Source organism: Nocardioides mangrovicus, assembly GCF_003674065.1.
GTDB lineage: Bacteria > Actinomycetota > Actinomycetes > Propionibacteriales > Nocardioidaceae > Marmoricola > Marmoricola mangrovicus.
On record NZ_RDBE01000008.1, the window covers coordinates 112,879 to 169,910 of the forward strand.

The 57,032-nt window shown below is 72.1% G+C and carries 52 protein-coding genes and 1 tRNA gene (2 of these 53 only partly in view); 24 read left to right on the top strand and 29 right to left on the bottom strand.

From position 1 onward, the window contains the following. The 4 genes in view from prcA to dop are tightly spaced (at most 30 nt apart) and all read right to left on the bottom strand, a layout consistent with a single transcriptional unit that may run on beyond the window. Window positions 1–523, bottom strand: partial view of a proteasome subunit alpha gene (prcA, locus tag D9V37_RS13320; RefSeq protein WP_121806664.1) — the 5' portion only. Its footprint begins 407 nt before the window's first position; only the first 523 of its 930 coding nucleotides appear in the window; the start codon lies at window positions 521–523; its stop codon lies beyond the left edge, outside the window. After that, complete coding sequence (gene prcB / locus D9V37_RS13325) at window positions 520–1,395, bottom strand: proteasome subunit beta (RefSeq protein WP_121806665.1); 876 nt, start codon at window positions 1,393–1,395, stop codon at window positions 520–522. The genes prcA and prcB overlap by 4 nt, the downstream gene beginning before the upstream one ends. 5 nt (window positions 1,396–1,400) lie before the next feature. Next, window positions 1,401–1,604: a ubiquitin-like protein Pup gene (locus D9V37_RS13330; RefSeq protein WP_121806666.1), complete on the bottom strand. Its 204-nt coding sequence runs from the start codon at window positions 1,602–1,604 to the stop codon at window positions 1,401–1,403. Window positions 1,605–1,634: 30 nt separating this feature from the next. Further along, entirely contained in the window at window positions 1,635–3,161 is a 1,527-nt protein-coding gene (gene dop, locus D9V37_RS13335; RefSeq protein WP_121806667.1) for a depupylase/deamidase Dop, read from the bottom strand. 105 nt (window positions 3,162–3,266) lie between these two features. Between dop and D9V37_RS13340 the strand changes: the two genes are divergently transcribed. Both D9V37_RS13340 and D9V37_RS13345 read left to right on the top strand, forming a co-directional pair. Continuing rightward, complete coding sequence (locus D9V37_RS13340; protein ID WP_121806668.1) at window positions 3,267–4,613, top strand: phospholipase D-like domain-containing protein; 1,347 nt, start codon at window positions 3,267–3,269, stop codon at window positions 4,611–4,613. 149 nt (window positions 4,614–4,762) lie between these two features. Next, window positions 4,763–6,160 carry a phospholipase D-like domain-containing protein gene (locus D9V37_RS13345; protein WP_121806669.1) on the top strand — a complete coding sequence of 466 codons (1,398 nt, stop codon included), beginning with the start codon at window positions 4,763–4,765 and terminating at the stop codon, window positions 6,158–6,160. A gap of 115 nt (window positions 6,161–6,275) precedes the next feature. Here the strand turns inward: D9V37_RS13345 and arc are convergent, their stop codons facing one another. The 3 genes from arc to D9V37_RS13360 are packed head-to-tail and all read right to left on the bottom strand — an operon-like array spanning window position 6,276 to window position 10,180. Continuing rightward, on the bottom strand, window positions 6,276–8,018 hold the full coding sequence (gene arc / locus D9V37_RS13350) for a proteasome ATPase (RefSeq protein ID WP_121806670.1): 1,743 nt from the start codon (window positions 8,016–8,018) through the stop codon (window positions 6,276–6,278). Then, entirely contained in the window at window positions 8,015–8,977 is a 963-nt protein-coding gene (locus D9V37_RS13355) for a tRNA (adenine-N1)-methyltransferase (RefSeq protein WP_232524913.1), read from the bottom strand. Before D9V37_RS13355 ends, arc begins: the two co-directional genes overlap by 4 nt. Window positions 8,978–9,004: 27 nt before the next feature. Next, the gene (locus D9V37_RS13360) at window positions 9,005–10,180 is read right to left on the bottom strand and encodes a site-2 protease family protein (protein ID WP_121806672.1); all 1,176 of its coding nucleotides are present in this window, start codon (window positions 10,178–10,180) and stop codon (window positions 9,005–9,007) included. Between the two features lie 23 nt (window positions 10,181–10,203). Between D9V37_RS13360 and D9V37_RS13365 the strand changes: the two genes are divergently transcribed. Beyond that, window positions 10,204–11,082, top strand: coding sequence for a RecB family exonuclease (locus D9V37_RS13365; RefSeq protein ID WP_232524914.1), 879 nt, complete (start codon window positions 10,204–10,206; stop codon window positions 11,080–11,082). Here D9V37_RS13365 and D9V37_RS13370 read toward each other — a convergent pair. Then, a complete protein-coding gene (locus D9V37_RS13370; protein WP_232524915.1) occupies window positions 11,005–11,652 on the bottom strand; it encodes an HAD family hydrolase in 648 nt (215 codons plus the stop codon). The genes D9V37_RS13365 and D9V37_RS13370 overlap by 78 nt on opposite strands. Before the next feature lie 177 nt (window positions 11,653–11,829). Here D9V37_RS13370 and D9V37_RS13375 point away from each other — a divergent pair, with 177 nt between their 5' ends. After that, window positions 11,830–13,413, top strand: coding sequence for a GGDEF domain-containing protein (locus D9V37_RS13375; RefSeq protein ID WP_121806675.1), 1,584 nt, complete (start codon window positions 11,830–11,832; stop codon window positions 13,411–13,413). Between the two features lie 43 nt (window positions 13,414–13,456). On the opposite strand, the gene metH is transcribed toward D9V37_RS13375, so the two are convergent. Continuing rightward, window positions 13,457–17,191 carry a methionine synthase gene (gene metH, locus D9V37_RS13380; RefSeq protein WP_121806676.1) on the bottom strand — a complete coding sequence of 1,245 codons (3,735 nt, stop codon included), beginning with the start codon at window positions 17,189–17,191 and terminating at the stop codon, window positions 13,457–13,459. Window positions 17,192–17,317: 126 nt separating this feature from the next. Between metH and D9V37_RS13385 the strand changes: the two genes are divergently transcribed. Beyond that, a complete protein-coding gene (locus tag D9V37_RS13385) occupies window positions 17,318–18,166 on the top strand; it encodes a PAC2 family protein (RefSeq protein WP_121806677.1) in 849 nt (282 codons plus the stop codon). 25 nt (window positions 18,167–18,191) lie between these two features. Here the strand turns inward: D9V37_RS13385 and mshC are convergent, their stop codons facing one another. Genes mshC through D9V37_RS13405 form a run of 4 tightly spaced genes read right to left on the bottom strand, consistent with a single transcriptional unit; the run spans window position 18,192 to window position 21,500 of the window. Then, window positions 18,192–19,403: a cysteine--1-D-myo-inosityl 2-amino-2-deoxy-alpha-D-glucopyranoside ligase gene (gene mshC, locus D9V37_RS13390; RefSeq protein ID WP_121806678.1), complete on the bottom strand. Its 1,212-nt coding sequence runs from the start codon at window positions 19,401–19,403 to the stop codon at window positions 18,192–18,194. A 13-nt stretch (window positions 19,404–19,416) separates the two neighbouring features. Further along, a complete protein-coding gene (locus D9V37_RS13395; RefSeq protein WP_121806679.1) occupies window positions 19,417–20,208 on the bottom strand; it encodes an SCO1664 family protein in 792 nt (263 codons plus the stop codon). Then, window positions 20,205–20,777 carry a DUF3090 family protein gene (locus D9V37_RS13400; RefSeq protein ID WP_121806680.1) on the bottom strand — a complete coding sequence of 191 codons (573 nt, stop codon included), beginning with the start codon at window positions 20,775–20,777 and terminating at the stop codon, window positions 20,205–20,207. The genes D9V37_RS13395 and D9V37_RS13400 overlap by 4 nt, the downstream gene beginning before the upstream one ends. 9 nt (window positions 20,778–20,786) lie before the next feature. After that, a complete protein-coding gene (locus D9V37_RS13405; RefSeq protein ID WP_121806681.1) occupies window positions 20,787–21,500 on the bottom strand; it encodes a histidine phosphatase family protein in 714 nt (237 codons plus the stop codon). 18 nt (window positions 21,501–21,518) lie between these two features. Here D9V37_RS13405 and corA point away from each other — a divergent pair, with 18 nt between their 5' ends. Then, a complete protein-coding gene (corA, locus tag D9V37_RS13410) occupies window positions 21,519–22,499 on the top strand; it encodes a magnesium/cobalt transporter CorA (protein WP_121806682.1) in 981 nt (326 codons plus the stop codon). A gap of 182 nt (window positions 22,500–22,681) precedes the next feature. Here corA and D9V37_RS13415 read toward each other — a convergent pair whose 3' ends face one another. Further along, window positions 22,682–23,509, bottom strand: a complete 828-nt coding sequence (locus D9V37_RS13415; RefSeq protein ID WP_121806683.1) for an undecaprenyl-diphosphate phosphatase — start codon at window positions 23,507–23,509, stop codon at window positions 22,682–22,684. Between the two features lie 64 nt (window positions 23,510–23,573). On the opposite strand from D9V37_RS13415, the gene D9V37_RS13420 reads away from it, so the two are divergent. Beyond that, on the top strand, window positions 23,574–24,533 hold the full coding sequence (locus tag D9V37_RS13420) for an aldo/keto reductase (protein WP_121806684.1): 960 nt from the start codon (window positions 23,574–23,576) through the stop codon (window positions 24,531–24,533). Between the two features lie 18 nt (window positions 24,534–24,551). After that, complete coding sequence (locus D9V37_RS13425) at window positions 24,552–24,773, top strand: DUF5703 family protein (RefSeq protein ID WP_121806685.1); 222 nt, start codon at window positions 24,552–24,554, stop codon at window positions 24,771–24,773. Between the two features lie 25 nt (window positions 24,774–24,798). Here the strand turns inward: D9V37_RS13425 and D9V37_RS13430 are convergent, their stop codons facing one another. Beyond that, window positions 24,799–26,130, bottom strand: a complete 1,332-nt coding sequence (locus D9V37_RS13430) for a M20/M25/M40 family metallo-hydrolase (RefSeq protein WP_121806686.1) — start codon at window positions 26,128–26,130, stop codon at window positions 24,799–24,801. 65 nt (window positions 26,131–26,195) lie between these two features. Here D9V37_RS13430 and D9V37_RS13435 point away from each other — a divergent pair, with 65 nt between their 5' ends. The 3 genes from D9V37_RS13435 (at window position 26,196) to D9V37_RS13445 (ending at window position 31,211) form a co-directional block, all read left to right on the top strand. Further along, on the top strand, window positions 26,196–27,338 hold the full coding sequence (locus D9V37_RS13435) for a glycerophosphodiester phosphodiesterase (RefSeq protein WP_158604471.1): 1,143 nt from the start codon (window positions 26,196–26,198) through the stop codon (window positions 27,336–27,338). 161 nt (window positions 27,339–27,499) lie between these two features. Then, on the top strand, window positions 27,500–28,642 hold the full coding sequence (locus D9V37_RS13440; RefSeq protein WP_147455944.1) for a glycerophosphodiester phosphodiesterase: 1,143 nt from the start codon (window positions 27,500–27,502) through the stop codon (window positions 28,640–28,642). A gap of 145 nt (window positions 28,643–28,787) precedes the next feature. Beyond that, the gene (locus tag D9V37_RS13445; protein ID WP_147455945.1) at window positions 28,788–31,211 is read left to right on the top strand and encodes a bifunctional diguanylate cyclase/phosphodiesterase; all 2,424 of its coding nucleotides are present in this window, start codon (window positions 28,788–28,790) and stop codon (window positions 31,209–31,211) included. A gap of 16 nt (window positions 31,212–31,227) precedes the next feature. Here the strand turns inward: D9V37_RS13445 and D9V37_RS13450 are convergent, their stop codons facing one another. The 4 genes from D9V37_RS13450 to D9V37_RS13465 all read right to left on the bottom strand — a co-directional run bounded on the left by D9V37_RS13450 (window position 31,228) and on the right by D9V37_RS13465 (window position 34,431). Next, window positions 31,228–31,983, bottom strand: a complete 756-nt coding sequence (locus tag D9V37_RS13450; protein WP_121806690.1) for a hypothetical protein — start codon at window positions 31,981–31,983, stop codon at window positions 31,228–31,230. 17 nt (window positions 31,984–32,000) lie between these two features. Continuing rightward, the gene (locus D9V37_RS13455) at window positions 32,001–32,675 is read right to left on the bottom strand and encodes a type IV toxin-antitoxin system AbiEi family antitoxin domain-containing protein (RefSeq protein ID WP_121806691.1); all 675 of its coding nucleotides are present in this window, start codon (window positions 32,673–32,675) and stop codon (window positions 32,001–32,003) included. 79 nt (window positions 32,676–32,754) lie between these two features. Beyond that, window positions 32,755–32,842: transfer RNA gene (locus D9V37_RS13460), tRNA-Leu, on the bottom strand. Window positions 32,843–32,994: 152 nt separating this feature from the next. After that, window positions 32,995–34,431, bottom strand: coding sequence for a GuaB1 family IMP dehydrogenase-related protein (locus tag D9V37_RS13465; RefSeq protein WP_121806692.1), 1,437 nt, complete (start codon window positions 34,429–34,431; stop codon window positions 32,995–32,997). A 24-nt stretch (window positions 34,432–34,455) separates the two neighbouring features. On the opposite strand from D9V37_RS13465, the gene galK reads away from it, so the two are divergent. Together galK and D9V37_RS13475 are read left to right on the top strand one after the other, a co-directional pair. After that, window positions 34,456–35,631 (top strand): galactokinase, encoded by a 1,176-nt coding sequence (gene galK, locus D9V37_RS13470; protein WP_121806693.1) that lies wholly within the window; start codon window positions 34,456–34,458, stop codon window positions 35,629–35,631. Window positions 35,632–35,809: 178 nt separating this feature from the next. Continuing rightward, a complete protein-coding gene (locus D9V37_RS13475; protein ID WP_121806694.1) occupies window positions 35,810–37,216 on the top strand; it encodes a DEAD/DEAH box helicase in 1,407 nt (468 codons plus the stop codon). Here D9V37_RS13475 and D9V37_RS13480 read toward each other — a convergent pair. The 3 genes from D9V37_RS13480 to D9V37_RS13490 form a co-directional block, all read right to left on the bottom strand. Continuing rightward, window positions 37,213–37,854 (bottom strand): hypothetical protein, encoded by a 642-nt coding sequence (locus tag D9V37_RS13480; protein WP_121806695.1) that lies wholly within the window; start codon window positions 37,852–37,854, stop codon window positions 37,213–37,215. The two genes, D9V37_RS13475 and D9V37_RS13480, sit on opposite strands and share 4 nt — an antisense overlap. 195 nt (window positions 37,855–38,049) lie before the next feature. Then, the gene (locus D9V37_RS13485) at window positions 38,050–39,267 is read right to left on the bottom strand and encodes an acyl-CoA dehydrogenase family protein (RefSeq protein WP_121806696.1); all 1,218 of its coding nucleotides are present in this window, start codon (window positions 39,265–39,267) and stop codon (window positions 38,050–38,052) included. After that, window positions 39,267–40,655, bottom strand: a complete 1,389-nt coding sequence (locus D9V37_RS13490) for an acyl-CoA dehydrogenase family protein (protein WP_121806780.1) — start codon at window positions 40,653–40,655, stop codon at window positions 39,267–39,269. The genes D9V37_RS13485 and D9V37_RS13490 overlap by 1 nt, the downstream gene beginning before the upstream one ends. Before the next feature lie 77 nt (window positions 40,656–40,732). On the opposite strand from D9V37_RS13490, the gene def reads away from it, so the two are divergent. Continuing rightward, window positions 40,733–41,323 (top strand): peptide deformylase, encoded by a 591-nt coding sequence (gene def, locus D9V37_RS13495; RefSeq protein WP_121806697.1) that lies wholly within the window; start codon window positions 40,733–40,735, stop codon window positions 41,321–41,323. 208 nt (window positions 41,324–41,531) lie between these two features. Here def and D9V37_RS13500 read toward each other — a convergent pair whose 3' ends face one another. Genes D9V37_RS13500 through cobA form a run of 3 tightly spaced genes read right to left on the bottom strand, consistent with a single transcriptional unit; the run spans window position 41,532 to window position 44,462 of the window. Continuing rightward, complete coding sequence (locus D9V37_RS13500; protein WP_121806698.1) at window positions 41,532–42,359, bottom strand: TrmH family RNA methyltransferase; 828 nt, start codon at window positions 42,357–42,359, stop codon at window positions 41,532–41,534. Window positions 42,360–42,369: 10 nt separating this feature from the next. Then, a complete protein-coding gene (locus D9V37_RS13505) occupies window positions 42,370–43,212 on the bottom strand; it encodes an NAD(P)-dependent oxidoreductase (protein ID WP_121806699.1) in 843 nt (280 codons plus the stop codon). 26 nt (window positions 43,213–43,238) lie between these two features. Then, complete coding sequence (gene cobA, locus D9V37_RS13510) at window positions 43,239–44,462, bottom strand: uroporphyrinogen-III C-methyltransferase (RefSeq protein WP_121806700.1); 1,224 nt, start codon at window positions 44,460–44,462, stop codon at window positions 43,239–43,241. Window positions 44,463–44,480: 18 nt separating this feature from the next. Between cobA and D9V37_RS13515 the strand changes: the two genes are divergently transcribed. The 8 genes from D9V37_RS13515 to D9V37_RS13550 all read left to right on the top strand — a co-directional run bounded on the left by D9V37_RS13515 (window position 44,481) and on the right by D9V37_RS13550 (window position 52,411). Next, window positions 44,481–45,008: a YbhB/YbcL family Raf kinase inhibitor-like protein gene (locus D9V37_RS13515; RefSeq protein WP_121806701.1), complete on the top strand. Its 528-nt coding sequence runs from the start codon at window positions 44,481–44,483 to the stop codon at window positions 45,006–45,008. A gap of 298 nt (window positions 45,009–45,306) precedes the next feature. Continuing rightward, window positions 45,307–46,884, top strand: coding sequence for a catalase (locus D9V37_RS13520; RefSeq protein ID WP_121806702.1), 1,578 nt, complete (start codon window positions 45,307–45,309; stop codon window positions 46,882–46,884). Between the two features lie 22 nt (window positions 46,885–46,906). Then, a complete protein-coding gene (locus D9V37_RS13525; protein ID WP_121806703.1) occupies window positions 46,907–48,157 on the top strand; it encodes an AAA family ATPase in 1,251 nt (416 codons plus the stop codon). Between the two features lie 10 nt (window positions 48,158–48,167). Further along, complete coding sequence (locus D9V37_RS13530) at window positions 48,168–49,181, top strand: tetratricopeptide repeat protein (protein WP_121806704.1); 1,014 nt, start codon at window positions 48,168–48,170, stop codon at window positions 49,179–49,181. Continuing rightward, window positions 49,171–50,196, top strand: coding sequence for a tetratricopeptide repeat protein (locus tag D9V37_RS13535; RefSeq protein WP_121806705.1), 1,026 nt, complete (start codon window positions 49,171–49,173; stop codon window positions 50,194–50,196). The genes D9V37_RS13530 and D9V37_RS13535 overlap by 11 nt, the downstream gene beginning before the upstream one ends. A gap of 24 nt (window positions 50,197–50,220) precedes the next feature. After that, window positions 50,221–51,162: an alpha/beta hydrolase gene (locus D9V37_RS13540; RefSeq protein ID WP_121806706.1), complete on the top strand. Its 942-nt coding sequence runs from the start codon at window positions 50,221–50,223 to the stop codon at window positions 51,160–51,162. A gap of 83 nt (window positions 51,163–51,245) precedes the next feature. Continuing rightward, window positions 51,246–51,656 carry a DUF4267 domain-containing protein gene (locus D9V37_RS13545; RefSeq protein ID WP_121806707.1) on the top strand — a complete coding sequence of 137 codons (411 nt, stop codon included), beginning with the start codon at window positions 51,246–51,248 and terminating at the stop codon, window positions 51,654–51,656. A gap of 11 nt (window positions 51,657–51,667) precedes the next feature. Beyond that, window positions 51,668–52,411, top strand: a complete 744-nt coding sequence (locus D9V37_RS13550) for a maleylpyruvate isomerase family mycothiol-dependent enzyme (protein WP_121806708.1) — start codon at window positions 51,668–51,670, stop codon at window positions 52,409–52,411. A 16-nt stretch (window positions 52,412–52,427) separates the two neighbouring features. On the opposite strand, the gene D9V37_RS13555 is transcribed toward D9V37_RS13550, so the two are convergent. The 4 genes from D9V37_RS13555 to D9V37_RS20710 are packed head-to-tail and all read right to left on the bottom strand — an operon-like array spanning window position 52,428 to window position 55,660. Further along, on the bottom strand, window positions 52,428–53,195 hold the full coding sequence (locus tag D9V37_RS13555) for a sulfite exporter TauE/SafE family protein (RefSeq protein ID WP_408636204.1): 768 nt from the start codon (window positions 53,193–53,195) through the stop codon (window positions 52,428–52,430). Beyond that, entirely contained in the window at window positions 53,192–54,388 is a 1,197-nt protein-coding gene (locus D9V37_RS13560; protein ID WP_121806709.1) for an SPFH domain-containing protein, read from the bottom strand. The genes D9V37_RS13555 and D9V37_RS13560 overlap by 4 nt, the downstream gene beginning before the upstream one ends. Window positions 54,389–54,406: 18 nt before the next feature. Next, window positions 54,407–54,853 carry an NfeD family protein gene (locus tag D9V37_RS13565; protein WP_121806710.1) on the bottom strand — a complete coding sequence of 149 codons (447 nt, stop codon included), beginning with the start codon at window positions 54,851–54,853 and terminating at the stop codon, window positions 54,407–54,409. Between the two features lie 9 nt (window positions 54,854–54,862). Continuing rightward, window positions 54,863–55,660: an ABC transporter ATP-binding protein gene (locus D9V37_RS20710; RefSeq protein ID WP_232524924.1), complete on the bottom strand. Its 798-nt coding sequence runs from the start codon at window positions 55,658–55,660 to the stop codon at window positions 54,863–54,865. A gap of 30 nt (window positions 55,661–55,690) precedes the next feature. On the opposite strand from D9V37_RS20710, the gene D9V37_RS20715 reads away from it, so the two are divergent. Then, complete coding sequence (locus tag D9V37_RS20715; protein WP_232524916.1) at window positions 55,691–56,398, top strand: hypothetical protein; 708 nt, start codon at window positions 55,691–55,693, stop codon at window positions 56,396–56,398. Window positions 56,399–56,477: 79 nt separating this feature from the next. Continuing rightward, window positions 56,478–57,032, top strand: partial view of a phosphoserine phosphatase SerB gene (gene serB, locus D9V37_RS13575; protein WP_198412540.1) — the start only. Its footprint extends 654 nt past the window's final position; the window shows 555 of its 1,209 coding nt (coding positions 1–555); the start codon lies at window positions 56,478–56,480; its stop codon lies beyond the right edge, outside the window.

A 57,032-nucleotide genomic window follows, 5' to 3' on the forward strand; every position in this document is an offset into this window, starting at 1 on the left:
ACAGCCCCTCGCTCCAGTGCTCGCGCAGGTACGTCGTCACCGGCTCGGTGGCGCCGCCCATCGCGGCGAAGCCGTGCTCGTCGGCCACCTGCCCGTCGTAGGTGAGCCGGAAGATCTGGTCGCCGGCCGAGGTGTCGCCGATCTCGGCGACGAAGATCTCCACCTCGTACGGCTTCTCGCCGCCGCTGGAGAAGATCGTGCCGAGGGTCTGGGCGTAGGCGTTGGCCAGCCCGCGCCCGGTGACGTCGCGACGGTCGTAAGCGTAGCCGCGCATGTCGGCCAGCCGGACGCCGGCGATGCGCAGGTTCTCGAACTCGTTGTAGCGGCCGACCGCGGCGAAGGCGATCCGGTCGTAGAGCTCGGAGATCTTGTGCAGCGCCTGCGAGGGGTTCTCCGAGACGAACAGCACGCCGTCGGCGTACTGCACGACCGCCAGGGCGCGACCGCGGCCGATGCCCTTGCGGGCGAAGTCGGCCCGGTCCTTCATCAGCTGCTCGGGCGAGACGTAGAAGGGCATGCTCATGCGTTCGGACCCCCCGTCTCGAGCGCGGCGGCCGGGCCGTCGGGGCGGATCATCCGGCCGGCGACGACGCGGTCGGCCACGGCGGCCACCTGGTCCTCGCTGAGCCGCTGCTGGCCCGCGGCGGTGATGACGTGGACGACCGGGAAGATGCGGCGCGTCAGGTCGGGTCCGCCGGTGGCCGAGTCGTCGTCGGCGGCGTCGTAGAGCGCCTGCACGATGGCCATGACGCACTCCTCGGCGCTGAGGTCCTCGCGGTACAGCTTCTTCAGCGAGCCGCGGGCGAACACCGAGCCGGAGCCGACCGAGTGGAACGCGCGCTCCTCGTAGCGGCCGCCGGTGGCGTCGTAGCTGAAGATGCGGCCCTGGCCGGCCAGCTCGTCGTAGCCGGCGAAGAGCGGGATGACGGCCAGGCCCTGCATGGCCAGGCCCAGGTTGCCGCGGATCAGCGCCGAGAGCCGGTTGGCCTTGCCGTCGACCGAGAGCGTGGTGCCCTCGATCTTCTCGTAGTGCTCGAGCTCGGTCTGGAACAGCCGGACCATCTCGATGGCGATGCCGGCCGTGCCCGCGATGCCGACGGCGGAGAGCTCGTCGGCGGGGAACACCTTCTCGATGTCGCGCTGGGCGATCACGTTGCCCGCCGTGGCCCGCCGGTCGCCGGCCATGACGACGCCGCCGGACCCGTTGGCGCCGAACGTGGCCGCCACGATCGTCGTCCCGTGCGGCGCCAGCTCGGCGGCACCGCCGGGGGGACCGGGCGGCAGCGCGCGGCGCGAGGGCAGCAGCTCGGGCGACTGCTCGGCGATGAACTCGGCGAAGGAGGACGTGCCGGGCCGCAGGAACGCCGGCCCCAGCCGGGGGTCGGAGGAGGTCACGAGGACTACTGGCCGCCCTTCTGGATGAACGACTTCACGAAGTCCTCGGCGTTGGTCTCGAGCACGTCGTCGATCTCGCCGAGGATGTCGTCGATGTCGTCGTCGAGCTTCTCCTTGCGCTCGCTCACCGACGCCTCGGGTGCGGGGGCGCCGTCGACCGGCTCCTCCTCCTCGGAGGACTTGCGCGGCTGCTTCTGCTCCTGGGCCATGCTCCGAGCCTAGCCGTCGGCCCGGACGGTTCAGGCAGTACTTCTGGTCAAGGCTGCGAACAGGCTCACCGCGTCGTCGCAGGAGTCGATGAGGGCGCCGACGTGGGCCCGGCTGCCCCGCAGCGGGTCGACCGTGGGCACCCGCTGCAACGACTCGTGCCCAGGCAGGTCGAAGATCACCGAGTCCCACGAGGCCGCGGCCACCGCGTCGGCGTACTTGTCCAGGCAGCGGCCGCGGAAGTAGGCGCGGGTGTCGCTCGGCGGCTCGTGCATGGCCTGCTCGACCTCGGCGTCCTCGAGCAGCCGCTTCATCCGGCCCAGCGCCACCAGCCGGTGGTAGAGCCCCTTCTGTGGACGCAGGTCGGAGTACTGCAGGTCGATCATCGCCAGCTTGGCGTCGTCCCACTCGAGGCCGTCGCGGTCGCGGTACTGCTCGAGCAGCCGCAGCTTGGCCACCCAGTCCAGCTCGTCGGCGCACTCCATCGGGTCGCGCTCGAGCCGGGTCAGCACCGACTCCCACCGTTCGAGCACGTCGCGCGTCTGCCGGTCGACGTCGCCGCCCAGCGTCTGGTCGACGTACGCCTGGGCGCGGTGCAGGTACTCCCACTGCAGCTGCACGGCGGTGAGCCGGCGACCGTCGTGGAGCTCGAGCAGGTGGCTCAGCCCGGGGTCGTGGGAGACCTCGTGCAGCGTCTGCACCGGACGCCGCACGGCCAGCTCGGCCTCGAGGAAGCGGTCCTCGATCATGGCCAGCACCAAGGAGGTGGTGCCGACCTTGAGGTAGGTCGAGGTCTCGGCCAGGTTGGCGTCGCCGATGATGACGTGCAGCCGGCGGTACTTGCCCGGGTCGGCGTGCGGCTCGTCGCGGGTGTTGATGATCGGCCGCTTCAGGGTCGTCTCCAGGCCGACCTCGACCTCGAAGAAGTCCGCGCGCTGGCTGATCTGGAACCCGACGCCGCGCCCGTCCTGCCCCAGGCCGACCCGGCCCGCCCCGCACACGACCTGGCGGCTGACGAAGAACGGGGTGAGGTTCTTGACGATGTCGGCGAACGGCGTCGCCCGGCGCATCAGGTAGTTCTCGTGGCTGCCGTAGGAGGCGCCCTTGTTGTCGGTGTTGTTCTTGTAGAGCACGATCTCGGGCTCGCCCGTGGCCTGGCCGTTGGCCGCGGCGAACCGGCAGGCGTCGAGTGCCACCTGCTCCCCCGCCTTGTCCCACAGCACGATGTCGCGCGGGGTGGTGCACTCCGGCGTGGAGTACTCCGGGTGCGCGTGGTCGACGTAGAGCCGCGCGCCGTTGGTGAGGATGACGTTGGCCAGACCCAGGTCCTCGTCGGTGAGCTGGCTGGCGTCGGCGACCTGGCGCGACATGTCGAAGCCGCGGGCGTCGCGCAGCGGCGACTCCTCCTCGAAGTCCCACCGCGCCCGCCGGGCGCGCACCGAGGAGCTGGCGTAGGCGTTGACGACGCGGGAGCTGGCCACCATCGGGTTCGCGAGCGGCTGGCCCTGGACCGAGATGCCGAACTCGGTCTCGGTTCCCATCACCCGTCGGACGCTCACCCGGCGAGCCTACGGGGAGCGGATTTACGAGACCCGAACAGGCCGATATGGGGTTACTCGGTTAGGTTGCTGCCGCCCACTTCTGACGGGGGAAGGTCTCCACACGTGCTTCACAAGAGCTGGTTCCTGCGCGCCCTGGCGCTCTGCCTGATGGCCGGCGGCCTCGTCGCCGCCGAAGGCTCGGCCGGGACGGCGGCGCCCACCGCGACCCGTGTGGTCCGGGGGTACTACACGCCGCCGGACGGGACCAAGTTCAACTACCCGTACTCGAGCTCGAAGCAGCGCAACAAGATCCGCAACCACGTGCTGCGCACCGTCAACGCGACCCCGACCGGCGGGTCCATCCACATCGCCGCCTTCTCGGTCAACGACCAGACCCTGGTCAACGCCTTGATCCGGGCCAAGCGACGCGGCGTCGCCGTCCAGGTGATCGCCAACAAGCACACCCTGACCGGCAACAAGAAGTTCGCGCCGTCGAAGTCCTTCCGCATGCTGCGCAAGAAGCTCGGCCACAACGTCCACCGCCGCGGCTGGAGCGACGAGCGCGTCAGCTTCGCGAAGGTGTGCGACAAGTCCTGCCGCGGCAAGGGCGGCAACGTGCACTACAAGATGTTCCTGTTCTCCAGCGCGGGCGGGCGCCACGGCACCAACAAGCAGTGGATCACGATGATGGGCTCGCCCAACCTCACCACCTTCGCCGCCCGGGGCCAGTGGAACCACCTCACCACCGCCAGCGGCGACCAGGCGCGCTACGACGCCTACCTCAACATGTTCGAGCAGATGAAGCTCGACCGCAGCCAGGGGTCGAACCAGTACCAGGACCTCACCTCGATCAACCCCGAGACCTGGTTCTTCCCCAAGCCCGGCACCACCGCCGCCACCGACCCGCTGGTGCGCGGCCTGGACCAGATCCGCTGCACCGGACTGACCCAGGGCTACGGCCGCAACGGGCGCACCTTCATCCGCATCGGGGCCTACACCTGGTACGACACGCGCGGCACCTGGCTGGCCAAGAAGGTCCGGTCGCTGTGGAACGCCGGCTGCGACATCGCCATCGAGTACTCGATCATGGGCAACAAGGCCAAGAAGATCCTGTACAGCCCGAGCGGACGGGGCCGGATCCCGATGCGCCAGGTGGGCACGTACGCCAAGGACGGCACGATCTTGACCTACGACCACGCCAAGTACGTGACCGTCAACGGTGCGGTGGGCGACAGCAACGGGGCGTCCATCACCTGGGCCGGCACGACCAACTTCTCCAACCTGGGGTTCTACTCCGACGACTTCACCCAGGTGTGGCGCAACTGGGCCACCTACCGGGCCTTCGCGAACGACTTCTACCGGGTCTGGCGCGGCCCGCACGCCCGGGTGCCCTCGCCCACCAGCCGCGTGCCGGCGAACATCGAGGGCCGGGTCGGCACCGGGCGCTACCAGAACCTGGAGGCGAGCTGATGGCCCGCGCCCCCCTCTCCGGGGTGTGTTTTGTAACGAGTCCGCGTTTCCTGACGCTTCTCAAGTGACCCGCCACTAACATGTAGCGGCGCCTGCCGGGGGATCCCCGTCCCGGGAAGGCGAGGTATTCCGGGGTCTGAACGGATCACATGACGAAGAACAAGCGTGGCCTCATCGGTACCGGGGGGCTCATCGCTCTCCTGCTCGTCGTGACCGGCCTGACCGGTGCCGGCGTGTCGTCGGCCCAGGCGGCCACCAGTGCCAAGCCGAAGCACAACAAGACCGGCCACTACTCGCCACCCAACGGCGCGATCTTCAACTACCCATTCTCGGGCAAGAAGAACCGCTACCGCATCCGCACCCACGTCCTGAAGACCATCAAGTCGGTGCCCCCGGGCGGCCAGATCCGCATCGCGGCCTACTCGGTCAACGACAACACCACCGTCGACGCCCTCATCGCCGCCAAGCGGCGCGGGGTGAGCGTCCAGGTCGTCGTGAACAGCCACAACGTGCACGGCACCGAGTACCACGGCTCATCGCCGTCGTTCATCCGGCTCATGCACACCCTCGGCCAGCGGATCCACCGCAAGGGCGTCGCCGACGACCGGGTCAGCTTCGCCAAGTACTGCCGCAAGTCCTGTCGCGGCAAGGGCGGCAACGTGCACTACAAGATGTTTTTGTTCTCCAGCGCGGGCAGCAAGAACCTGGTCACGATGGTCGGCTCGCCGAACCTGACGACCCTCGCCGCTCAGGGTCAGTGGAACCACCTGATCACCTACAGCGGCAACCCCACGACGTGGGCCTACTACAACACCATGTTCAACGAGATGAAGATCGACAAGCCGCAGCCGCACCCGTACCGGGTCTACGGCCCGACGCAGGGCGTCACCCCGGAGACCTGGTTCTTCCCCCGCCCCGGCACGCAGGCCGGCGACGACCCGCTGGCCGTGGCCATGAAGAAGATCCAGTGCACCGGTGTCTCGTCGCCCTACGGCTCGGGCGGCCGCACGGTCATCCGCATCGGCCAGTACGCCTGGTACGGGGCCCGCGGCAACTGGCTGGCCAAGGACGTCCGGGCGCTGTGGAACCAGGGCTGCAACATCAAGCTCGAGACCGCCGTCCTCGGCCCCACCGCGCGCGCCATCTTGCGCAACCACTCCGGCCGGGGCGCGATCCCGACGCGGGAGACCGGCAGCTGGAGCAAGACCACCGGCCGGCCGCTGACCTACAACCACTCCAAGTACATGACCGTCAGCGGCATCTACGACGGTCAGCCGCAGACCATCACCTGGGTGGGCACCACCAACTGGTCGACGCTCGGCTTCTACTCCGACGACATGACCCAGGTGTGGTCCTCGATCGACCCGATCGCGAACGACCCCTACCCCTACCCGGGCTCGATGTACGCCGACTTCGTGAAGAACTTCAACAAGATCTGGCGAGGTCCGCAGACGCACCTGCCGCAGTCGCACCACACGATCACCGTGACCGGCCGCGTCAGCGAGCTGTTCCACGGCGACGACGGGGTCCTGCTCGGCGAGGACTGAGCCGCCCGGCCCTTCAGACGACGATCCCCCAACCACCGCGTGGTGGTCGGGGGATCGTCGTCTCAGTCGGGCCCGCAGCCGACGCCGGCTCTCGGGTACCGGCTCGAAGTACCGGCTAGAGGTACTGGCCGGTGTTGCTCACGTTGTCGATCGAGCGGCCGGGCTCGGTGCCCTGCTTGCCGGTGATCAGCGTGCGGATGAACACGATCCGCTCGCCCTTCTTGCCCGAGATCCGCGCCCAGTCGTCGGGGTTGGTGGTGTTGGGCAGGTCCTCGTTCTCCTTGAACTCATCGACGCAGGCCTGCAGCAGGTGCTGCACCCGCAGGCCCTTCTGCGCGTCGTCGAGCTGGGCGTCGAGGTAATCCTTGATGGCCATCTTCTTGGCCCGGTCGACGATGTTCTGGATCATCGCCCCGGAGTTGAAGTCCTTGAAGTACAAGACCTCCTTGTCGCCGTTGGCGTAGGTGACCTCCAAGAACCGGTTCTCGTCGGACTCGGTGTACATCCGTTCGACGGTGGCCTGGATCATGCCGGCCACCGCGGAGCCCTTGTCGCCGCCGAACTCGGCGACGTCGTCGGTGTGCAGCGGCAGCGTGGGCGTGAGGTACTTGCTGAAGATGTCGCGCGCGGACTCCGCGTCGGGGCGCTCGATCTTGATCTTCACGTCGAGCCGGCCGGGGCGCAGGATCGCGGGGTCGATCATGTCCTCGCGATTCGAGGCGCCGATGACCAGCACGTTCTCCAGCAGCTCGACGCCGTCGATCTCGCTGAGCAGCTGCGGCACGATCGTGTTCTCCACATCGGAGGAGACCCCGGAGCCGCGGGTGCGGAACAGCGAGTCCATCTCGTCGAAGAACACGATGACCGGGGTGCCCTCGCTGGCCTTCTCCCGGGCCCGCTGGAAGACCAGCCGGATGTGCCGCTCGGTCTCGCCGACGTACTTGTTCAGCAGCTCCGGGCCCTTGATGTTGAGGAAGTAGGACTTCCCCTCCGAGCCGGTCTTGGCCGCGACCTTCTTGGCCAGGCTGTTGGCCACGGCCTTGGCGATGAGCGTCTTGCCGCAGCCGGGCGGGCCGTAGAGCAGCACGCCCTTGGGCGGCTTGAGCTCGTGCTCCTTGAACAGGTCGGGATAGAGGTAGGGAAGCTCCACGGCGTCGCGGATCTGCTCGATCTGGTTGAACAGGCCGCCGATGGAGTCGTAGGCGATGTCGGGGACCTCCTCGAGCACCAGCTCCTCGACCTCCGACTTCGGCACCCGCTCGTAGACGTACCCGGCGCGGGCGTCGAGCAGCAGCGAGTCGCCGGCGCGCAGCGCGATCTCGCGCAGCGGCTCGGCCAGGCGCACGACGCGCTCCTCGTCGGCGTTGGCGATGACCAGGGCGCGCTCGCCGTCGGCGAGCAGCTCCTTGAACATCACCACCTCGCCGACCTCCTCGAAGGCGCAGGCGGCGACCACGTTGAGGGCCTCGTTGAGCATGACCTCCTGACCCTTGGTCAAGGTGTCGAGGTCGACGCTGGGGCTGACGTTGACGCGCAGCTTGCGGCCGCCGGTGAACACGTCGACGGAGTCGTCGTCGTTGCGGGACAAGAAGGTGCCGAAGCCGGTGGGCGGCTGCGCCAGCCGGTCGACCTCCTCCTTCAGCGTCGTGATCTGGTCACGAGCCTCGCGCAGGGTCTGGGCCAGCCGCTCGTTCTGCGACGTCACGGCGGCCAGGGAGCGCTGGGTCTCCACCAGCCGCTGCTCGAGGCCGCGGTGCGAGCCGGGGGCGTCGACAAGGCGGCGCCGGAGGTCGCCCACCTCGGATTCCAGGTAGCGGACCTGCTCGCGCAGGTGTTCGGTCTCGGATGCCTCGCTCATGTCTGACCACTCCCGCCGCTGCGTGGGCTTGGGCGCGTGCCCGTGCCTGACGTTTCGAGCCTACCCGCCGCCGGCAGCGGACCGTCGTAGTCCTCGCCGTACGCGCCGGGGGCGGGGCGTCGCTTGCGCATCGGGGCCCGCTGGCCGGGCGCCATGCGCCGGGCGGTGACCAGGAAGCCGGTGTGTCCGTTCATCCGGTGGCTGGGCCGCACCGCGAGACCCTCGACGTGCCAGTCGCGCACCAGGGTCTCCCAGGGCTGCGGCTCGGTGAACTCGCCGTGGGCGCGCAGCGTCTCGACCACCCGGCCCAGCTGGGTGGTGGTGGCCACATAGGCGCAGACCAGGCCGCCGGCGCGCAGGGCGGAGGCAGCGACGTCGACGCACTCCCAAGGCGCCAGCATGTCGAGCACGATCCGGTCGACACTGTGGTCGCCGACGAGGCCGGGCATCGTCTCGGCGAGGTCGCCGACGTGCAGCTGCCACGCGGGATGCTCGCCGGAGAAGAACTGCTCGACGTTGCGGCGGGCGACCGCAGCGAACTCCTCGCGTCGCTCGAAGGAGATCACCCTGCCCTCCGCGCCGACCGCGCGCAGCAGCGAGCAGGTCAGCGCGCCGGAACCGACACCGGCCTCGACCACGACCGCCCCGGGGAAGACGTCGGCCATCGCGACGATCTGGGCGGCGTCCTTGGGGTAGACGACCGCGGCCCCGCGCGGCATCGAGACCACGAACTCGGCCAGCAGCGGCCGGAACACCAGGTACTCCGCGCCCCCGGTGGAGGTGACGGTGAAGCCCTCCTCGCGACCGATGAGGTCGTCGTGGGCGATGGCGCCCTTGTTGGTGAAGAACTGCTGCTCGGCGGCGAGCCGCAGGTTGTGCTTGCGGCCCTTGCTGTCGAGCAGCCGGACCCACTCCCCTTCGCTCAGCGGACCGCTGCGGACTCCGGAGAGGGATGGCACGGGCGAGGCTTCGGACACCCGGTGAGACTAACGACCCGTCTCCTCCTCGGGCGCCGGGCGGCCCTGTCGGACGGCGGCGAACGCCCGCTCCACGTCGGCGACCGAGAGCACCCCGAAGACCTCGCCGTCGGGGTCGAGCAGCAGGTACTCCGAGGCGGGGTGCTCGGTGATCGCGCGGATCAGGTCCTCCCCGACCAGGTCGGCGGAGATCCGCATGCCGGGTTCGACGGCGCGGGCCAGGCTCGAGGTCGGCACCCAGGGGCGCCGCTCCACGGGCATCGCCTGCAGCGCCCGCTCGTCGACCAGCCCCACCACGCCGCCGGTGGTGGCGATGGTGGCGATGCCGCCGGCGCGGGCGTCCTGCGCACGGCGCACGGCCTCGGAGACCGGCAGGTCCTCGGGCACCTCCAGCAGCCGGCGGGCCAGGGGCCGCGCCGCGAGGCCGGGCAGCCGGCGACGCATCCGGGCGTGGACGAGGGAGGCGGTGGCCCCGCCCCACAGGAACACGCCGATCATCACCGCGACGACCATGTCGACCACGTCGGGCGGACGCTGCAGCACGATGACCACGAAGACCGGCCACGCCACCACCAGCACCGCCGCCACGCGCCCGCCCCAGGCGGCCACGACGGTGGCGCGGTCGGGGCCGGTGCCCAGGCCCCACAGCACGGCGCGCAGCACGCGGCCGCCGTCGAGCGGCAGACCGGGGACCAGGTTCAGCACCCCGACGACCAGGTTGGTGGTGGCCAGCGCGTCGACGGCCAGGCCGACCAGCCCGTCCGGTGTCACGAAGGCCAGCCCCAGCGAGACGCCGCCGACGGCCAGCGACGTTAGCGGCCCGACGACGGCGATCACCAGCTCGGCGCGGGCCGACGGCGCCTCGGACTCCAGCTGGGTGGCGCCGCCGAGGAAGTGGATGCTGATCGAGCGCACAGTGAGCCCGTAGTGACGGGCCGCGATCGCGTGGGAGGCCTCGTGCAGCAGCACCGAGAGGTACAGCAGCACCGCGAAGGCCAGCCCGGCCACGTAGGTCAGCCAGCCCAGCCCCGGCGCGACGGAGGAGATCCGCGGCGCCATGCCGACGGCGATGAGGAGCGCGACCAGCAGCCACGAGGCCTGCACCACGACGTCGATGCCGGCGATCTGTCCCAGCCGGACGGTGCCCGCCGGAAGCGGGTCGCGCTGGTCGGCCGGCCCGGTCACCCCCTCACGCTAGCGTGAGGCAGGTGGAGGTCCGGGGCTCGCTGTCGCCGAGCCGCGCCGCCGACTTTCGCTCCTGCGCCCTCGCGTACCGGTTCCGCACCGTGGACCGGCTGCCCGAGACGCCCTCCGCGGCCGCTGCACGGGGCACCCTCGTCCACCGGGTGCTCGAGCGGCTCTTCGACCTCCCGGCCTCCGAGCGCACGCCTGCGGTCGCCGTGGCGATGCTGCCGGCGGCCTGGACGGAGATGGTCGAGGTCGAGCCGGTCGTGGCGACGCTCTTCGACGACGGCCGGCCCGACGCGCAGTGGCTGGCCTCCTGCGGGGAGGTGGTGCGCCGCTGGTTCACCCTGGAGGACCCACGCGGGTTCGAGCCCTTGATGCGCGAGGAGCTGGTGGAGGCCGTCCTGGACGACGGGCTGCTGCTGCGCGGCGTCGTCGACCGCATCGACGAGGCCGCCGACGGCACCGTCACGGTGGTCGACTACAAGACCGGCTCGGCTCCCCCGCCCGAGCGCGAGGGCGGTGCGATGTTCCAGCTGCGGTTCTACGCCCTGCTGCTCTGGCTCACCCGGGAGCAGGAGCCGGCGCGGCTGCGGCTGCTCTACCTCGGCAACGGGGAGGTGCTGGAGTACCGGCCCGACCGGAGCGAGCTGCAGGCGACCCGACGGCTGCTGATGCGCATCTGGGAGGCCATCGCGCTGGCCCGCGAGACCGGCGACTTCGAGCCGAACCCGGGACCGCTGTGCCGCTGGTGCGACTACCAGCCGCTGTGCCCGGCGTTCGGAGGCACCCCGCCGCCGTACCCCGGCCCGGGCACCGAGCAGTCAGGCCCGCAGTCCGGCCAGGTCGGCGACGTCGAGCCCGACCAGGCTGTCGCGGAAGATCCGCTGCGGCGCGGGTAGTACCGGCACGTGGTTGGGCACCACCAGCACGGTGCAGCCGGCCGCCTCGGCCGAGCGGGCGCCGGTGTTGGAGTCCTCGACGGCCAGGCACCGAGTCGGGTCGACGCGCAGCGCGCGGGCGGCGGCCAGGTAGGGCTCGGGGTGCGGCTTGCCCTGACTGACCGAGTCGCCGGTGACCACGGTGGCGAAGGTGTCCTGCGGGAGCTGGGCCAGCACCGGGCGCACGAACCGGGCGTAGGACATCGTCACCAGCGCGGTGGGGATGCCGGCCTGGCCCAGGGCGGCGAGGAGGTCGAGTGCACCGGGGCGCCACGGCACGTCGTCGGCCATCAGCACGCCGACGCGGTCGAGCAGCTCGGCGACGATCTCGCTGGGCTCGAGGTCCACCCCGGCGTGCTCACGGATGTAGCGACCGGAGTCGAGGAGGTTGTTGCCCACGAGGTTCAAGGCGTGCTCGGAGCTCCAGGTGCCGCCGTGCTCGGCGACCAGGGCCTCCTCGGCGGCCACCCAGTACGGCTCGGTCTCGACCAGGGTGCCGTCCATGTCCAGCAGGACGGCATCGGGCCACACGAGGATCACGCTAGCGAGGAGACGTGGCTCACTCGGGGTCGGGGTGTCGGCGGATCCGGCCCGGTGGACCAGACCAGCGCTGAGGAAACGAACATTCAGTGACATTTGTCGCAACTGCGCTCGTAATCTCGGTCCACTGGTCTGTCGGTTCGGCGGACCCCGGAAGGAGCAGGCGCGATGATGCCGGAAGGGGTGGTCACGCTTCCCGATCGTTCGATCGAGGAGCTGGAGGACCGCGGCCGTCATCACGTCGAGCGCACCCTCGAGGACTGCCACCGGCTGATCCCCCGCGCCGAGGCCGCCGGTGACATCGTCTTGCTGCAGCGGTTGCGGCTCGTGCTCGCCGACGCCACCACCCGACGCGGCCGGATCGAGGAGGCCGCCCAGCTGGTGCGCGAGGTGCAAGCCTGGGCCGAGGCCCGCCGCCACGACTACCTGATCGCCCGCAGCAACCGGCTGCTCTCCGCGGTCTTCGGCAAGCTCGGCGACACCGCGCTGTGCCTGGAGCACGCCGTCGCCGCCGTCCACGGGCTCAACCGCGACTGGCGGCCCAGCCTGCGCGCGGACCACCTGCGAGCGCTGGGGCAGGCGCTGTCGTTCCTCGGCTCCTTCGACGAGGCGCGGGCCCAGTTCGAGGACGCCTGCCGACTCACCGAGACCGCCGACGCCCGGATCGTGCGCCGTATGGCCCTCAACGACATCGCCTACTGCGAGGTGCTCGCCGAGCGTGGACCGCAGGCCGCAGCCGCCGCGGACCGCATGCTCGCCGTCATCGCCGCCCAGGGCGGACGCCCGGGCTATGAGGAGCTCGACACGGCCGCCGCGGCCTACGAGCTCGTGGGCCGGCTGGCCGAGGCCGAGCTGATGCTCGCCCCCGTCGTCGACGGCCTGGGTGCCGACACCTCCTTCTCCGACTACGACGGCCTGGTGGGCTGCCTGTGGCGCCTCGCGCGCGTCCAGCGGCTCCGCGGCCGCCTCGACGACGCCCGGGCCAGCCTGGACCTGTGCCGCACCCGCGCCCGCGAGCTGAACTCCGTGGTCGCCCTGGAGGCCGACTACGAGCACGTCGAGCTGCTCGCGGCCACCGGCGACTACGAGAACGCCTACCACTCGCTGCGCAGCTACCACGAGCGGCGCAAGGTGCTCGAGAACGAGCAGCGGGTCTCCCGGGCCGCCTCGCTGCGGGCGATCTTCGAGGCCGAGGAGGCCCGCCGTGACAGCCAGATGTTCCGCGAGATGGCCGAGCGCGACGCCCTCACCGGGCTGCACAACCGCCGCTTCGTCGACACCAACCTGCCGCGGCTGCTGCTGGAGGTGGCCGAGGGGGGCGCGACGCTCTCGATCGGGCTCTTGGACCTCGACCACTTCAAGCGCGTCAACGACACCTGCTCCCACGCCGTGGGCGACGAGGTGCTGCGCCGGATCGCGACGATGATCGAGGAGAGCAGCTCGTGCGTGCCCGGCGGCGTCGCCGCTCGGCTCGGCGGCGAGGAGTTCCTCGTGATCCTGCCCGGCATCGACCCCGGCGCGGCCACCGAGCACCTCGAGCAGCTGCGCCGCACCGTGGCCGACGCCGCCTGGCGCGACCTGACCGGGTCCGTCCCGGTCACCGTCAGCATCGGCTGCGCCTCGGCCCCCGACGACGAGCTCGACCCCTCCGCCCTGCTCCACCGCGCCGACCAGCGCCTCTACGACGCCAAGGACTCCGGGCGCAACCGTGTCGTCGGGCCGCACCCGGGGGCGGTCGAGGTCGCGGGCTGAGGCTGCCGGTGGGCGGGGAGACGATGCGGGCCGTTGGTCGGGCTTAGTCGTCGGGCTGGTAGCCCAGGTTGGCCGAGAGCCAGCGCTCGGCTGTCACGACGTCCCAGCCCTTGCGCCGGGCGTAGTCGGCCACCTGGTCGCGGCCGAGGCGGCCGACGACGAAGTACTGCGACTGCGGGTGGGAGAAGTACCAGCCGCTCACCGAGGCGCCGGGCCACATCGCCATCGACTCGGTCAGCGTGATGCCGGTGGTCTGCTCGACGTCGAGCAGCTCCCACAGCGTCTGCTTCTCGGTGTGCTCGGGGCAGGCCGGGTAGCCGGGCGCCGGGCGGATGCCGACGTAGCGCTCCTTGAGCAGACCCTCGTTGTCGAGGTCCTCAGCCGGCGCGTAACCCCACAGCTCGCGGCGCACGCGCTCGTGGAGCTGCTCGGCAAAGGCCTCGGCCAGCCGGTCGGCCAGCGACTCCAGCAAGATCGCGGAGTAGTCGTCGAGCTCCTCCTTGAAGGCCGCCGCGCGCTCGGAGCTGCCCAGCCCGGCGGTGACGGCGAACCCGCCAACGTGGTCGGCCAGCCCGCTCCCCCGCGGCGCCACGAAGTCGCTCAGCGCGCGGTGCGGCACCCCGTCACGATGCTCGCCCTGCTGACGCAGGTGGTGCAGGACGGTGCGCACCTGGGAGCGGGATTCGTCGGTGTAGAGCTCCACGTCGTCGCCGACGGCGTTGGCCGGGAAGAACCCCACCACCCCGCGCGCGGTGAGCCAGCGCTCGGCGACGATCCGGTCGAGCATCGCCTGGGCGTCGTCGTAGAGACGCTTGGCCGCCTCGCCGCTGGCCGGGTTGTGCAAGATGTCGGGGAAGCGGCCCTTCATCTCCCAGGCGTTGAAGAACGGCTGCCAGTCGATGTATTCGCGCAGCTCGGCCAGGTGCTGGTCCTCGATCACGGTGCTGCCCGGCACCGCCGGAGCGGGCGGGGTGTAGACGTCCCAGTCGAGCGGCGTCGCGTCGGCACGCGCCGTCTTCAGCGGCACCAGCTTGCGGTTGCCCTTCTGAGCGTGGCGCTCGCGCAGCGCCGTGTAGTCGGACTCGGTGTCGGCCAGGAGCTTCTCGCGTCGCGTGGGCGAGAGCAGCGACGCCGCCACCGGCACCGAGCGGGAGGCGTCCTTCACCCAGATCACCGGCTGCGTGTACGCCGGGCTCACCTTCACCGCGGTGTGCGCGCGGCTGGTGGTGGCGCCGCCGACCAGCAGCGGCACCTGGAAGCCCTGCCGCTCCATCTCCTTGGCGACGTTGACCATCTCGTCCAGCGACGGCGTGATGAGGCCGGACAGGCCGATGATGTCGGCGTCGACCTCCTTGGCCTTGTCGAGGATCTGCTGCGCGGGCACCATCACGCCGAGGTCGATGACGTCGAAGTTGTTGCACTGCAGCACCACGCCGACGATGTTCTTGCCGATGTCGTGCACGTCGCCCTTCACCGTGGCCATCACGATCGTGCCGTTGGAGCGGCGCTGCTCGCCGGGCTCCTGCTCGGCCTCGATGAACGGGATCAGGTAGGCGACCGCCTTCTTCATCACGCGCGCGGACTTCACCACCTGCGGCAGGAACATCTTGCCGGCGCCGAACAGGTCGCCGACGACGTTCATGCCGTCCATCAGCGGGCCCTCGATGACCTCCAGCGGCCGGCCGCCGGCGTCGGCCACCTCCTGCCGCATCTCCTCGGTGTCGGCCTCGATGTGGGCGTCGATGCCCTTCACCAGCGCGTGGCTGATCCGCTCGGCCGCGGGGAGGCTGCGCCACTCCTGCGCTTCGGCCTCGCTCTGCTCTCCGGTGCCGCGGTGGCGTTCGGCGATCTCGAGCAGCCGCTCGGTGGGGTCGCCACCGTCGGCGGGCACCCGGTTGAGCACGACGTCCTCGATCCGCTCACGCAGCTCGGGGTCGATCTGGTCGTACACCGCGAGTGCGCCGGCGTTGACGATGCCCATGTCCAGTCCCGCCTCGATGGCGTGGAACAAGAAGACGGCGTGGATGGCCTCGCGCACCGGGTTGTTGCCGCGGAAGGAGAACGAGACGTTGGAGATGCCGCCCGAGACGCGGGCGCCGGGCAGGTTCTGCTTGATCCAGCGGGTGGCCTCGATGAAGTCGACGCCATAGTTGGCGTGCTCCTCGATGCCCGTGGCGACCGCGAAGACGTTCGGGTCGAAGATGATGTCGTGGGGGTCGAAGCCGACCTCGTCGACGAGGATCCGGTAGGCGCGCTCGCAGATCTGCCGGCGTCGCTCGAGGTTGTCGGCCTGGCCGTCCTCGTCGAAGGCCATCACCACCGCGGCCGCGCCGTACTTGCGCACCAGCCGGGCGTGCTCCTTGAAGGGCTCCACGCCCTCTTTCATGGAGATCGAGTTGACGATCGCCTTGCCCTGCACGCACTTGAGCCCGGCCTCGATCACCTCCCACTTGGAGGAGTCGACCATCGTCGGCACCCGGCTGATGTCGGGCTCGGCCGCCACCAGCTTGAGGAACCGGTCCATGGCGGCGACGCCGTCGATCATCCCCTCGTCCATGTTGACGTCGATCACCTGCGCGCCGTTCTCGACCTGCTGGGCGGCCACCGAGAGCGCGGTGTCGTAGTCGCCGTCCTTGATCAGGTTGCGGAACTTGGCCGAGCCGGTGATGTTGGTGCGCTCGCCGACGTTGACGAACAGCGAGTCGGCGGTGATATTCAACGGCTCGAGCCCCGACAGGCGCATCGCCGGCTCCCGCTCGGGCGCGGTGCGCGGGGTCTGGCCGGCGACGGCGTCGGCGATCGCGGCGATGTGCTCGGGCGTGGTGCCGCAGCAGCCGCCGACGACGTTGACGAAGCCGGCGCCGGCGAACTCCGCGATGATCTCGGCGGTCTCGTGCGCGGCCTCGTCGTACTCCCCGAAGGCGTTGGGCAGGCCCGCGTTGGGGTAGCAGGACACGAACGTCTCGGCCACGCGGGAGAGCTCGGCCAGGAACGGCCGCATCTCCTTGGCGCCCAGGGCGCAGTTGAGGCCCACCAGCAACGGCCGGGCGTGGCGCACGGAGTTCCAGAAGGCCTCCGTGGTCTGGCCCGACAGGGTGCGACCCGAGGCGTCGGTGATGGTGCCGGAGACGATCAACGGCCAGCGGCGCCCGAGGTCCTCGAAGAGCGTCTCGACCGCGAAGATCGCGGCCTTGGCGTTGAGGGTGTCGAAGATCGTCTCGATGACCAGGAGGTCCGAGCCCCCGTCGAGCAGCCCCCGCGCCGCCGTCGTGTAGGCCTCGACCAGCTGGTCCCACACGATGTTGCGGGCGCCGGGGTCGTTGACGTCGGGTGAGATCGACGCCGTCCGGGTGGTGGGACCCAGCGCGCCGACCACGAAGCGGGGCCGGTCGGGCGTCTGCGAGGTCGCCTCGTCGCAGGCCTCGCGAGCCAGCCGGGCGGCCTCCAGGTTCAGCTCGTAGCTGAGGTCCTCCATGCCGTAGTCGGCCAGCGAGATGGCCGTGGCGTTGAAGGTGTTGGTCTCCAGCAGGTCGGCGCCGGCCTCGAGGTACTCGCGGTGTATCTCGCGGATGATGTCGGGCTGGGTCAGCGTCAGCAGGTCGTTGTTGCCCTGCAGGTCGCGGTGCCACTCGGCGAACCGCTCGCCGCGGTAGCCCGCCTCGTCGGGGCGATCGCGCTGGATCGCCGTGCCCATGGCGCCGTCGATGACCAGGATCCGCTCGCGCAGCAGCTGCGTGAGCTGCTCGGTGCAGTCGGGTCGGTGGTTCGTCTCAGACACCGGTCCAGGGTACGGAGCCCGGCGTGTGCCCACCGCCTAGGCTCATCTGGTGACCCCACGCCACGGCGTTCCTCTCGGCCGCTCCGTCTCCCCCGGCCTGACCACGGGGGCCCCTGAGGCCTCGGCATGATCGAGCTCGAGGGCGTCCCCCCGCTGCGCGACCCGGTGGTGATCGCGGCCTTCGAGGGCTGGAACGACGCCGCCGAGTCGGCCAGCGGCGTCATCGCCCACCTCACCGAGGCCTGGAACGCACGCGTGGTCGCGGCCGTCGACCCCGAGGACTTCTACGACTACCAGGTCAACCGGCCGCTCGTCGGCTCCGACGAGCAGGGCATGCGCACCCTGACCTGGCCGGGCACGCAGATCCTGGTCGCGCACCCTCCCAACGGCCACCGCGACGTCATCTTGGTCCGCGGCCTGGAGCCGAGCATGCGCTGGCGCCAGTTCACCGCCGAGGTGCTGGCGACCCTGGACGACCTCGGCGCGACGCTCGTCGTCACCCTGGGCGCGCTGCTGGCCGAGATGCCCCACACCCGCCCGATCCAGGTCAGCGGCACCGCCACCGAGGCCAACCTGGAGGACCGCCTCAAGCTGGAGCCGTCGACCTACGAGGGCCCCACCGGCATCGTCGGCGTGCTGCTCGACGCCTGCGGCCGCCTCGACATCCCCGCGGTCTCCTTCTGGGCCGCCGTGCCGCACTACCTGCCGCAGCCGCCCTGCCCCAAGGCGACGCTGGCGCTGCTGGAGCAGGTGGAGGACCTGCTGGACCTCAAGATCCCGTTCGGCGACCTGGCCGAGGACGCCCGCGCCTGGGAGCGCGGCGTCGCCGAGCTCGCCGAGGAGGACGAGGACGTGGCCGAGTACGTCCGGATGCTCGAGCAGAACCAGGACACCGCGGAGCTCCCGGAGGCCAGCGGGGAAGCCATCGCCCGGGAGTTCGAGCGGTACCTCAAGCGGCGGGACAAGGGCGAGTAGGCGCCACTCAGGCTCGCCCGACGAGCTACAGCGCCAGCCCCAGCGCGGCGTCGGCCAGGACACGCACGACGTCACCGGCACCGCGGTCGTCGCCGGGGGTGGCGGCCCAAGCCTCCAGCGCGCCCAGGGCCCGGGGGGCGTCGAGGTCGTCGGCGAGCGCGGCCAGCACCTCGGTGACCACCTGGTCCGCGGGGGCGGCCGGGCGGGCGACGGCGGCACGGAGGGTGGCGAGCGTGGTGGTGGCGTCGGCCAGCTGCTGCGGCGTCCACTCCCAGTCGCTGCGGTAGTGGTGGCGCATGAGGGCGAGGCGCACGGCCATCGGGTCCGCGCCCTGCTCGCGCAGCCGCGACACCAGCTCGAGGTTGCCCTTGGACTTCGACATCTTCTCGCCGTCGAGGGCCACCATGCCGCTGTGGACGTAGTGGTGGGCGAACGGCACCTGCGGCTGCGCCACCTGCGACTGCGAGGCGCTCATCTCGTGGTGGGGGAACACCAGGTCGCTGCCGCCGCCCTGGACGTCGAGCGGAGCCCCGAGGTGGTGGCGGGCGATGGCGCTGCACTCGACGTGCCAGCCGGGGCGGCCGCGCCCGAACGGCGACTCCCAGCCGGGCTCGCCGGGGCGCTGCAGCTGCCAGAGCAGGCAGTCCAGCGGGTCTTTCTTGCCCCGGCGGTCGGGGTCTCCCCCGCGTTCGGCGAAGACCGCCATCATCTGCTCGCGGGTCCAGCGCGACTCCGAGCCGAAGCGCGGGTCGGCGGAGACCGAGAAGTACAGGTCGCCCTCGACGTCGTAGACCGCGCCGGCGGCCTGCAGCTGCTCGATCATGGGGATGATCAGCGGGATGGCCTCGACGGCGCCGACGTAGGCGTCGGGCGCGAGCACCCGCAGCGCCTCCATGTCGGTGCGGAAGAGATCGGTCTCCCGCTCCGCCAGCGCCACCCAGTCCTCGCCGGTGGCCTCGGCCCGCTCGAGCAGCGGGTCGTCGACGTCGGTGACGTTCTGCACGTAGTGCACCGCGTGGCCGGCCGAGCGCCAGGCGCGGTTGAGCAGGTCGAAGGCGACGTAGGTGGCCGCGTGGCCGAGGTGCGTGGCGTCGTAGGGCGTGATGCCGCAGACGTACATGCGGGCCGCGTCGGTCGGCGTGGTGGCCACGACGTCGCCGGCCGCGGTGTCGAACACCTGTACCGCGGGTCCGACGACGGGCAGCGCCGGGACGGCGACGGAGGTCCAGGCACGCACGTGCGCAGCCTACTTAGAAGGGTGGCCACGGAATGCTGGGCCACCCTCCGTGCGAGACCGGCAGGCAACCGAAGCGGAGCAGCCGGTCGGCGCGGGCCAGGGTGCGGTCGACCTCGCGGGCGGTGAGCAGCGTGGGGAGCTCCTCGGCGAGCCGGCCCGACCGGAGCGAGGCGGTGAGCGCCTCGAGCGCCGTCAGCTCCTCCTCGGCCAGCGGTCCGCCGGCGAACCCCCACAGCACGGTGCGCAGCTTGTCCTCGACGTGGAAGCAGATGCCGTGGTCGACGCCGTAGCGGTGACCGTCGGTCATCGCGAGCACGTGACCGCCCTTGCGGTCGGTGTTGTTGACGATGGCGTCGAAGACGGCCATCCGCCGCAGCGCGGCCGAGTCCTCGTGCACGAGGCTGACCGGGCGGTCATCGCCGTCGTAGGCGTCCAGCACGTGGAGGAAGCCGCGCGGGACGGCGCCCTCGGGCACCAGGTCGACCGCCGAGACGTTCTCGTCGGGCTCGCACCACAGCTGGACCATCCCCCAGCCGGCCGGCCCGTCGCGGAGCACGGTCGGCGGCACGACGTCCCAGCCCAGGTCGTCGGAGACCAGCCAGGCAGCGTACTCGCGGTTGGCCAGCGTGCCGTCGGGGAAGTCCCACAGCGGCCGCTCCCCCGCGCTGGGCTTGTACACGACCCGGGTGCGGTCGCCCTCCTCCCGCTCGTCGAGGACCAGCTCGCCGAAGAAGGTCTGGTTCGAGGCGGGCATGATGCGCCCGAGCACGACGAGCTCGCCGTCGAGCAGCCGTGGGTCGTTCACGCAGACGTGCGCCGGAAGCCGTTGGCGCGCGGGCAGAGGTGACCGCCGGGGTCGATCGGGCCGCCGCAGAAGGGGCACGACTCGCGGCCGGCCTCCACGACGCTCTCGGCGCGCGAGCAGAAGGCGCGCGCCTGGGCCGGCGACATGCGTACGAGCAGCATCTCCTCGGGCTCGACCTCGGCCGCCTCGGGGTCGGCGGCCGCCTCGGGGGTCATCTCGGTGATGGCGAAGACCTCGATCACGACGCGCTCGTCGTCGGCGTCCCACGACAGCGTGATGGTGCCGGCGCGGAACTCCTCCTCGATCGGGCTGTCGAGCGGCTCGCTGTCGGCCAGGTCGACCGGGGTGATGGCGGGGATGGTCCCGGCGGTGCCACCGGCCTCGATGAGCTTGTCGAGCAGCTCGTCGGTCTCGCGGGCCAGGATCTGCACCTGCTGCTTCTCCAGGGCGACGCTGGTCAGGCGCACACCGTCGCGGGCCTGGACGAAGAACGTGCGCTGCCCGGGCTGCCCGACCGTGCCGACGACGAAGCGCTGCGGCGGGTCGTAGAGGTGGACAACGGGTGGCATGTCCCGACCCTATGCCGTGGCTGAGGGGCCGGCGCCGCCGCCGACCGCCGCGTCGCCGGAAGCGGCACCCGAGCGGCGCTGCCGGCGTCCTTTGGCGGGCGGGGCGAGGTGGGTCAGCGACCCGGCGTGGGAGTTCTGGCACACCACGAACGGCCGGCTCTCGGTGTAGCGGATGACCGAGAACGAGGCGGGGTCGACCACGATGCGCTGGAAGGAGTCCAGGTGCAGCCCGAGCGCGTCGGCGAGGATCGCCTTGATCACGTCACCGTGGCTGACGGCCAGCCAGACCGCGTCGGGGCCGTGCAGCTGCGCCACCCGGGAGTCCCAGTCGCGGACCGCCGCCACACCGCGACGGCTCATGTCGGCCATCGCCTCGCCGTCGGGGAACACCACTCCCGCCGGGTGAGCCTGGACGGTGCGCCACAGCTTCTCCTTGGCCAGCTCCTTGAGGGCGCGGCCGGTCCACGAGCCGTAGTCGCACTCGGTCAGCCGCTTCTCGCCCACCGCCCGGGTGCCCGGCACCATCAGCCGCGCGGTCTCGCGGCACCGCTCCATCGGGCTGGTGACGACGGCGGCCAGCGGCAGCCCCTCGAGCCGGGACGCGGCAGCCGTGGCCTGCTCGACCCCGCGCTCATCGAGGTGGACGCCCTTGCTGCGACCGGCCAGCACCCCGCCGGTGTTGGCGGTGGTGCGGCCGTGGCGGGCCAAGATGACGGTGGGCACGCGATTAGCCTAGACAGCGTGATCGTCGACAACGCCCTCTACCGCGATGGCGTACGCGTGGAGCTCGACTGCGGCACCGGCGACCTCAAGGCCGTCCGCGAGCAGGCCGACGGCGACAACGACTTCGTCTGGGTGGGGCTGCACAAGCCGACCGAGGAGGAGCTCTCGCAGATCGAGGAGGTCTACGGGATCCACCCGCTGGCCCTCGAGGACGCCTTCATGGCCCACCAGCGCCCCAAGCTCGAGCGCTACGACGACACGCTCTTCCTGGTGCTCAAGACGCTCTGGTACGTCGATGAGTTCGACGCCGTCGAGACCGGCGAGATCAACCTGTTCGTGGGCCACAACTTCGTCATCTCGGTGCGGCACGGGGAGGGCAACGCCCTGCACCACGCGCGCATGGAGCTGGAGAAGATGGAGTCGGTGCTCAAGCACGGCCCCTCGGCGGTGGTCTACGCGATCTGCGACCAGGTCGTCGACCGCTACGAGGAGGTGGGCGCCGACCTCACCGAGGACGTCGACGAGGTGGAGGCCTCGGTCTTCTCCGAGGAGCGCACCAACGACTCCCGGCGCATCTACCTGCTCAAGCGCGAGCTGGCCGAGATGCGTCGGGCCGTGCTCCCGCTCAAGGACCCGATGCTGCGCTTCGCCAACCAGTCGGTGCGGGGCATCGCCCCCGAGGCGGCGACGTACTTCCGCGACGTGGCCGACCACCTCGCCCGGGTGGCGGAGACGATCGACACCCTCGACAACCTGCTGTCGACCGCCTTCGACGCCCACATCGCCCAGCTCTCGCTGCAGCAGAACGACGACATGCGCCGCATCTCCGCCGCCGTCGGCCTGGTCGCCGCCCCCACCCTCGTGGCCGGCATCTACGGCATGAACTTCGACCACATGCCCGAGCTCCACTGGCTGCTGGGCTACCCGTTCGCGCTGTTGCTGATGATGCTCAGCTCGCTGACGGTCTATCTCGTCTCGAAGCGGGCGGGGTGGCTGTAGGGGCCGCCTCGCGGCGGGGGTTTTGCCGGGTGCCCGGCAAAACCCCGGGAAATCGGCCTCAGATTCAGTCGATCCGAAGAGTTTCAGTCAGACGCCGCCCGAGATGCGACGGTTGTGCAGCGGGGATCCCAGACGTCACACCAGGCTCAAGATTCACCGGGCACCCGGCAAAACCCCGGCCGCTACGTCGCGCTCATGACCCCCGAGGCCAACAGCCCGAGCAGCACGACGCCCAGCACGATCCGGTACGGCACGAACGCCCCGATGCTGTGGTGGGCGACGAAGCGCAGCAGCCAGGCGATCGCGGCGTAGGCGACCACGAAGCTCACGATCGTGCCGACGACGGTCTGGCCGACGCCGATGCTGCCGCCGAGGGCGTCCTTGAGCTCGAAGAGGCCGGCCGCCACCAGGGCGGGGATGGAGAGGAAGAAGCTCAGCCGCGTGGCCGCGACCCGGTCGAGGCCGCGCAGCAGGCCGGTCGAGATGGTCGCGCCGGAGCGCGAGACGCCCGGCACCAGCGCGACGCATTGCACCAGGCCGACCACGAGCGCGTCGCGCATCGTCAGCTGCTGCTCGTGGCGCTCCTGGGTGCCGCGGCGCTCGGCGTAGAGCATCACGGCGCTCCAGACGATGAGCGCACCGGCCACCACCCACAGCGAGCGCAGCGGACCGGTGACGAGGCCTTTGGCGGCGAGGCCGACGATGCCGATCGGGATGCTGCCGACGATGACGTACCAGCCCATGCGGTGGTCGAAGGAGCCGCGGTACTCGGGCTTGAACAGCCCGGTCACCCACCCGCGGACGATCGCCCAGATGTCCTTGGCGAAGTACAAGATGACCGCCACGATCGCGCCCATCTGGATCACCGCGGTGAAGCCGGTGACGTCGGAGGAGGCGACGTCCAGGCCCAGCCACTTCTCCACGATCGTGAGGTGACCGGTGCTCGAGACGGGCAGGAACTCGGTCAGGCCCTCGACGATGCCGAGGATCACGGCGTCCAGGTAGTTCACGGCGAGGACGCTATCCGGCGTGCCTGTTGGGCCGCTGAACGGCCCGCCGGATAGGTTTTTCCGCATGCAGCAGCGGCTACTGGGGGGCACCGGGCTCGCGGTCTCCCGGTTGGGGCTGGGCACGATGGGGTGGGGGCGCAGCACCGACGAGCACGAGGCCCGCGACCAGCTCACCGCGTTCTGCGACGCCGGCGGGTCCCTGGTCGACACCGCCTTCACCTACTCCGACGGCGCCAGCGAGGAGATCCTCGGCTCGCTGCTGGGTTCGGCGGTCGCGCGCGACGAGGTCGTCTTGGCCACCAAGGCCGGCGTCGGCGTCCGTCGCGGGCAGCGCTACTTCGAGACCTCGCGCCGCACCCTGCTCTCCTGCCTCGACACCTCGCTCCAGCGGCTCGGCGTCGACCACGTGGACCTGTTCCAGGCCCACGTGTGGTCCGACGCCGTCCCGCTGGAGGAGACGCTGGCGGCACTGGACCAGGCGGTCACCTCGGGCCGCGCCCTCTACGTCGGCATCAGCAACTACACCGGCTGGCAGACCGCGCAGGCCGCCACCTGGCAGCGAGCGGTGCCCGGCCGGGCACCACTGGCCTCCACCCAGGTCGAGTACTCCCTCATCGAGCGCCGCGTCGAGCGCGAGGTGCTGCCCGCCGCCGCGGCGCTCGGGCTGGGCGTCCTGGCCTGGTCGCCGCTGGGTCGGGGAATTTTGACCGGCAAGTACCGCTCCGGGACCCCCTCGGACTCCCGCGGCGCCGATGCCGCGATGTCGGGCTTCGTCGACCCGCTGCTGACCGAGCGCAACCGCACCGTCGTCGAGGCCGTCGCCCGCGCTGCGGACGGGTTGGGCTGGTCGCCGCTGCAGGTGGCGCTGGCCTGGGTGCGCGACCGGCCCGGGGTCAGCTCGGCGATCGTCGGCGCCCGCACCACCACCCAGCTGGCAACGTCGCTGGCGACCGACGAGCTGGAGCTGCCGCCCGAGCTGGCCGCGGCGCTGGACGACGTCTCGTCGGAAGAACAGAGGCCCTGACCGGCGTTGGAGGTCGGTATGAGCAAGCCGCACGCACCCCGGCCCGGGGTGGAGTATGAGTTCGACAAGCTGCTGATCAGCCGAGACGAGTCGCGCTCGTTCGTGACCCGGCTGCTCGTGCAGCGTGCGGAGCAGGGCGGCTGGGAGCTGGCCCGGCTGCGGATCGCCCACGACGGCACCCGCCGCGTCGTGCTGCGGCGCAAGATCATCCGGCAGCGGCAGACGATGCTCTTCGTCTAGCGCCCCCGGTTCGAGTCCTGGTCGGCTAGACGGCGTCGAGGAACCGGTCGAAGACCCGGGCCCCGAACTCCAGCGCGTCGACCGGCACCCGCTCGTCGACGCCGTGGAAGAGCCCGGTGAAGTCCAGGTCGGCCGGCAGCCGTAGGGGCGCGAACCCGAACCCGCGGATGCCGAGCTTCTCCCAGTGCTTGGCGTCGGTGCCGCCGCTCATCAGGTAGGGCGCGACGACGGCCTCGGGGTCCTCGGCCAGGATCGAGGCGGTCATGGCCTCGGCCAGGTCGCCCTCGTAGGGCGTCTCCAGGCCGCCCATCTTGGTCAGGTGCTCGATGCTGACGTGCGGACCGGCCAGCTCGGCGAGGGTGTCGAGGAACTCGTCCTCGTAGCCGGGCAGGAACCGACCGTCGAGGTGGGCGGTCGCGGTGCCGGGCACGACGTTCACCTTGTACCCGGCCTCGAGCATCGTCGGGTTGACGGTGTTCTTGATGACGGCGCCCAGCATCCGGCTGGCCGGGCCGAACTCCTCGATCAGCGACTCGGCGTTCTCCGGCGTCGCCTCCGTGCCCGACAGCTCGGCCACCGCCGCGAGGAGCACCTGCATCGTCGGCGTGAGCCGCACCGGCCACTCGTGCTGGCCGATGCGGGCCACGGCCGCGGACAGCCGGGTGACCGCGTTGTCGGGATGGACCATCGAGCCGTGGCCGGCGTTGCCGGTGGCGGTCATCCGCATCCAGGCCATCCCCTTCTCCGCGGCCTCGATCAGGTACAGCCGGCGGCCCCGGACGGTAGTGCTGAAACCACCCACCTCGCCGACAGCGTCGCGGACCCCCTCGAAGACCTCCCGCCGCTGCTCCACCAACGGACCGGCGCCGCGGTTCCCACCGGCCTCCTCGTCGGCGGTGAACACCAGCTGGAGCGCACGGTCCGGCACGACGCCGGCGCGGGCCCGCGCCCGGACCACCGAGAGCAGCATCGCGTCGAAGTCCTTCATGTCGACCGCGCCGCGACCCCAGACCATGCCGTCCTGGATCTCGCCGGAGAACGGGTGAACCCGCCAGTCGTCGGCGTCGGCCGGCACCACGTCGAGGTGCCCGTGGATCAGCAGCGGGTCGCCCGAGGAGCCTCCCCACCGGGCGATGACGTTCGCGCGGCCCGGCTCGCCCTCCCAGATCTCGGCCTCGATGCCGACCTCGTCGAGGAGCGTGGCCACGTGCTCAGCCGCCTTGCGCTCGCCGGGACCGGGCTGGTCGCCGTAGTTGGTGGTGTCGATGCGGATCAGGTCGCGGCAGATCTCGACCACCTCGGCGGCCGGGTCGTAGGCCTCGCGGGACTCGCTGGAGTTCGACGGCTGCGCATCCATGCTCCCCATCCTGCACAATGTCGCCGCGACGTCATCAGGGCGTCTCGACACGGCTGGGGGCCAGGGTGCGGCTACGACTGCTGCTCGCCGTCGCGGTGGGCCTGCTGCCGGCGCTCGGAGCCGTCGCCCCCGCCCAGGCAGCCGACTCCGCCCAGGCCCACCGCCCACGCCTCGCGGTGGCCTTCCCGCACACGATGGTGCGAGGGAAGTCGGCTGCCGTGCGCGTGCGGGAGAGTACGGCCCGACGTCACCGGCTGCTCCGGGTGTCCTACCGGCCGAGCGGCGGAGGCACCTGGCGACTGGCGGCCACGGCGCGTGAGACCAAGCGTGGCAAGGCCCGCATCCGGTTCGCGCTCCCCGCCACCGGCAGCTACCTCGTCCGGGTCGACCTGGCCCGCTACCGCCAGGGCCAGCGCACCGTCAGGGCACGCAAGGTCTACGACACCGTGAAGGCCGTGCCGGTCGTCGCCCCGGCTGTCATCGCGCACCGCGGCGGGGCGTTCGAGGCGCCGGAGAACACCATGGCCGCCTTCAGCCGCGCCATCGCCGACGGTGCCCAGGTGCTCGAGACCGACATCCACCAGACCAGCGACGGCACCCTCGTCGTCATGCACGACCCCACGCTGCGCCGCGCGACCGACGCCGAGCAGGTCCTGGCCCCCGGCGAGGCCGACAAGCCGATCTGGCAGGTGCCGTACTCGGAGGTCGCCCAGGTGAGCGTCGACGTCGGGCCCGGACCGGCGCAGCCGGTTCCTCGGCTCTCCGACCTGCTCACCCTGCTGCAGCAGCACCCGGCCACCCGGCTGCTGATCGAGGCGAAGGACACGACCCAGCAGCCGAACCTGATGGAGACGATGCTGGCGCAGCTGACGGCTGCGGGGATCGACACCTCGCGCAGCGGTCGTGCGGTGATCCAGAGCTTCGACGTCAACCACCTGCAGACCTTCGCGGCGGCTCATCCCGCGGTGGCGGTGAGCCCGATCCTGCAGCAGGACGTGACCGACCCGCGCACCTACTCCTGGGCCGTGTCGATCACGCTGCAGACGCCGTGGGCCAGCGCTGCGCAGATCGCGGCGATCCACGCCGCCGGGCTGCGGGTCGAGGTGTGGCTGGTGGAGACCCTGCCGGGGCTGGCCGCGTACGCCGATGCCGGCGCCGACGGCATCATCACCGACGCTCCCGCGGCCGCGCTGGCGATGTATCGCTGAGACCAATGAGGACCGCTGAGCACCACCGGCCGACGCCGAGGCTGGGGTGGGGCGGTCGTCTCGCTGGCCCCGTCCTGCACAATGGTCACCTCACGCCTGACACGTCACACCGGTAGGCGGCGTCGCCGCCGGTACGCGTCCACACTCTCGGGGGTCCTGCTGTGTCGTTGCGTCCGTTGCTGGCCGGGTTCGTCGGCGCGCTGCTGCTCGCCGGCCTCGCCACGGTGCCGGCACAGGCCGACAGCGGTGCGTCGGAGCGCAAGCACAAGCTCTCGGTGACCTTCCCGCACACGATGGTGCGCGGGCAGGCGGCGGGTCTGCGGGTGGTCGAGCGGCCGATCCGCCGGCACCGGCTGCTCAAGGTCTACTACCGGCCGAGCACGGGCGGCGCGTGGCACCTGGCCGCCAAGGAGCGGGAGACCAAGCGCGGGAAGGCCCGGATCCGCTTCGCGCTGCCGGCCACCGGCAGCTACACGGTCCGGCTCGCGATGGCGCGCTACCGGATCAGCAAGCACCGGCACGTGAAGCTGCGCCAGGTCTACGGCAGCGTCAAGGTGGTACCGACACGGGTGCCGGTGGTGATGGCCCACCGCGGCGGCGGGGCGGAGGCGCCGGAGAACACCATGGCCGCCTTCACGCACGCGATCGCGGTCGGGGCCCCCACCGTCGAGACGGACGTCCACGAGACCAGCGACGGTCACCTGATCCTCATGCACGACTCGACCCTGGCGCGTACCACGAACGCCGAGGCCTACGGCATCGCCAACACCCCGGTCTGGCAGCTGCGCTGGGACCAGATCCAGCAGGTCCAGGTCGACGTCGGGCCGGGCGCGTCGCAGCCGGTTCCGCAGCTCTCCGACCTGCTCGCGCTGCTGCAGCAGAACCCCGGCACCCGGCTGCTGGTCGAGGCCAAGGATCCGGGTTCCGGTCAACCGGACCTCTACCAGAAGATGCTCGACGCGATGAACGCTGCCGGCATCGACTCCTCGCGCTCGGGTCGCGCCGCCATCGAGAGCTTCGACGTCGACGGGCTGAAGAGCTTCGCCATCGCCCACCCGGGCCTCAACGTCAGCCCGATCATGCAAAAGCGCATGACCGCCCCCCGGTACTACACCTGGGCCGGCTCGATCACCTTGGAGAGCCGCTACGCGACGGCGTCGCAGATCGCCCTGCTGCACGCCGGCGGGCTGGCGGTGAACGTGTGGACACTGGACACCGCCGCCCAGCTCGCCGCGGCGGCCGACGCGGGCGCGGACGCCGTCATCACCGACCTGCCGTCAACGGCCCTGGCGACGTTTCGGTAACGACACCACCCGTCTTGTCCCGAGATTCACCACGCAGGAGCCTCCGGCCATCTAGGCTCTATATGCGACATAACGGGCTTAGCTGTCCATCGAGGAGGCTCGGGTGCCATCCGTGCGCGCGTGGGAGGTCCTGACGGACCGGACCGTGCCGACGCATGCGCCCGTCGTCGTCTACACCGCCCAGAGCGGTCCGCACGGCGCGTGGCTCTCGGTCAGCCCCCAGGTGGAGAGCATCTTCGGCTACACCGCCGAGGAGCTGCTCCACGACCCCGACCTGTGGGCCTCGCGCCTGCACCCCGACGACCTCGAGCGGGTGCTGGCCGAGGAGGCCGAGCACACCTCGCAGCCCTACGGTCGCTTCGTCTCGGAGTACCGGCTGATGGCCAAGGACGGTCGGGTCGTCTGGGTGCTCGACGAGACCACACTGCTCGACGACCCCGAGCTGGGCCCGCTGCAACACGGCCTGCTGTTCGACATCACCGATCGCAAGCTGGCCGAGCTGCGCATCGTCGAGCATGCCGACCTCCTCGAGCGCATCGCACGCGCCGAACCGCTGGAGGCGGTCCTGCAGGCGCTGGCCGAGGCGCTGGTACGCGTCTGCGGCGCCGACGCCGTGAGCGTCGGGCTCCACGAACCGCCCCGCACCTTCCTGGCCGGGTCGCGTCTCGCCTCGGCCGACAAGCCGCTGCACGTGCTGACCTATGGTCCCGATCCTGACCGCTACGGCGACCTGACCGTCGTCGGCCCCGCGGTCCTCTCCCCCGACACCGGGGCCTGGGCGCAGCGGCTCGCGGCGCTCGCCGTCACCCAGTCGCGCCAGGCCGCGGACCAGGCTCGGGCCTACAGCTTGCAGCTGGCCACGGTCGAGTCGACCGTCGACGGCATCTTGGTGGTCGACAACGACGGCGCGGTGGTCAGCACCAACCAGCGGTTCCGCGACCTGATCCGGGTCGGCGACTCGACCGCCGAGACCGGCACCGCCTACGACGTGGCGATGGACGTCCTGGACCGGCTGCACGAGCCCACCGCCTTCAAGTCTCGGCTCAAGGACCTGCTCACCCACCCCGACCGTTCCAGCGTCGACGAGCTGCACTTCCACGACGGGCGCATCGTCGAGGCGTTCTCCCAGCCGCAGATGCTCGAGGGCCGGCCGGTCGGTCGGGTGTGGAGCTTCCGCGACGTCACCTCGCTGCGCCGGCTCGAGCACGACCTGCGCCACCAGGCCCACACCGACGCCTTGACCTCGCTGCCGAACCGGCACCGGTTCATGCAGCGACTGGCGGAGCTCGTCCCGGCCGACGAGGAGGCCGTGGCGCCCGGCTACGCGCTCCTACTCATCGACGTCGACGACTTCAAGACCATCAACGACGGCCTGGGCCACTTCGCCGGCGACGCCATGCTCGTGGCGGTGGCCGAGCGCGTCGCCCAGTGCCTGGAGGAGGTCGGCCGTCGCGGCGGCACCGCGGCCGACCCCGGCATGGCGGCCCGCCTGGGCGGCGACGAGTTCGCGCTGTGGCTGCCCTGCCCCGAGGGCCGCAGCGAGGCCGGCGACCTCGTCGAGGCGCTGGTCGCGACCCTCGAGCCGCCGGTCGACGCCGGCAGCCGGCAGCTGACGATCCGGGTGAGCATCGGCGTCACGCTCTCCGACGGCGTCGCCACCCCGCGCGACCTGATCCGCAACGCCGACCTGGCCATGTACACCGCGAAGCGTGCCGGCGGCGACACCACCCGCGTCTACACCCCGGACATGCACGACGCCGCCATCGCCCGGCTCAACCTCAAGGAGGACCTGGGCCAGGCCATCGACGCCGGCGAGCTCAGCGTGGCCTACCAGCCGGTGGTCAGCCTCGAGACCGGACACATCGACGGCTTCGAGGCCCTCGCCCGCTGGGAGCACCACAACCTGGGGCCGATCTCACCGGCCGAGTTCATCCCGCTGGCCGAGGAGAGCGGCCTGATCGGCAAGCTCGGCGCCTGGGTGCTCACCCGGGTCTGCGCCGACATCGCGGCCTGGCGCGCCGAGATCGGGGCCGAGGAGGTGCCGATCGTCAGCGTGAACCTCTCACCGCGCCAGCTCGCCGAGGTCGACCTGGCCGAGCAGATCACCGCGGTGCTGGACCGCTTCGGCCTGCCGCCCCAGGCGATCTGCCTGGAGGTCACCGAGACTGCGCTGGGGCAGAGCGGCGTCGACGTCTCCGAGACGCTGCTCGACATCCACGCCCGCGGCCTGCACCTCTCCCTCGACGACTTCGGCACGGGCCACTCCTCGCTCGCGCGGCTGGGCTCCTACCCCTTCGACGTGGTCAAGATCGACCGCAGCTTCGTCGTCCCCCTCACCGAGGACGGACGCCACCGCGCCGTCGTCCAGGCCATCTTGCAGCTCGCCGACGCCTTCGAGCTCGACGTGATCGCCGAGGGAGTCGAGACCGACGCCCAGCGCGAGGTCCTCGAGGAGCTCGGGTGCGCCCGGGTGCAGGGCTTCCTGTTCTCCCGCGCCGTGCCGGCCGAGGAGGTGCGCGACCTGCTGTCGCGCCACGCGTCCTACGGACGGTTCGCGGTCAAGGGCTGAGAGGCGGCGGCCACGCTCAACCGGTGAGGATCCGAAGTGCCGCCTCCGCATCGGTGCGGGCGTCGTCGGGCAGCACGGACCACGATCGCCGGTCGGCGCGCAACGCGGCGTCGAGGTGCCGCAGGCGACGGTGGTCCGACCCGCTCATCGCCTCACGCTCGCCGATCGGGTCCTCGATGCAGGCCAGCAGCACGGCCGCGTCCTGGAGATGACGTCGCGGGTCCCGGCTGTCGCTCGCCCAGGCGGCAGCCTTCAAGATCACCGCACCGAACGGGCCGGGGACCGACACCGTGGTCGGGTCCTCGGCCCGGATGCGCAGGACGGCGTCGACGGTGCGGCGCAGGGCCTGCGTGCCACCGCTGATCCGGACCATGTCGCGACCGCGCATGGTCTCGATCACGCGCGGAGCCGGATGGTCGGCCATCAACACCTCCACGGTGTCCGCCTCGGCGACGAGGTCGACCGCGACTCCCCCGGGACGCACGAACCGGTGGGCGGTGTTGTCGCGCGGGTCGACCCTCGACAGCATCCGGTACCCGAGGGACTCGAGCGCGGTCGCCACAGCGGCGGGCCGACCCCGGCCCGTCTCGACGTGCACCACCACGTCGACGTCGTTGGTCGGCCGCACCACACCCAGACCCCGGTGGATCGAGTGCAGCTGCACCATGAGCCCACCGACGAGCGTCCACGCCTCGCGATCGATCGTGGCCGCCAGCTCGGCGACGTGCGGCCACGGCGCCGGCCACCCACCGGCCGGCGTCGCGATCTCCATCCTGCGCCGCGTGCGGCTCAACGAAAGCTCGCCAACGATTCCTCGAGCGCGCGGACCGCCACCCCGCTCATCCGCGCGTCCAGTGACGCCGCCGCGTCGAGCGCGGCCACCACGCGCGAGCCGCCGATGAGCCTCTCGACCTGCGCGAGGTCGAGGTCGCAGACGGTGCGGATCGTGACGGCGCCGCCGGGGTCGGCCACCAGGCCGTACTGCGCGACCAGCGCACGCTCGCCGTCGCCGTCGGTGTAGCCGTCGGCGACGCGCCCGGCCTCGGCCGCCGCCAGGCCGATCGCCGCGCTGTCGCTGCCGACGAGCCGATCCTGGACGCGCGCCACCACCGACCGGTGACCCGCGTAGCTCGCCACCCTCGCCCGGTTGCGCGAGCGCGCCACCACCTCGGTAGCGCTCGTCGTCCGGAGTGCGGATCGCAGCCGGGACAGCTGCGTCGGACCGATCCAGTCCACGGGTCCGCCCTCGAGCAGCGTGATCGCGGCCCACGCCGTGCGCTGGTCCCACGCCCGGGTCCGCCGCCCGACCTGGACGGCGACGTAGCGCTCGAACGAGGTGCGGTCCAGCAGCCCCCGGCCGATCCTGGTCAGCTCGCCCTGCACGACGAGCCGGTTGACCTGCTGCCGGGTGACGCCGAGCTCGGCGGCCGCGTCGGTGGTGGAGATGAGGTCGCCACCAGTCATGACAGACAGCGTTCCAAATGGAACATGATCCGTCAAGCGATGTCGGCCGACGTGCTGGTCGCGATCCAACGGTTCAAGCTGGTGTCCGAGGGGGGACTTGAACCCCCACCCCCTATACGGGGACTAGCACCTCAAGCTAGCGCGTCTGCCTATTCCGCCACCCGGACGAGTGTGCTGCAAAGCGCGGTAACGATAGCAAAGGGACGCGTGGTTCCACGCATCGGTCGGGCCGGGGCGCGGTGCGTCAGACCGGGAACGCCGACGGGGAACCCGGTCCCACGTACCGCTGGCCGGGGCCGGCCGGCGGGTCGCGGAGACGTCACCAGCCCGCCGGCAGCGGCTTGCCCTCGGAGTAGCCGGAGGCCGACTGGACGCCCACGACGGCGCGGTCGGCGAGCTCGGCCAGCGTGGTGGCGCCGGCGTAGGTGCAGGCCGAGCGGACGCCGGAGCAGATCAGGTCGATGAGGTCCTCGACGCCGGGGCGGGCCGGGTCGAGGTACATCCGCGAGGAGGAGATGCCCTCCTCGTAGAGGCCCTTGCGGGCGCGGTCGAAGGCGGTGTCGGCCGAGGTGCGGTTGGCCACGGCGCGGGCCGAGGCCATGCCGAAGCTCTCCTTGTACTGGCGGCCGTCGGCGTCGGTGCGCAGGTCGCCGGGCGACTCGTAGGTGCCGGCGAACCAGGAGCCCACCATCACCTGGGAGGCGCCGGCGGCCAGGGCGAGGGCGACGTCGCGGGGGTGGCGCACTCCCCCGTCGGCCCACACGTGGCGCCCGGTCGAGGCGGCCTCGCGGGCGCATTCCAGGACGGCGGAGAACTGCGGCCGGCCGACGCCGGTCATCATCCGCGTGGTGCACATCGCGCCGGGGCCGACACCGACCTTGATGATGTCGGCGCCGGCGTCGACCAGGTCGCGGACGCCCTCGGCGGCCACGACGTTGCCGGCGGCCACGGGCACGTCGGGCGCTGCGGCCCGGACCGCGGTGAGCGCCTCGATCATGCGCTCCTGATGGCCGTGGGCGGTGTCGACGACCAGGCAGTCCGCGCCGGCCTCGACCAGGGTCTTGGCCTTCAGCGCCACGTCGCCGTTGACGCCGATGGCGGCGGCCACCCGCAGCCGGCCGGAGTCGTCGAGCGCCGGCGGGTAGATCGTGGAGCGCAGAGCGCCGGTGCGCGTCATGACCCCGACCAGTCGCCCGTCGGAGGCCACCACGGGCGCCAGCCGGTGACGGGTGCCGGCCAGGACGTCGAACGCGGCCCGCGGCTCCAGGTCCTCGGAGACGGTGACGATGTCGGAGGTCATCACGTCGCGCAGCTGGCTGAACCGGTCGACGCCGCTGCAGTCGGCGTCGGTGACCACGCCGACGGGCCGGCCGCCGGCGACCACCACCAGCGCCCTGTGGGCCCGCTTGGGCAGCAGCGCGAGTGCCTCGCTCACGGTGGCGTCGGGGCCGAGCGTGATCGGCGTCTCGAACACCGGGTGCCGCTGCTTGACCCAGGCGGTCACCTCGGCGACGACGTCGAGCGGGATGTCCTGCGGAATGACGCTGAGGCCGCCCCGCCGGGCCACGGTCTCGGCCATCCGGCGACCCGAGATCGCCGTCATGTTGGCCACGACGAGCGGGATGGTCGTGCCGGTGCCGTCGGTGGTGCTCAGGTCGACGTCGTAGCGCGAGGCGACCGCCGAGCGGCGCGGCACCATGAACACGTCGTCGTACGTCAGGTCCCAGGCGGGGTGGACGTCGTCGAGGAAGCGCATGGGTTCAGCCTATTGTTCTGACCCGTGTCGACCGCGCCGCTGCTGGAACCGTGGACCGCCGACGAGGGCGCGGCCAAGGCCCGCCGGCTGTTCCGGGAGCGGTTCGGCAGCGAGGCCGAGGTGGTCACGCTGGCACCGGGGCGGGTGAACCTGATCGGCGAGCACACCGACTACAACGACGGGCTGTGCCTGCCGATCGCGCTCCCGCACGCCACCTACGCCGCCGCCTCCGCGACGTCGGACGGCCAGGTGCGGCTGACCACCGCCGGCTCGGGTGAGGACTGGGAGGGCGGCGCGGCCGACCTGGCCACCGCCGAGGGATGGGCCGCCTACGTCGCGGGCGTGGTGTGGGCGCTCGGCGAAGCCGGGCACCGCTCGCCGGGCGTCGACGTCGCGGTGGCGGGCTGCGTGCCCGCCGGGGCGGGTCTGTCGAGCTCGGCCGCGCTGGAGTGCAGCACCGGGCTCGCGGTGCTGGAGACGCTCGACGCTGCGGACTCCCCCGCGCTGCGCCGCACGCTGGCCGAGGCCGGCATCCGCGCCGAGAACGAGGTCGCCGGCGCCGCCACCGGCGGCATGGACCAGACGATCGCCGTCCTGGCCGAGCAGGCGCACGCTCTGTTGCTGGACTGCCGCTCCTGGCGCACCGAGCAGGTGCCGTTCGACCCCGAGGCGGCCGGGCTTCGGCTGCTGGTCACCGACACCCGGGTGCACCACTCCCTCAACGACGGCGGGTACGCCTCGCGACGCGCCGACTGCGAGCAGGCCGCCACCCAGCTCGGCCTGCCGAGCCTGCGCGAGGCCACCCTCGAGCAGCTCGACGACCTGGCCGACGAGCGGGTGCAGGCCCGGGCACGGCACGTCGTCACCGAGATCGAGCGGGTGCGGCTGACCGCCTCCGCCCTGCGCGCCGACGACTGGGAGGAGGTCGGCCGGCTCATGCTGGGCTCCCACGACTCGATGCGCGAGGACTTCGAGATCTCCGTGCCCGAGCTCGACGCGGTGGTGGAGGTGGCTGCCCGCCACGGCGCCCTGGGTGCGCGGATGACCGGCGGCGGGTTCGGCGGGTCCGCGATCTGGCTGGTGCCGACCGAGCGGGCCGACGACGTGAGCTCGCGCATCGACGCGCACTACGCCTCGCGCGGCTGGCGTCGCCCGCACCACCTGGTGGCCACGGCGTCGGGCCCCGCGCGACGCCTCTGACCTGCCCTGATTCGTCGGTTCCGACCTACTCCCGGTACGCTGGCGCCAACGGCCCCGATCAGTTCTGCCGCGGGCCCCACGCTTTTCTACTGATCTGCGTCGCTCCACGACCACGCGCCGCGAGCCTTCTGCTCGCGCCGGGCAGGACGCCCTCTCAGCTTTTCGGAGTTGCACTTCTATGCCTACCTTCCTCGACCTCGGGCTGCCCGAGGCCCTCGCCGACGCCCTCGCCCAGCAGGGCATCACCGAGCCCTTCCCCATCCAGAGCGCCACGCTCCCCGACTCCCTCGCCGGCCGCGACGTGCTCGGCCGCGGCCGCACCGGCTCGGGCAAGACCTACGCCTTCGTGCTGCCGCTGCTCGCCCGGTTGGCGGCCAGCAACCGCAAGCCCCAGGCCGGCCGGCCCCGCGGCCTGATCCTCGCCCCCACGCGCGAGCTGGTCACCCAGATCGACGCCGCCATCGCGCCGTTGGCCAAGGCGCTCGGCCTGCGCACCGTCACCGTCTTCGGCGGCGTGCGTCCCGGCGGCCAGATCAGCGCCCTGCGGCGCGGCGTCGACATCGTCGTCGCCTGCCCCGGCCGCCTCGAGGACCACGTCCGTGAGCGGCACGCCGACCTCGGCGCGGTCGAGGTGACGGTGCTCGACGAGGCCGACCACATGGCCGACCTCGGCTTCCTGCCCGGCGTCCGCCGGCTGCTGGACGCCACTCCGCGCGAGGGTCAGCGGCTGCTGTTCTCGGCCACGCTCGACGGCGGTGTGGACGTGCTGGTCAAGCGGTTCATGCGCAACCCGGTCACGCACAGCATCGACTCGGCGCAGTCACCGGTGGCCACGATGACCCACCACGTGCTGCACGTCAGCAAGGACGCGCGCCTCCCGGTGCTGGTCGACCTCGCCGCCGCGCCCGGCCGCACCCTGGTCTTCACCCGCACCAAGCACGGCGCCAAGAACCTCAGCCGCCAGCTCGCCGCCAAGGGCGTCGCCGCGGTCGAGCTCCACGGCAACCTGTCGCAGAACGCGCGCACCCGCAACCTCGACGCCTTCTCCTCCGGCGCGGCCACGACGCTGGTGGCCACCGACATCGCGGCCCGCGGCATCCACGTCGACGACGTCACGCTGGTGGTCCACGCCGACCCGCCGGTCGAGCACAAGGCCTACCTGCACCGCTCCGGTCGCACCGCCCGCGCGGGCAGCGCCGGCACGGTGGTGACGCTGATGCTCGACGCCCAGGTGCGCGACGTCCGCGACCTCACCCGGAAGGCCGGCATCCAGCCCACCGTGACCAAGGTCGGCACCGGCCACGCCCTGCTGAACGAGATCGCCCCCGGCGAGCGCGTCTTCGCCGACCCGGCCACGCTCGCGAAGGCCGCCCCGGCCCCGCAGGCGCAGGGCCGCGGCCAGGGCGGTCGTCGGCGCTCCGGTGGCGGTGGCGGCGCTCAGCGCCGTGGTGGCAGTGGCGGTGGCGGCGGCCAGCCGCGCCGCAGCGGTGGCGGCGGCGGGCAGCGTCGCGGGTCGGGGTCCGCCTCGAGCTCGGGCCGGCCCCACAGCGCGGCGGCGTTCTCCGGCTCGCGTCGCGGTCGCTAGCCCGGCACCGTCGAGCCCGGCACTTTCAGGCTCGGCACCTTCAGCCCGCAGTCGGCCAGCTCCAGCGCGGCCAGCCGGCGCACGACCTCGGGGTCGCTCGCCCGCCAGGCCCGTGCCGGGTCGTCGTCGATCCTGGCCAGGCGGTGCAGCGGCTGGTTGGCCAGTGCTCGCAGCGCGAAGAGGTCCAGATCGGCCCCGGAGTCGACGAGCCGGCGACCGGCCGTGGCTCGCACCGCGAATCTGATCCTCGAAGGCAGGTAGTAGGCGAGGGCGATCGCGATCGGGATGACGGCGATGGCCAACCCCAGCCAGTGCGCGAGGTCCTGCACCGCGTGCACCTGCGAGGTGCCGGCGGCCGCGAGCTTGTCGGCCTGTCCCCCGGCGCCCTCGAAGGGCGAGGCGGCCTTGTCGCCGACGTAGGGCAGCTTGCCGACGGTCTTCCCGGCGTCGCGCAGCTTCTCGGCCAAGCCAGTGGCGGAGGCGTGCACCTCCCGACCCGGCTTGGCCAGGCCCAGCGTCGCGTCGTGGACGGTGTGCGCCAGGGAGACCCAGAGCCAGATCCACAGCACCAGGGCGACGTCGCACACCAGCTGGGCGGCGAAGCGCACCGGCAGGTCGGAGTAGAGCTTGGGCCTCATGGGGGCACTGTGCCCCGCCGGCACCAAAACTCCACACTTGCGAAGGTTTCCGGGTGGGGTGCCCGAAATGTCGCTACGAAAGGTTCGCAAGTGCGGGACTTTGGTGCGCACCACACACGTGCGCACCCGGCAGGCCGATCCGCCCCGAAACCGACGCGCCCACCTTCGCAAGGGCGCGGTCGGCGCAGGGTCCGGCTACTTCAGCTCGGCGCTGGAGAGCCCCAGGATCCGGCGAGCGACGATGAGCTGCTGGATCTGCTGGGTGCCCTCGAAGATGTCGAGGATCTTGGAGTCGCGGGCCCACTTTTCCAGCAGGTCGTGCTCGGAGTAGCCCAGCGAGCCGCACAGCTCGACGCAGCCCAGGGTGATGTCGGAGCCCACCCGGCCCGCCTTGGCCTTGGCCATGGAGGCCTGCAGGGAGTTGGGCTCCTTGTTGTCGGCCATCCAGGCGGCCTGCAGGGTGAGCAGGTAAGCGCCCTCCCAGTCGGCCTCCATCTGCAAGAATCGTGCGGCGGCGGCGCTCTGGGTGAGCGCCGGGGCGTCGTGGTCCACCTTGACGCCGGCCTCCGCGAGCAGGTCGCGGGTCAGGTCCAGCGACGCCCTCGCGCAGCCGACGGCCATCGCGGCCACGAGCGGCCGGGTGTTGTCGAAGGTGGCCATGGCGCCGGCGAAGCCCTGCTTCGTGTCGATGTCGGGCGAGCCCAGCAGGTTCTCGGCCGGCACCCGGCAGTCGGTGAAGGTGATCGCGGCGGTGTCGGAGGCGCGGATGCCGAGCTTGTGCTCGAGCCGCTCGACGACCATGCCGGGAGTGCCCTTGGGCACCACGAACGACTTGATCGCGGCGCGGCCCTGCTCCTTGTCCAGGGTCGCCCACACCACGATGTGGTCGGCCCGGTCGCCGGAGGTGACGTAGATCTTCTCGCCGTTGATGACGTACTCGTCGCCGTCCTGGCGGGCGGTGGTGCGGATGCGCGCGGAGTCCGAGCCGACCTCGGGCTCGGTGATGGCCATGCCGGCCCACACGCCCTCGAACCGCTCGAGCTGCTCGTCGTTGGCCACCGAGGAGATCGCGGAGTTGCCCAGTCCCTGGCGCGGCATCGACAGCAGGAGGCCGACGTCGCCCCAGCACATCTCCATGATCGAGAGAACCGACGCCAGGTTGGTGCCGTTGCGGGTGCTGCCGTCGTCGGCCTTCGCCTGCGAGGCGGTGCCGACGCCGGATGCCCCCGCGCCCTGGCTCTGCCCGGAGTCGGAGAGCCCGTCGATCATCGCGGCGAGCATGTCGAGCTCCTTGGGGTACTCGTGCTCGGCCTCGTCGTACTTGCGGCTCACCGGCCGCAGCATGTTCATCGCGACCTGGTGGGCCTGGCCGATGAGGGGCTGGAACTTCTTCGGTGCCTCGAGGTTGATCATCAGACCATCACCCCGCCTTCCGTGAGTCCGATGGCCCGGAGGTCGCGGTACCACCGCTCCACCGGGTGCTCCTTGACGAATCCGTGGCCGCCGAGCAGCTGCACGCCGTCGAGGCCGATCTGCATGCCCTTGGTGGCGCACAGCTGCCGCGCGAGGGCGATCTCGCGGCCGGCGTCCTGGCCCTGCGCGACCCGGCCGGCGGCCTTGTAGGTGACCAGCCGCATCGCCTGCAGCTCGATGGCGATGTTGGCGACCATGAACGCCACCGACTGGCGATGGGCGATGGGCTCGCCGAACGCCTCGCGCTCCTTGACGTAGGGCGTCACGTAGTCGAGCACCGCCTGGCCGGTGCCCACGGCCAACGCGCACCAGGCCAGCCGGGAGAGCCGGACGGCCTCGGCGTGGGTCGACCCGTCGACCCGGCCCAGCAGCGCGATCTCGCCCACCTCGACCCGGTCCAGGCGCAGGCGCGAGAGCGAGGCGGCCCGCAGCCCCATCGACGGCTCGGACTCGATGACGATGCCCGGCGTCGTGGACTCCACCACGAACAGCGCCGGCACGCCGTCCAACGAAGCGCCGACGACGAAGAGCTCGGCGTCGGGGCCGCGCGGCACCATCGACTTCACCCCGTCGAGCACGAAACCGTCGTCGGTGCGGGTGGCCACCGTGGCCGGCCTTGCGGGGTCGAAGAGCACGGTCGGCTCATTGAGGGCCAGGGCCGCGGCCGGCACGCTCTGGCCGGTGAAGGCGGGCAGGTAGGTCTGCTGCTGCTCCTCGGTGCCCCACAGCGAGAGGGCCGTGGCCACCGCACCGGGCGCGAGCGCGGCGACCGCGAGCCCCATGTCGCCGTGGGCCAGTGCTTCGTGGACCAGGGTGCCGGCCATGGCGGTGCGCTCCTCGGCGATGCCGCCCAGCGACTCCGGCACCCCGAGGATGGGAAGGCCGATCTCCAGAGTCGCTGCGAGCAGCTCAGCGGGAGCCGCGCACGCGTCGTCGGCGCCGGTCGCGGCCGGACGCACGACCTCCTCGGCGAACTCGGTCACGACGTCGACCAGCATCTGCTCGTCGTCGGTCGGCGTGAGGTCGAAGACGCCGCGGGCCCGGGTCGCGGCGGAGCGCGTGCCCTGCTTCTTCGACGACCCGGTGCGGGTGAAGGCGCGACTGGTGGCGCCGATCGTCTTGAAGCCGGCGCTGGTGATCTTGAAGACGCCGTCCTCGGTCTGCTTGCGCAGCCCGACGCGGTCGAGCAGATCGGTCTGCGCCAGCCGGTTGAGGCCGTAGACCAGCAACCCCATCGGGTCGCGGCGCTCGGCCGAGGACAGGCCGTCGCGCCCGCCGGGTGAGAACAGCTGCTGCGCCTGGGTCCGGGCGGCGTCCAGAAGGCTCATGGCCACAATGTAACTGTGAGTTACACACTGCGCCACACCTGCCGGGCGTGGTGCCGCTCTCATCTACCGTGCTGCCCATGGCTGCACCCGAGGACTGGCCCGTCGAGCTCCCCGCCGGTGGCTCGGTCCGACCGATGACCCGGTGGGGCGAGGACGTGATGCACCGCCCGGCCCGCCCGGTCACCGCGTTCGACGAGGAGCTGCGCGCGCTCGTGGCCGACATGGCGGCGACGATGTACGCCGCCGAGGGCGTCGGCCTGGCCGCCTGCCAGATCGGGGTCGACCTCGCCGTCTTCGTCTTCGACTGCCACGACGACGCCGGCGCCTGGCAGCGCGGCGTGGTGTGCAACCCCACCCTCGCGCTGCCCGAGGGCAAGGACCGCCGCCTCGACGACGGAGACGAGGGCTGCTTGTCCTTCCCGGGGGCGTTCGTGCCGTGCGCGCGCCCCGACACCGCGAGCGTCACCGGCCAGGACCTCGACGGCCGGCCGGTCGGCTACAGCGGCGACGGGCTGCTCGCCCGCTGCCTGCAGCACGAGACCGACCACACCCGCGGCGTCGTGTTCGGCGATCGGCTCAACGCCCGCAGCATGAAGCGGCTGCGCAAGGAGATGGAGGCGGCGGCCGAGGACTACCCCCCGGACTGGCCGGCGTCGCCGACGGCCTGACGACGAGCGCGCGCCGGGCGCTCCACCCCCCAGCTGGAGCGCCCGGCGACCCCCGTGTGCTCGAGGCTGAAACTAGCGCTCGGGCACCCCTCTCCACACTGCTCGGCCGGCCTTTGTGAAAACCTTCACGCACGGGTGGGGCGGATGGGCGCTCGTGTCGGCCTATGTCCGGGTTTCCGGGCGCACATCGACGGACGGACATCTAGACCTATGCGCCGGCTGAGCGCGCCCGGGCGACGTAGCAGGCGACGGCGGCGGCCGCAGCCGCGTTGAGCGAGTCGACGCCGACCTCGACCCCGCGCGACATCGCGATCCGTGCCCGCCGGTCGGCCGTGTCCGTCCAGCGCTCGGAGAGGCCGTGCCCCTCACCACCGAGCACCAGCGCGAGCCGGTCGACGCCGGCCACGGCCGCCTCGAGGTCCTCGCTGTCCTCGGCCAGGCTCAGTGCCACGGTGGTGAACCCGCGCGCGGAGAGCGACGGCAGTGCGTCGTACCAGTCGCTCAGCCGGGTCCAGGGCATCGCGAAGACCGCTCCCATCGCCACCTTGACCGCCCGCCGGTACAGCGGGTCGGCGCAGCGCGGAGCCAGCAGCACGGCGTCCACCCCGAGGGCCGCGGCGTTGCGGACGACCGCGCCGACGTTGGTGTGGTCGACCAGGTCCTCCAAGACGACGACGGTCCTGGCCTCGCGCAGCACCTCGTCGAGGGCGGGCAGCGGCAGCCGCCGCAGGGAGGCCAGCGCGCCGCGGTGCACGTGGAAGCCGGTGACCTCCTCGGCCAGCGACTCGCTCACGACGAAGCAGGGTGCGTCACTGGTGGCCAGGACGTCGGCGAGCCCATCGAGCCAGCGTGGCGCCATGAGGAAGGACCGGGGCGGGTAGCCGGCCTCGACGGCGCGCCGCACCACCTTCTCCCCCTCCGCGAGGAACAGCCCGTGCTCGGCCTCCAGGCTCCGGCGAAGACCGACGTCGCGCAGGTCGCGGTAGTCGGCGAGCCGCGGGTCGGCGGCGTCGTCGACCTCGACCAGCCGGGCCACCGCCGTGCGCCTAGAACGCGGCGCGGACCGCGGCCATGTCCTCGCCGCCGTGCCCGCGCTCGGAGGCGACGTCGAAGAGCCCGACGACGGCCTCCAGCAGCGGCGTGGCCATGCCGGCCTCGCGGGCGGCGTCGATCATCAACCGGGTGTCCTTGCGGACGCCGTCGACCTGGAAGGACACGTCGTCGTAGGACTCCTTCAACATCGCGCCGCCCTTGACGTGGGCATAGGTGGAGTCGACCGCCCCGCCCTCGATGGCCTCCAGGAAGAGCCCGGGCTCGACACCTTGGGCCTGCGCGAGCGCGAGCGCCTGCGCCGTGCCGGCGGTGATGAGGCCCACCCAGGAGTTGCAGGCCAGCTTGAGCGCGCTGGCCGCGCCGATCTCGTCGCCGGCCACGACGGTGCGGGCACCGATGGCCGCGAGCACCGGCCCCGCCTGGTCGCGGGCCGCCTCGGCCCCGGAGACCAGCACCGTCAGCGCGCCCTCCTGCGCCGGCTTGCGGGTGCCCAGCACCGGGGCGTCGAGCAGCCGGCCCCGTGCGGCGCCGGCGGCCTCGGCGATGCGTCCCATGCCCGCGGGTCCGACCGTGCTCGCCTGCAGCCACACGGCGCCCTCACCCAGCGCGCCGGCGATGTCGGCGGTCTGGGCGAGCACCGCGTCGGCGTCGAAGAGGATGGTCACGACGGCGTCCGCGCCCGTGACGGCGTCGCCGACGCTCTCGGCGACCTCGAGCCCGGTGGCCTCGGCCTTGTCGCGGCTGCGGTTCCACACCACGACGTCGTGACCCTCCCGCGCCAGCGAGCCGGCCATGCCGACGCCCATGATCCCGGTTCCGATGACGGCTACGCGCATGAGCGCCAGCCTGTCACGCCCAGGTGTCACGCGTAGCGCTGCGGGTGGGCGACGGCCACCACCTCACCGATGACGACGATGGCCGGCGGGCGCACGTCGGCCACGTCGCGGGCCAGGTCGCCCAGGGTGGTCAGCACCGTCCGCTCCCCCGGCATCGTGCCCTCGCAGACAACGGCGACCGGCGTCGCCGGGTCGCGCCCGGCCGCGAGGATCGCCTCGGCGATGGCCGGAGCGTTCTCGACGGCCATCATCAGCACGACCGTTCCTCGCAGCCGTCCCACCGCGTCCCAGTCGACCAGCGAGTCGGGGTGGCCGGGCGGGATGTGCCCGGAGATGACGGTGAACTCGTGCGTCACGCCGCGGTGGGTGACCGGGATGCCGGCCACCTCGGGCACCGAGACCGGGCTGGTCAAGCCGGGGATGACGGTGACCGGCACACCGGCCTCGCGGCAGGCGATGACCTCCTCGTAGCCTCGGCCGAACACGAAGCTGTCGCCGCCCTTGAACCGCACGACGCGCCGGCCCGCCAGCGCCCGCTCGACGATGACGCGGTTGATCTCGTCCTGGGAGGTCGAGCGTCCGCGCGGCAGCTTCGTGACGTCGATGAGCTCGACGCCGGGGGCGAGGTCGCCGAGCAGCTCGCGCGGGGCGAGCCGGTCGGCCACCACCACGTCGGCCTGCATCAGCGCGCGTCGCCCGGCCACCGTGATCAGGTCGGGGTCGCCGGGGCCGCCGCCGACCAGGACGACACCGGGGGTGGTCGTGAGGTACTCGTCGCCGATCGTGCCGTCCTGCAGTGCGCTGAGCACCAGGTCGCGCACGTGGGCCGAGCGGTGCGGGTCGCGGGCCGACATCGTGGTGCCGAGCACGGCGACCGTGATCTCCTCGTGCCGGCCGACCGCCGGGGTGAAGGCGGTGGCCAAGGTGGCGTCGTCGGCGCGCGAGCAGAACAGCTGCCGGCTCTCGGCCTCGCTCATCACGCGGGCGTTGACGGCGGCGTCGTCGGTCAGGGCCAGTGCGTACCAGGCGCCGTCGAGGTCGCCCTCGGCGTAGCGGCGGCGGTGCCAGGTCAGCTCGTGCTGGAGCCCCTCGACGGCCGCGGTGACCTCCGGGGAGACCAGCACCACCTCGGCGCCGACGGCCAGCAGGGCGGGGATGCGGCGCTGCGCGACGTGCCCGCCGCCGACCACCACCACGCGGCGTCCGGCCAGTCTCAGCCCGACCGGGTAGGTGACGTAGTCCGAGCTCACGCGACTAGTCTCCCCAACATGAGTCTCGAGCGTCCCGTCGCCCCGGATCCGTACGACCTGCTGCCGCAGGTGCCGACCTTCACCGTCACCAGCGAAGACGTCGCGCAGGGCCAGCCGCTGGCCGACGCGCAGGTCGCCGACGGCGGCAACACCTCGCCCCAGCTGTCGTGGTCGGGGGCGCCGGAGGGCACCAAGAGCTACGTGGTGACCTGCTACGACCCGGACGCGCCGACGCCGTCCGGCTTCTGGCACTGGGTGCTCGTCGACCTCCCTGCCGACTGCACCTCGCTGCCCGCGGGCGCGGGCTCGGGCGAGGGCGACCTGCCGGGCAACGCGTTCATGTGCCGCAACGACATGAGCACCAAGGACTTCGCCGGCGCCGCTCCCCCGCCCGGCGACCAGGTGCACCGCTACTACTTCGTGGTCCACGCGGTCACCGAGGACACCCTCGGCGTCGACTCCGACGCCTCGGCCGCGGTGGTGAGCTTCAACCTGGCGTTCAAGACGGCCGGGCGCGCCATTGTCTCGGGCACCTACCAGCACTGAGGAAGCGCTGCCCCGACCACGGCGAGGGGGGCCGGCTCGGGGCGACGGCTGAGACGCGGTGGCGCGCCGCCCCGCAGGTGGCGGAGGGGTGCTGAAGCAGGCCCACGAACAGGGCCCGGGCGGCGACGGCCGCTGCCGCCAGCAGCCAGGCCGTCGAGGTCGCTCAGGCCCGTGATCGAGGACGTCGCCCACTATCTGGAACGAGTCAAGAGAAAGTCCGCCGTCATCAGCATGCGCCCTCTGTCGGTGGGTACGTCGACAGTGACGCCCGAGAGCACCCGACGACTTGGAGCAACCCATGCCAGATCTTCCGCAGCCCAGCGACGGCTCCGCCGTCGCCACCGCCCCTTCGCAGGAGGCCCACCTGGGCTCGACCACCGACACCGGCGCCCCCGCCCCCAGCGACCGCAACAGCCTCACGATCGGCCCGGACGGGCCGATCCTGCTCCACGACGTCCACTTCGTGAACCAGATGGCGCACTTCAACCGCGAGCGCGTCCCCGAGCGCAACGTCCACGCCAAGGGCAGTGGTGCCTTCGGCACCTTCGAGACCACCGAGGACGTCTCGGCGTACACCAAGGCCGCGCTGTTCCAGCCCGGCGTCACCACCGACATGCTGGCCCGGTTCTCGACGGTCGCGGGCGAGCAGGGCTCCCCCGACACCTGGCGCGACCCGCGCGGGTTCGCGCTGAAGTTCTACACCAGCGAGGGCAACTACGACCTCGTCGGCAACAACACCCCGGTCTTCTTCATCCGCGACACGATGAAGTTCCCGCACTTCATCCGCTCCCAGAAGCGGCGTGGCGGCTCGGGCCTGCGCGACAACCACATGCAGTGGGACTTCTGGACGCTCAACCCGGAGTCGGCGCACCAGGTGACCTACCTGATGGGCGACCGCGGCGTGCCCGCGTCGTGGCGGGAGATGAACGGCTACGGCTCCCACACCTACCTGTGGATCAACGCCGCCGGTGAGAAGCACTGGGTGAAGTACCACTTCCACTCCGACCAGGGCGTGCGCAACCTGACGCAGGAGGCGGCCAACGAGATCGCCGGCGAGGACTCCGACTTTCACCGCCGCGACCTGTCCGAGGCGATCGGGGCCGGCGACTTCCCGACCTGGACGCTGAGCATCCAGGCGATGCCGTACGAGGACGCGAAGACCTACCGGATCAACCCGTTCGACCTCACCAAGGTCTGGCCGCACAGCGACTACCCGCTGATCAAGGTCGGCACCATGACCTTGAACCGCAACCCGGAGAACTTCTTCGCCGAGATCGAGCAGGCGGCGTTCGAGCCGAGCGCGCTGGTGCCGGGCATCGGGTTCAGCCCCGACAAGATGCTGCTGGGCCGGGCGTTCTCCTACGCCGACACCCACCGCTACCGGATCGGCCCGAACTACCTGCAGCTGCCGGTCAACCGGCCGCGGGTGGACGTCAACACCTACACCCAGGACGGTCCGATGGCCTTCGAGCACCGCGGCGACGCCCCGGTGTACGCGCCCAACTCCGCCGGCCGTGGCTACGCCGACGAGGTGGGCGAGGTCGAAGAGAGCTGGGAGACCGACGGCGCCATGGTGCGGCAGGCCTACACCCTGCGCGAGGCCGACGACGACTTCAGCCAGGCCGGCGCCCTGGTGCGCGAGGTGTGGGACGACGCCCAGCGCGAGCGCTTCGTCGGCAACGTCGCCGGTCACCTGCTCGGCGGTGTCGAGGGCGACGTGCTGGAGCGGGCCTTCGAGTACTGGAAGAGCGTCGACCCCGACACCGGCAAGCGCATCGAGGAGGCCGTACGGGCGGGTCAGGACGACAAGGCGCCCGCTCCTGGCCCCACCGAGCGGCGTGGCGTGGTCGAGGAGTCGTTCACCCACGCCTCCTGAGTGCGTCTGAGACCCTGGATCAATGGACGACCCGCTGATCCAGGGCCTCGAGACGGCTGTGGCCGCGCAACCCGACAACGTCGAGCTGCGACTGCACCTGGCCCGGCTGCTGGTCGACGCAGGGCGCGGCGGCGATGCCGTGCCCCACGTGGCCACCGCCCTGCAGCAGCGTCCCGACGACCCGGCCGCGCGCGAGCTGATGGCCCAGGCGCTCGGCACCCCGCCGGCGGCTGCCGGCGCCGAGCCCCCCGTGCCCCCCGTGCCCCCCGCGCCCCCCGCGCCCCCCGCGCGCCAGCGGCAGCGCGAGGGCTTCGACTGGTCGGCCGCCGAGACCGACCTGGGCGACGTGGTGCCGGCGATGTTCGTCGACGGCCAGGGCGAGAACGCCACGCCGGCCTTCGACGTCGACCGCGAGCACCTCACGCTCGCCGACGTCGGCGGCATGCGGGAGGTCAAGCGGCGACTCAACGCCGCCTTCCTGGCCCCGATGCGCAACCCGGAGCTGCGCCGGACGTACGCCAAGAGCCTGCGCGGCGGCCTCCTGCTGTACGGACCGCCCGGATGCGGCAAGACGTTCGTGGCCCGGGCCCTGGCCGGCGAGCTCGGCGCGGGCTTCATGACGGTCTCGCTGGCCGACGTGCTCGACATGTACATCGGCCAGAGCGAGAAGAACGTCCACGAGATCTTCGAGACCGCCCGCACCAACGCACCGGTACTGCTCTTCCTCGACGAGGTCGACGCGATCGGCCATAAGCGCAGCCGCACCAGCTCCGACGGCATCCGCAACGCCGTTAACCAGCTGCTGCTCGAGCTCGACAGCGTCGGCGACGACAACGAGGGCGTCTTCGTGCTGGCCGCCACCAACCACCCGTGGGACGTCGACCCCGCCCTGCGGCGTCCGGGCCGCCTGGACCGCACGCTGCTGGTGCTGCCGCCCGACGCCGAGGCGCGCGAGGCGATCTGGACCCACCACCTGCGCGGGCGCCCGATCCAAGGCATCGACGTGCGCCGGCTGGTCAAGGCCAGCGACGGCTACACCGGTGCCGACATCGCGCACGTCGTGGACTCCGCCGCGGAGCTCGCGCTGCTGGACGCCGCCGAGTCCGGCGAGCTGCGGCTGATCGCGCAGGCCGACGTGGAACGGGCGCTCGCCGAGGTGCGCCCCTCGATCGGACCGTGGTTCGAGACGGCCAAGAACGTCGCGCTGTTCGCCAACGAGGGCGGCAGCTACGACGAGCTCCTGGCCTACCTGCGCAAGACCCGCCGCCTGTGACGGCGCCGTCGTGACCGCCGAGCGCGCCCGCCACCTGCTCGACCTGGGCCGGCACGCCGAGGCATTGGACCTGCTGCGCCCGGTGCTCGCCGCGGACCCCGACGACGTCGACGCCCACGCCCTGCGCGCCGTGGCCCACCTGGGCCTGGACCAGCACACCGAGGCGCTGGCCGCCGCCGACGAGACCGTGGCACGACGTCCCGACGTCGAGTGGGGCCACCGGCTGCGAGCACAGGCGCTCAGCGGGCTGCGTCGCCACCCCGAGGCGATGAGCGCGGCAGCCGAGGCGATCAGCGTGGACCCCGACAACTGGGCCACCCACGCGCAGTTCGCGCTGTGCGCCGCACAGCTGCCCGAGCACCGGCGAGCGGCGTTGGCGGCGGCCGAACGGGCCGCCTCGATCTCGCCGACCGAGCCTGACGCCCACTTCGCGGTGGGCTACGTCGCCTCTCACCTGGCGCTGCACGAGCTCTCCGACACCGCCTACCGGCGCACCATCGCCCTGGATCCGGGCCACGTCGCGGCCCGCCACAACCTGGCGGTGGCGGGCCGGCTGGGCGTCGACCTCTCCCGCCGTGCGCACGCCCTGGCCGGCGTGCTGGGCGACGACCCCGGTCAGGGCGCCGCGCGGGCCAACCTGGAACGGGTGGCGGTGGCCGCGATGGTCCGGGTCCACCTGTCGGTGGTCGCGGCGCTGCTGGTCACCACCGCCGTCTCGGCCGCCGCCGGTGCACCGGCCCGGGTGGCGGTGCTGGCGGCCTGCCTGGCCGGCGTGGTGCTCGGTGCCGTGCTGCTGGCCCGCCGGCTGCCCGTGGGCGTGCTGGTGCTGGCGCGCGCCCAGCTCACCCGCACGCCGTTCGTGATCGCCCTGGCCCTGGTCGCGGTCCTGACCCTCCTCGCGACGCTGTGGGTCGGGCTGGTGCCCTACGGGCACTGGTTCGGGTTGCGCGTGCTGCGACCGCTCGGGCTGCTCAACGTGGTGCTGCTGGTCTGGAGCGTCGTGCGGGCCGGCAGTGCCGACTGAGGAGGTCTGGCACGGGATCCACCTCTACGAGCTGGGCCGGTACGCCGAGGCCCGGCGCGTGGCCGCGCAGCTGCTGGCGAGCGAGCCGGAGGACCCCACCGCGCTGCGGCTGCTAGCGCACTGCCAGCTCAACCTGAACCAGACCGACGAGGCGCTGAAGGCCGCCAACCGGCTCGTGGCGGCCGAGCCCGGTGACGGCGAGGGGCACCGGCTGGCCTCGGTAGCGCTCCAGCGGCTCCACCAGCGCACCGAGGCCCACCGCGCCGCGGCCTCGGCGGTCCGGCTCGAGCCGCTCGACGCGGCGAACCACGTGCAGCTCGCGCTCACCGCCCAGCCACTGCGGGGCCACCGACGCGAGGCCCGCGCGGCCGCGGCCCGAGCCGTGCAGCTCGCCCCGCACGACGCCGACGCCCACTTCGCGACCGGCTTCACCGCCCGGCGCGGCACCACGCGGCGAGCGGCGTACCGCCGGGCGCTGGCGCTCGACCCTGCTCACTCCGGCGCGGGGAACAATCTGCAGGTGGCGCGCGGTCGCACGGTGCGCCTGAACAGCCTCGTCCGCGGATACCTGAGCGTGCTCGAGCACGACCCGTCCTACGAGACCGCGCAGCGCAACCTGGTGGCGCTCACGTATCGCTTCGTCCGCCGCTACTACTGGTCTGGGGTGGTGCTGGTGCTCCTGGGGATCGGGCTGAGCGCCGAACCGCGCAGCGACTGGTGGCCGGCGGCGCCCCTGGTCGCCGTCGTGGCCCTCGCCGTCGGCACCTGGTACGCCGCCCACACCTGGCGGCAGCTGCCCGTCGGTCCGCGGCACTTCCTCCTCGCCGCCTGGCGCAGCCGCACGCACCTGGTCGCCACAACGCTCCACACCGCCGCGCTACTGGTGTGCGCTCTGGTGCTGCTCACCGTGCCGGTGCCGTCGGTCGCCCGGGTGGCCACCCTCGCCGTCACCCCGCTCATCTGGCTCAACCTCGCCCTGTTCGCGTGGGCACTGGTCCTGCGGCCGCGGCGGTAGCCGGCGCTGGATAGCGTTCGCTGCGTGGAGGAGACCACCGACGTCCTGGGCGCGCCGTACGTCGCGCGCACGATCCCGCTCGCGGCCGACGAGGAGGGCGAGGTGGTCGCCACGCTGGTCTCGCGTCGCGCGCCGGGCACCGCGAAGGGCGCCGTGCTGCACGTGCACGGCTTCGCCGACTACTTCTTCCAGACCCACCTGGCCGACTGGTGGGTCGAGCGGGGCTGGGACTTCCACGCCGTCGACCTGCGCAAGTACGGCCGGTCCTGGCTGCCCCACCAGACCCCGACCTACGTCGCGGACCTGGCCACCTACGACGAGGACCTCGACGCCGCCTACCGCCTGGTGGCCGCCGAGCAGGAGCGCGTGGTGCTGACCGGTCACTCGACCGGTGGGCTTGTGCTCAGCCTGTGGCTGGACCGGGTGCGCCCCGCTGGCGTCGTCGGGCTGGTGCTGAACTCGCCGTGGCTGGAGATGAACGCCGGGCCGCTGCTGCGCACGGTGGGGACCACGGTGATCGACGTCGTCGGCGCCCGGCGTCCGATGCGGGTCGTCTCCCGGGAGGTGACCGGCGACTACGCCCGCAGCCTGCACCGCGACCACGACGGGGAGTGGGACTTCGACCTGCGCTGGAAGCCGTTGGCCAGCTTCGAGGTGCGCACCGGCTGGCTGCGCGCGATCCGCCGCGCGCATGCCCGGTTGCACAGGGGCCTCGACGTCGGCGTGCCGGTGCTGGTGCAGAGCAGCACCCGCAGCACCACCGAGAAGGCGCCGATGGACGTCGTCTCCTCCACCGACGTCGTGCTCGACGTCGACCAGATCAGGCGGTGGGCCCCCAGCCTGGGACGTCACGTGACCATCGCCCAGACCGAGGGCGCCATGCACGACGTGTACCTCTCCCGCCAGCCCGCCCGCGACGCCGCGTTCGACGAGCTCGGCCGGTGGGTCGGGGCCTACCTCGGCTGATCGCGCGATCCACCGCGCCCTCTGGGGTAGCTCCGGGCAGGTCCGGAGACGTAGGCGCCCAGCCCACCCACTACCGTGCCCGCATGCGCGTCAGCCTCGATCCCGTCGTCGGACTCTCCCTGGGACGCATCGGCGTCGGCGTGCTCGCGCTGACCCGCCCCGAGGAGGCGGCGCGCCGCTTCCGCCTCGCGCCCGGCGCGAGCGCGCAGCTGACGTACATGACGCGACTCTTCGGCTCCCGCGAGATCGCCCTGGGGGTCATCACGCTGCTGGCCACCGGCAAGACCCGGCGCCGGCTGGTGGTCGCCGGCATCGGGATCGACGTCGCCGACGGCTACGCCGCCCTGATGGGCGCCAAGGACGGCTCCCTCGACACCACGACCGGCGCCGTCCTCACCGGGCCGGCCGTCGGCGGCGTGCTGGCCGGCGTCGGTTCGCTGCGGCGCACCCGCCGGCGCGAAAAGGAGTCGAGCTCGCAGGAGAGCCGCCACTAGCCTCGCCGCCGATGACCCTCTCCACCGCACGCTGCCTCGAGTCCATCACCCACCACAGCCGCGGCCTGGCCGCCGCAGCCGACGGCGCCCTGCGCAAGCGCGTCCAGCACGCACCCGACTGGAACGTCGCCGACCTGGTCTGGCACGTCACCGAGGTGCACTGGTTCTGGCGCACCATCACCGGCGAGCTGCTCGACGGGCCGCCCGAGGACGCGCGGCGCCCACCCCGAGCGCCCGACGACGAGCTGCTCGACACCTTCTTGGCCGGCGCCGACGCCATCGTGGAGACGCTGCGCCACTGCGACCAGCAGGCCCGGTGCTGGACCTGGTTCCCGCCCCAGCAGGACGTGGCCTTCGTGACCCGGCACCAGGTGCAGGAGGCGGCGGTGCACCACTGGGACGCCGCGAACGAGATCGGCGAGCCGTTCGCGTTCGCGCCCGACATCGCCTCCGACTCGATCTCGGAGTTCCTCACCACCTCGCTCGCCGACGCCGACGACGCCGTGCGGATCCACACCCGCGACCACACCCAGCTCGGCGAGCCGCTGGTGCTGCACGCGAGCGACACCGACGAGTGGTGGACCGTCAGCCAGGACGGTCCCGAGGCCGCCCTGCTGTGGACCTCCGAGCCGGGCGACCCGACGGTCGAGGCGAGCGTCAGCGACCTGCTCCTGTGGGTCTACGAGCGGCTCGACCTGCCGACGGCCAAGGGCAACCTGGTCAACCGGTTCCGCCGGATGAGCAGCACCGACTGACCCTCGGGCCGCCCGCTCACACCAGCAGGGCGACGATCGCGACGACGCCGACGACCACGATGACAGTGCGGAACACCAGCGGCGGCAGCCGCTTCCCGATCACCGAGCCGAGCTGACCGCCGATGACCGAGCCCGCCGCGATGAGCGCGACGACCACCCAGTCCACGTGCGCGGCGAAGAGGAAGACCACCGCCGCGACGCCGTTGGCGACGAAGGCCAGCACGTTCTTGGCGCCGTTCAGCCGCTGCAGGTCGTCGTCGACGCCGATGCCGAGGATCGCCAGCAGCAGCACGCCCTGGGCCGCGCCGAAGTAGCCGCCGTAGACCCCGGTGCCGAGCACCGCGGGCCAGACCCACCAGACGCCGTGCTCTCCTCGCCCGCCCCGCGCGGCGGCGCGGGCGGCGACACGGCGCTGCAGCAGCGGCCCGAACACCACCAGCAGCACGCCGAGCGCGATGAGCGCGGGGACGACGTCGTCGAAGGCCGAGCTGGGCAGCACCAGCAGCAGCACGGCCCCCACCGCGGCGCCGAGCAGCGAGGCGCTGCCCAGCCGCAGCACCCGCTGGCGCTGGCCGGCCAGCTCGCGCCGGTAGCCGACTGCGGCCGAGAGCGAGCCCGGCACCAGCCCGATGTTGTTGGAGACGTTGGCCAGCACCGGTGGCAGGCCGCAGGCCAGCAGCGTCGGGAAGGTGACCAGGGTGCCGGACCCGACGACGGCGTTGATCGTCCCGGCGGCGACCCCTGCGAGCAGGACGGCCACCGCCTCCCAGACGGAGTCGATCACGTGGTCGGCGGCTCCGGGGGTGCCGTCGGGTCGGCGGGAGGCACCGCGTCGGCCGACGACGCGGGCGCCGTGGTCGACGGTGTGGTCGACGGTGTGGCCGGCGGGGCGGTCGTCGGTGTGGGCGGCGGTGTGGGCGGCGGCGTGCCCGCCGCGCTGTCGGCGGCGGCGATCGCCTCCTGCACCGCCTTGTTGGCCTCGGCGGCGGCGCTGTCGGAGGCAGCGCCGGCGACCTCGGGCGTGGTGGCTCCCATGTCGACCCGGTGCTTGACACCCCCGGTCTTGAGCGGGATGCCGGCGATCTCGTGCACCGAGGAGCCCAGCCCCTCGAGCGCCTTGGTGATCTCGCTGGGGATCACCCACACCTTGTTGGCGTCGCCCTCGGCGATCTTCGGCATCATCTGCAGGTACTGGTAGGCGAGCAGCCCCTGGTCGGGCTGTCCGTCGTGGATGGCCTGGAAGACGGTCTGGATGGCCTGCCCCTCGCCCTGGGCCTTGAGGATCGCGGACTCCCGCTCGGCCTGGGCCCGCAGGATCAGCGCCTCGCGGTCGCCTTCCGCGTTGAGGATCGCCGACTGCTTGTTGCCCTCGGCGGTGAGGATGGCCGACTGCCGCTGCCCCTCGGCGGTGAGGATGGCGGCGCGCTTGTCGCGATCGGCGCGCATCTGCTTCTCCATCGAGTCCTTGATCGAGGGGGGCGGGTCGATGCCCTTGATCTCGACGCGTCCGACGCGGATGCCCCAGCGTCCGGTGGCCTCGTCGAGGACGCCGGAGAGGCCCCGGTTGATCTCCTCACGCGAGGTCAGCGTCTGCTCGAGGTCCATGCCGCCGACGATGTTGCGCAGCGTGGTCATCGTCAGCTGCTCGACGGCCGAGATGTAGTTGGCGATCTCGTAGGTGGCCGCTACGGGGTCGGTCACCTGGAAGTAGATGACCGTGTCGATCGAGACCACCAGGTTGTCCTCGGTGATGACCGGCTGCGGCGGGAAGGAGACCACCTGCTCGCGCATGTCGATGACGTAGCGCACCTTGTCGACGAACGGCGTGATGACGTTCAGCCCCGGTTGCAGGGTCGTGCGGTACTTCCCGAACCGCTCGACGATCCCGGCCCGCGCCTGTGGCACGATCCGCACGGTCTTGGCCAGCACCACCACCACGAAGATGATGAGCACGAGCGCGATGATCAGTCCCGCCATCGTTGTCCCCTCTTCCTCTCACATGCGACGGACGTACGCCGTCGCTCCCCGGATCTCGACCACCTCGGCGCGCTCGCCGGGCTCGATCTCATCGAGCTCGTCGTAGCACCTCGCCGTCCACTCGTCGCCGCCGATCTTCACCCGGCCCGACTCCCCCGACGTCAGCGCCGAGAGCACCTTGACCGGCTGTCCGATCAGGGCGGCGGGGCCGGTGCGCAGCTCGGGCCCGGCGTGCAACGCGCGCACCAGGTTCGGTCGCAGGAAAGCCAGCAGCCCGACGGCACTGCCACCGGCGAGCACCACCGCCAGCAGGGCTGGCAGGCCGACGAGGGCCGCCACCATGCCGACGACGCAGCCCACGGCGAGCATCGCGAAGATCAGGTCGAGACTGACCATCTCCGCGACACCGAGGAGCACCGCGGCAACGAGCCACGTCTCCCAGGCGTGGTCGCGGATCCAGTCCATGCTGTGAACCTACCCGCGTTGGTGGCGTCTCACCCCTCGTCGCGCGGCGTAGCGGCCGTCGGGATGGATCTGCAGGATCAACGGCATCTGGTAGGTCTCCGAGAGCGCCTCGGCGGTCATCACCTCTCGGATCGGGCCGGCGGCCACGACCTGCCCGTTGCGCAGCATCAGCGCGTGGGTGAACCCGGGCGGGATCTCCTCGACGTGGTGGGAGACCAGCACCGTCGCCGGCGAGGTGTCGTCGCGGGCGAGGTTCGACAGCGTGGAGACCAGGTCCTCGCGGCCGCCCAGGTCGAGCCCGGCGGCGGGCTCGTCCATGATCAGCAGCTCGGGGTCGGTCATCAGGGCACGGGCGATCTGCACCCGCTTGCGCTCCCCCTCGCTCAAGGTGCCGAAGGTGCGCTCGACCAGGTGGTCGGCACCGACCTCGACCAGCAGGGTGTGGGCCCGCTCGTGGTCGAGTTCGTCGTAGTGCTCGCGCCAGCGGCCGAGCACGGCGTAGGAGGCGGAGATGACGACGTCGCCCACCTTCTCCTCCCGCGGGATCCGCTCGGCGACGGCCGCGCTGGTCAGCCCGATGCGCGGGCGCAGCTCGAACACGTCGGTGGTGCCGAGCACCTCGCCGAGGATGCCGGCCACGCCGCCGGAGGGATGGATCTGGGCGCCGCAGACCTGGACCAGGGTCGTCTTCCCGGCGCCGTTGGGGCCCAGCACGATCCAGCGGTCGGCCTCGTCGACGCTCCAGGTGACGCGGTCGAGCAGGGTCGCCTGCCCGCGCCGGACGCTGACGTCGGCCAGCTCGAGCACCTTCACGCGGGCCAAACTAACGTGCAGGCCGTGACCCTCCCGGTGGCCGGTCTCCTCGCGGCGTGGCTCGGCGCCTGCCTGGCCGGCGACGCCCGCCCCGAAGAGCTGGAGCAGGCGCTCCCGCAGGACCAGCTGCACCTGATGGCCGGGCTCGACACCGAGCCCGACACCGGAGCCCTCTCGCCGACCCTGGCGCTCGGTGCGCTGCGCCGCCTCGGGGCGACCTCGGCAGCCCTCGCGCTGCCGGTGCCGGGCGATCCCGTCGGGCTGGCCGGGCCCGCCGAGCTCAACGCGGAGGCGATCGAGGCCGGTGAGGCGGTGCTGCTGGTGGGCGCGGGCGTCGGCCTGGTGCCGGCGTGGACCGGCGACGTCGTGACCTGGCGGGCGCTGCCCGCCCACCGGCCCCGTCCGCTCGACCCGAGCGAGGCCACGACCACGCTTCGACTGGCGCTGAGCGAGGCGACCGCGCGGCTGGTCGAGCTCGAGGTGGCCCGGTGGCAGCCCGAGATCGCCGACGTGCTGGGCAACCTGCGCCACCGTCGCCCTCCGCGGCTCCCGCGTTCGCACGCCGACCGGGTGGGCGCCGTCGACCGTGCCTGCCTGTGCCTGGAGATCGTCGCCCTGGCCGCGGAGTCCGAGGGCGGCGCGGTCTCGGCGTACGAGGTCGAGCAGCGGCGTCAGGCACTGGTGCCGCTGGACCGGGCGGCGCGTCACGCCCTCGTCGCGCTGCTGTCGTGACCAATCGGGTGGGGCGGGCGAGTCGCGGTCGAGGTCCACACCCCCTGGGTCGGGAGGACAGGACCTAGGCTGTCGGCCCGTGGACGGTGTTCGCACGCTGCTGCTCACCATCACCGGCAAGGACCGGCCCGGTGTCACCTCGCGAGTCTTCGACACGCTGGCCGGCTACGGCGTCGAGGTGCTCGACGTCGAGCAGATCCTGCTCCGGGGTCGGCTGGTGCTGGGCGTCCTGGTCTCAGCGCCCCGGGACTGGAGGGCGCTGCATGCCGACCTGTCCGCGGTGGCGCTGGAGCTCGGCATGCAGGTGGAGCTCGAGCACGGGGCCGGCGACAACACGCACCGGGCCGACGGGCGTACCCATGTGACGATCCTGGGCAGCCCGCTGCGCTCGCGCGCCGTCGCCGCGATCGCTGGCCGCATCGCCGACACCGGCGCCAACATCGACCGCATCGAGCGGATGGCCAGGTACCCGGTCACCGCCATCGAGCTCCACGTCTCCGGGGCCGACCCTGACCGGCTGCGCACCCTGCTGGCCGTCGAGGCCGCCACGCAGCGCGTCGACGTCGCCGTCCAGGCCGCCAACCTGCTGATGCGCGGCGTCCGGCTGGTGGTGATGGACGTCGACTCCACGTTC

What these genes read in the sequence shown, in the direction of transcription:
- D9V37_RS13520 (WP_121806702.1), top strand. Translation starts at nt 45,307, where the DNA reads ATGCCAGATCTTCCGCAGCCCAGCGACGGCTCCGCCGTCGCCACCGCC.
- D9V37_RS13420 (WP_121806684.1), top strand. Translation starts at nt 23,574, where the DNA reads ATGCAGCAGCGGCTACTGGGGGGCACCGGGCTCGCGGTCTCCCGGTTG.
- D9V37_RS13545 (WP_121806707.1), top strand. Translation starts at nt 51,246, where the DNA reads ATGCGCGTCAGCCTCGATCCCGTCGTCGGACTCTCCCTGGGACGCATC.
- arc (WP_121806670.1), bottom strand. Translation starts at nt 8,018, where the DNA reads ATGAGCGAGGCATCCGAGACCGAACACCTGCGCGAGCAGGTCCGCTAC.
- D9V37_RS13515 (WP_121806701.1), top strand. Translation starts at nt 44,481, where the DNA reads ATGAGTCTCGAGCGTCCCGTCGCCCCGGATCCGTACGACCTGCTGCCG.
- D9V37_RS13480 (WP_121806695.1), bottom strand. Translation starts at nt 37,854, where the DNA reads ATGAGGCCCAAGCTCTACTCCGACCTGCCGGTGCGCTTCGCCGCCCAG.
- D9V37_RS13505 (WP_121806699.1), bottom strand. Translation starts at nt 43,212, where the DNA reads ATGCGCGTAGCCGTCATCGGAACCGGGATCATGGGCGTCGGCATGGCC.
- D9V37_RS13330 (WP_121806666.1), bottom strand. Translation starts at nt 1,604, where the DNA reads ATGGCCCAGGAGCAGAAGCAGCCGCGCAAGTCCTCCGAGGAGGAGGAG.
- D9V37_RS13550 (WP_121806708.1), top strand. Translation starts at nt 51,668, where the DNA reads ATGACCCTCTCCACCGCACGCTGCCTCGAGTCCATCACCCACCACAGC.
- D9V37_RS13485 (WP_121806696.1), bottom strand. Translation starts at nt 39,267, where the DNA reads ATGATCAACCTCGAGGCACCGAAGAAGTTCCAGCCCCTCATCGGCCAG.
- D9V37_RS13450 (WP_121806690.1), bottom strand. Translation starts at nt 31,983, where the DNA reads ATGGAGATCGCGACGCCGGCCGGTGGGTGGCCGGCGCCGTGGCCGCAC.
- D9V37_RS13385 (WP_121806677.1), top strand. Translation starts at nt 17,318, where the DNA reads ATGATCGAGCTCGAGGGCGTCCCCCCGCTGCGCGACCCGGTGGTGATC.
- def (WP_121806697.1), top strand. Translation starts at nt 40,733, where the DNA reads ATGGCTGCACCCGAGGACTGGCCCGTCGAGCTCCCCGCCGGTGGCTCG.
- D9V37_RS13475 (WP_121806694.1), top strand. Translation starts at nt 35,810, where the DNA reads ATGCCTACCTTCCTCGACCTCGGGCTGCCCGAGGCCCTCGCCGACGCC.
- D9V37_RS13375 (WP_121806675.1), top strand. Translation starts at nt 11,830, where the DNA reads ATGATGCCGGAAGGGGTGGTCACGCTTCCCGATCGTTCGATCGAGGAG.
- D9V37_RS13345 (WP_121806669.1), top strand. Translation starts at nt 4,763, where the DNA reads ATGACGAAGAACAAGCGTGGCCTCATCGGTACCGGGGGGCTCATCGCT.
- D9V37_RS13455 (WP_121806691.1), bottom strand. Translation starts at nt 32,675, where the DNA reads ATGACTGGTGGCGACCTCATCTCCACCACCGACGCGGCCGCCGAGCTC.
- D9V37_RS13465 (WP_121806692.1), bottom strand. Translation starts at nt 34,431, where the DNA reads ATGCGCTTCCTCGACGACGTCCACCCCGCCTGGGACCTGACGTACGAC.
- D9V37_RS13400 (WP_121806680.1), bottom strand. Translation starts at nt 20,777, where the DNA reads ATGCCACCCGTTGTCCACCTCTACGACCCGCCGCAGCGCTTCGTCGTC.
- D9V37_RS13430 (WP_121806686.1), bottom strand. Translation starts at nt 26,130, where the DNA reads ATGGATGCGCAGCCGTCGAACTCCAGCGAGTCCCGCGAGGCCTACGAC.
- D9V37_RS13490 (WP_121806780.1), bottom strand. Translation starts at nt 40,655, where the DNA reads ATGAGCCTTCTGGACGCCGCCCGGACCCAGGCGCAGCAGCTGTTCTCA.
- D9V37_RS13565 (WP_121806710.1), bottom strand. Translation starts at nt 54,853, where the DNA reads ATGGACTGGATCCGCGACCACGCCTGGGAGACGTGGCTCGTTGCCGCG.
- D9V37_RS13525 (WP_121806703.1), top strand. Translation starts at nt 46,907, where the DNA reads ATGGACGACCCGCTGATCCAGGGCCTCGAGACGGCTGTGGCCGCGCAA.
- D9V37_RS13560 (WP_121806709.1), bottom strand. Translation starts at nt 54,388, where the DNA reads ATGGCGGGACTGATCATCGCGCTCGTGCTCATCATCTTCGTGGTGGTG.
- D9V37_RS13425 (WP_121806685.1), top strand. Translation starts at nt 24,552, where the DNA reads ATGAGCAAGCCGCACGCACCCCGGCCCGGGGTGGAGTATGAGTTCGAC.